The following is a 56025-nucleotide window of genomic DNA, read 5'->3' on the forward strand; positions in this document are numbered from 1 at the left end:
GTCTGATATCGGATAACAAAACGGCGTTATTGCTTGTCTGAAGGGGACGCCCCCAATGTCAGGTCATCGAATTTACGGACTGTCATCACGTCCACCGAGTACCCGAAAGGACAGCACCATGCATAAGAAATTCATCGCTCTGATCATCGCCTCTGCAGTCGCAATCACCGGCGTTTCTGCATCCCAGGCCCGTGCCGCTGATGCAGAAGATATTCTTGGCGGGCTGGCGGCGATTGCCTTGATTGGCGCTGCCATCCATCATTTTGACAAGCAAGGCGACAGCAAAAAGGTTACCCGCAACTACAACCACGTGTATCAGGCCCCCAAACAGCACATCCAGAGGACCCCCAGGCATCGGCCGAACCATATCCGTCCCTTGCCCGAGCGTGTTGCGCGCTATAGTCTGCCGCAACGGTGCCTGGAAACCTTCAAGGGCTATGGCAAAAAGCGCCCGCTTCTGGGGACGCGCTGCCTAGATAAGCACTACAGATACGCCAATAGCCTGCCCAAAAAGTGCAAGGTCGGTTTCTGGAATGGCAATAAGGTCAAGCGGGCCTATGAACCCGCCTGCCTGCGCCAACAGGGATACCGCGTCGTTTACAAGTAATACGGTTCGAGCAGGAGTGGTGCCTTAGAAGCATCACGTCGGAGAGGGCAGCGATTGCTGTCCTCTCTTTTTTCTTGCGCAATGGGGGAAAACAGGATTTTCCCAAAACATGACCACACCAGATTATGAGATTGAAAAAGCCGCGCTTGCGCAGGGATATCTGCGGATTGCCGGCGTCGATGAGGTTGGGCGGGGGCCGCTGGCCGGTCCTGTTGTGGCTGCTGCAGTGATCCTGAATCCTGCGGAAATTCCCCAAGGTCTGAACGATTCAAAGAAACTCTCGGCCAAGCGCCGGGCCGCATTGGATACTGCCCTGCGTGGCTGCGCCGAATTCGCGGTGGCCGAGGCTTCGGTGGCCGAGATTGATGAGCACAACATCTTGCGTGCCTCGCATCTGGCGATGGAGCGCGCGGTGGCGGCGCTGGATCCCCCCCCGGATTATCTGTTGATCGACGGAAATATGATTCCGCGCGGACTGGCCATTCCGGCGCAGGCAGTGGTCAAAGGCGATGCCCATTCCGTGTCGATCGCCGCAGCTTCGATCCTTGCCAAAAACTGGCGCGATCAACTGATGGTGGATTTGGCGCAACAGCATCCGGGATACGGCTGGGAGACAAATGCCGGTTATCCGTCAAAACAACACAAGGATGCGCTGCGAAATCTTGGTGTGACCCCTCACCATAGAGTTTCGTTCAAGCCCGTCCACAATATGTTGTATCAAGAGTAAATCGTAAGCCGCTGATTCAAAAAAGAAATTGACGGCGAATCGTCTTTGACTCATCCTTGTCTCAACCAAATGAGCGCATAAGCGCCGTGGAACTTGAGGCAGCGATATGACAACGACCACCAAAAAGGGCGCGACAGCGCTCCCTGTAAACACGATTCTATCCGGGGACTGCATCGAAGTGATGAACAGTCTGCCCGAGGCATCGGTTGACCTGATTTTTGCCGATCCCCCATATAACCTGCAGTTGAAAGGGCAACTGCACCGCCCCGATAACAGCCAAGTGGATGCAGTCGATGATCACTGGGACCAGTTTTCCAGCTTTGGCGTCTACGACCAGTTCACGCGGGAATGGCTGAAGGCGGCCCATCGCCTGCTGAAGCCCAATGGCGCGATCTGGGTGATTGGATCGTATCACAACATTTTCCGCGTTGGGTCTGCGTTGCAGGATGCTGGGTATTGGATCCTCAACGATGTAGTTTGGCGCAAATCGAACCCGATGCCGAATTTCCGTGGCAAGCGGTTCACCAATGCGCATGAGACAATGATCTGGGCCTCCAAGCGTGAAGGGGCGAAATACACCTTCAACTATGAGGCACTGAAAGCGTTGAACGAAGGCGTCCAGATGCGCAGCGACTGGGTGCTGCCGATCTGCACTGGCCATGAACGGCTCAAGGATGAAAACGGCGACAAGGCGCATCCGACGCAGAAACCGGAATCATTGCTGCACCGCGTGCTGGTTGGATCAACCAATCCGGGTGACGTTATTCTGGACCCGTTCTTTGGCACCGGGACTACGGGGGCCGTGGCCAAGATGCTGGGTCGCGAATTCATCGGGATCGAGCGCGAAGAAAGTTATCGCAAAGTGGCTGAAAAGCGCATCGCGAAAGTGCGTAAATTCGACCGCGAGGCGCTGGAGGTCAGCGCCAGCAAACGCGCCGAGCCACGCGTGCCCTTTGGCCAGTTGGTCGAGCGAGGCATGCTACGCCCGGGCGAGGAACTCTATTCCATGAACCAGCGTCACAAGGCCAAGGTCCGCGCCGATGGGACACTGGTGGGGCAAAATATCAAGGGTTCGATCCATCAGGTTGGCGCCCATCTCGAGAATGCGCCCTCCTGCAACGGCTGGACCTACTGGTGCTTCAAGCGCGACGGCAAAACCGTGCCGATCGACGTCTTGCGTCAGCAGATCCGGTCCGAGATGCACAACTGATAGACCAATACCGCCGGTGCCTGTGGCCTGACACAAGGCACTAAGCCTTGCCCCGCCGATCAACGGCGGGGTCTTTTGTTTCTTTCCCTGATGAGTTCCGATATGAGCCTAATGAAGCAATCGGCGCAGTGTAGGAGCTTTCGCAATGTCGGACACAGCAGCCAGCGAACCTCGGGCTAGGCGGTTCTTTTTCACCCGTCCGAACGAAGTAGAAATCGAGAATAAATACACCGAAGCTGCGCTGGAACGGCACAAGCGCGAGGGGCTGGAGCTTGCTGTCCGGGCCCGCTGGATCGCAATGGGTCTGACTGGCCTTTTGCTGATATACCTGAACCCGCATTGGGAGGTCCTTTGGTATCATTTCATCCTTTTGCTGATTTGCGCAAATGGTTGGATGATCCGACGGGCAGGCCGTGTGGGGCAATCTCGGACAGAGCTGCTACTAATCTTTGTTGACCTTTTGATTATGACTTTGGGAATGATCATTCCCAACCCGTTCAGCGATGATGTGCGCCCATTGGCAATGCAATTCCGGTTTGACAACTTTCAGTATTTCTTCGTCATTCTTGCAGCAGGAACCATGGCCTATTCCTGGCGCACGGTGATTGCCATAGGCACATGGACTGCAATAATCTGGACTACCGGATGGGTGATCGCCTGGTGGGTTGCGTTTCCGATTCCCGGCATAAGTGAGAAAGTGGCCGAGGCCTTGCAGGGGTATCCGGATGTAGCCGAGATGTTGGATCCAAATAGTTTCAGATCTTCGATCCGAATCCAGCAAGTGATTGTGTTCTTGATGGTGGCGGTGACGCTGGGCGTGTCGATGCGGCGGCTCAATCATTTGCTGATGACCAATGCTGGGTTGGAACGGGAACGAGCGAACCTGTCGCGATATTTCTCACCAAATGTGGTGGAGGAACTGAGCCAAAATGATGATCCGCTCAAACAGGTGCGAAAAGAGAATGTTGCAGTGCTCTTCATCGATATTGTGGGGTTCACCAAATATGCGGCGGGTCGTGATCCTTATGACGTGATCGAGGTGCTGCGTGGATTTCACGCCAGGATGGAGGCCGAAGTGTTCCGCCATCATGGGACATTGGACAAGTACTTGGGCGATGGTCTTATGGCAACTTTCGGGACCCCGGTGACGACACCGTTGGATGCGACCAACGCGGTATCCTGCGCGCGCGGCATGGTGACTGTGATTGACCGGTGGAACATAGAACGTAGACGTGCCGGAGAGCCCGAGATTCATGTTGGCATCGGTGTCCATTATGGCTCGGTTGTTCTGGGGGATATTGGCGCCAACCGTCTGGAATTTGCTGTGATCGGTGATGCGGTAAATGTCGCTGCGAAACTTGAGGCAATGACCCGCGAGCTGCAGGCCCGGATCGTGCTGAGTGATGCGGTGCGCCTGCAGCTTGAGCAGGAAGGGAGCAGTGCCTCCGAACTGACAGCCGAATTTACCGAAAACAAGGGCCACCCTGTGCGCGGTGTTGAATACCCGATGGATATTTGGGTGATGTAGCTCAAGGCTCTCTCGTCGATGGATCACGCATCAAAGACGCAGGGCCAGTCGTTGGGCCGGGCAGCGCGCCGAGGCGCGCTGCGGTCAGGGCCCTGGCATCGGGTTTTGTGACTTGTTGTAGGGTTGCCAGTCTGTGACTTCGGGGTAGTACCTGCGCCGCCAATCCTGCACACGGGGGTTCATGACACGCCGCCAGAGCGGTGGGATCATCGCGGCGATCGTCATCACTGGGTATCCGTAGGGCAGTTGCGGTGCGGTGTTCTGATCGTGATGTTGAAGCAGTGGAAATCGACGGTTGGGTTTGTAGTGATGGTCCGAGTGGCGCTGTAGATTGATCAGCAGCCAGTTCGACGCTTTTTGCGACGCGTTCCACGAATGACAGGGCAGGACGTGTTCGTATTTCCCCTGGCCCAGATATTTTCGGGTCAGCCCGTAATGCTCGACATAGTTCACCAGTTCAAGCTGCCAGATGGCGACGCCGGCCTGGATTAGGAACAGGACAAGGCCGGACCATCCTCCAATCAAACCTGCCAGGGTCAGCATACCACACTGTAACATCCAATACCGCCAGAACGGGTTTGTGCGGTCGGTCCAGGGGCGGTCTTTGCGGGCCAGCTTCTCGCGCTCGGCGTGGAACGCGGAGGCCAGGCATTGCCACAGGACGCGCGGGTAGAACCGGTGAAAGCCCTCGTTATACCGCGCGGTGACCGGGTCGCGGGGGGTTCCGACATAGCGGTGGTGAACCAGTAAATGTTCGGATCGGAAGTGCGAGTACAGGACCATGGCCAGCAGTATGTCTCCCAGCCCGCGCTCCAGCCGGCCCTGCTGGTGCATCAGTTCGTGGCTGTAGTTGATTCCAATCGTCCCCGAGATCACACCCATGCCAAAGAACAGGCCGATCTTTTCTGGTGAAGACAGGTGAGAGCTGTGCGTCACATACCAAAGCAGCCCGTAAAGGGTCAGGAACTGTACCGGAACCCAGGCTTTGGTCAGCAGGATATACCAGCGCAACATGCTGTCCGGCGTCTCTGGGTCCGCATTTTCGAGGTCGAGCCCGGTGAGCTGATCCAGCGCGGCAAATATCCACCATGTTGAAAGCGGCACCAGCAGGACCCACCAGCCACCCACAAAGGCCGTGGCCCAAATCAATGGAATCAGCAAAAACGAGACCCAGAATGGAAGGGTGGATTGCCAGCGAGTCAATGTTTCAGATGCGATCATCAAAAGCTCCGGTCGACGCGGGACAGACTATCCGCAGGTCGTGTTTCAGCATAATGTGTTACTGGTTGCGCCAGAGGTCAAATGCCTTGCGCATGACCGTCGGCAGATCGCTAGGCCGAAAGGCATGTTTATCAAGCAAGATCACGTCCTCCGGTGCCGCAACGGGCGGTAAAGAGGTTGCCCAAACCTGCAGGATCAGGTGGAAATGCGTGAACGTGTGGCGCACTTCGCCCGGTAGAACGCGCCAGTCCGCCGCAAATGGCGCGGTGTCAGACGGCGCATCGGACCATTCGGATCCCGGCCATCCCAGCATACCGCCCAAAAGCCCTTTGTCTGGGCGGCGTTCAAGCAACATCGCCCCGTCCGCTGTCTGGGTGATGTAGACATGGCCATAACGTGTGGGTTTTGGCTTTTTCGGTGTTTTGCGGGGCAGATCGGCCTGGGTACCCGCAGCGCGGGAGCGGCAACGCGTGCGCATTGGACATTTCCCGCATGCCGGGGATCTTGGGGTGCAGACAGTCGCACCCAGATCCATCACGGCCTGCGCATAGTCGCCCGGACGCACCGCTGGGGTCAATGCAGCTGCCCGTTGCTTGAGTTGTGGTTTTGACCCCGGCAGCGGATCGTGAATGTCGTATAGGCGGGCCATGACACGTTCGACATTGCCGTCCAACACGGTTTCCGGACGATCAAAGGCAATGGCTGCAATCGCGGCGGCTGTATACGGGCCTATGCCCGGCAGGTTCAGCAGCTCATCGTGTGAGTCGGGAAAACAGCCATCATGACTTTCAGCCACAACGCGCGCGCATTTCAGCAGATTGCGGGCGCGGGCATAATATCCCAGACCGGCCCATTCCCCCATGACCTGCTCGTCAGGCGCTGCGGCCAGTGATTCAACTGTCGGCCACCGGGATGTGAACCGCAGGAAATAGTCGCGCACCGCTGCCACAGTTGTCTGCTGTAGCATGACTTCGGACAGCCAAACCCGATAGGGGTCAGGACGCATTCCGGAAGACCTATCGGCAGGACCAATGCGCCATGGCATTTCACGAGCATTGCGGTCGTACCAGGCCAGCAACTCATCGCTGAAGTCAATTTCGTGGGTGTCACGCAAGTTTTACATATCTCCTTGTCGGGTTTCGCTGGCGCCCGGTGTTCTGCCCTTTACAATAGAGAGACAGGAGTTGGAAACCAGATGCAGCCCAGACGTTCTTCGACACGCGGATTTAAACGTACTGCGACATTGCTGAACGGCCAGATCAGGCGCGCCGGGGAAAGCCGGGGATTCGCCGTTTCACGCCTGTTGACCCATTGGGCCGAGATCGTGGGGCAGGATGTGGCCTCGATCGCGCGGCCGGTTAACGTGGGCTATGGCAAGGGCGGTATGGGGGCCACACTGACGGTGCTGACCACCGGCCCGCAGGCGCCGATGCTGGAAATGCAGAAGGAACAGCTGCGCGGTAAGGTGAATGCGGTCTATGGCTATAATGCCATCAGCCGGGTGCGCATCACCCAGACGGCTCCGACAGGATTTGCCGAGGGGCAGGCCAGCTTCGACCACAAGCCGAAACAGGTGAAACCCACAATCGAACCAGAAATTGCAGCCGAGGCAGATCGGGCTGCGCAGGGCGTCCATGATGGCGATCTGCGTACAGCCCTTGAACGTCTGGGCCGTAACGTTTTATCCAAGCAAAAACGCTGAGAAAGGGCTGATTCATGAGCCGTATTGCAATCGGAATCTGCGCGGCTGTCGCCATAGCCGCAGGTGGCTATTGGCTGTCGCTGTCAAATTCCTCTCCGTCCAACCCGCTGGTCAGCAGCGCCGAGGCACAACAGGCCGATCTGGACACTTCGACCATCATCGAAATGGTGCAAGGGTCCGCGGACGCGCCCGTCGAGATCATCGAATATGCGTCCTATACCTGTCCGCATTGCGCGAGTTTTCATCAGGGGCCGCTGAAGAAAATCAAAAAGGACTACATCGACACCGGCAAGGTCAAGTTTACCTACCGCGAAGTGTATTTTGACAAATACGGACTTTGGGCCTCGATGGTCGCGCGCTGCGGCGGCCCCGAGAAGTTCTTCGGCATCTCCGACTTGATCTACAAGGATCAGGCTGAATGGACCCGTGCCGGTGGACCTGCGGAGATCGTGGATGAACTGCGCAAGATCGGACGTTTAGCTGGGATCACCAATGACCAGCTTGATGCTTGCCTGCAGGACGGAAATCGTGCGCAGACCTTGGTGGCTTGGTATCAGGAGAACGCAGAACGCGACGACATCAGAGCAACCCCATCCTTTATTGTGAACGGTAAGAAGGTCGACAATCAGTCTTATGAAGAATTCAAAAAGCTGATCGACGCCGAACTGGGCAGCTAAATCCAAACACGACCGGCCTGTCAGGGCCGGTCGCCTTCAGGGCGAAGGCGCGACCTGCAGTAGCAACTGTTTGACCCGGTCGCCCTCGTCCATATTTAGCCGGACGGGCAGGGTGATGACCTTGCTGCGAAACGCGGCTGGCAGACGAACCGCATCTTTTTCCGTTGTGACCATCTGAGCGCCCAGCAGGCGCGCTTCATTCTCTAGCCGTGTCATCAGGGCCGGTGTCAGGGGCTGGTGATCGTCCAGCGCCTCGGCCCGCAGCAGGGTGGCGCCCTGTTGGCGCAGGGTGGCAAAGAACTTCTCCGGATGGCCGATACCGGCAAAGGCCAGAACTGGCGTGTCGGTCCATTCCATTCCGGTCTGCAGCGGCTCGACCGCGCCGGTGGCATGCGGAACCGTCAGCATGTCGCCCCAGCGGGCGGCGAACCTTGTCTGCGCGTCTGTGCCGCCCAGCGACAGCACCAGATCGGCCCGTTGCTGCCCCACATCGACCGGTTCCCGCAGTGGACCCGCAGGCAGGCACAATCCGTTGCCGAACCCCCGCTCGGCATCCACTACGATGACCGAGAAATCCTTGGCGACCGAGGGGTTCTGAAACCCGTCATCCAACAGGATTACCGTTGCCCCGGCCTGGGCAGCGGCTTTTGCGCCAGCGGCGCGGTCCTTGGCCACCCAGACATCCGCAAATGCGGCCAGCAGCAGCGGTTCATCCCCGACTTCTGCCGCCGTATGTTTGCCAGGATCGACGCGCACAGGTCCTGTCAGTGCGCCGCCGTGGCCTCGGGTGACAACATGGGTCTGATGCCACACGTCCCGCAGCTGTTCGATCATCCAGATCACGGTTGGTGTTTTGCCGGTCCCGCCTGCATTCAGGTTTCCAATGCAGATAACGGGGAGGCCTGGGTTGAAACCTGTTTCCGAGGCCAGCCTGCGGGCTGTCGCCGCCGCATAAACCCGTCCCAACGGGGACAGCAGCCGGGCCCTGAGGTCCAACTGATCCGGAGCGGTGTTCCAAAAGTCAGGTGCCCGCATCGTCGGTGCTCCGTTCGTCCAGATAGTCCTGTACCAGTTCGATCAGCTGATCTGATTGCGGCGCGCCGTCGGTCACGATCTGCCAGCCTGCCAAAGCCATATCCGCCGCGCGGTCAGGCGCAAGTAACTCTACCACGGCATCCCCAAGTTCGGTTGCGGTTCTGACCGTCAAAGCGGCGCCTGCCTGGTCCAGCTGATCGTAGGCTGTCTGATGCTGGTCAACATGTGGGCCATGTATGACAGCCGATCCCAGGGCGGTCGCACCAAACGGATCCTGTCCCCCGTCGCCCCGTTCGAGCGAGTTGCCGATAAAGGACACTGCCGAAACACGGTACCACAAGCCCAAATCCTCTGGGTCCGAGGACAAGATGACCTGTGTGGTATCTTCAATCATGCCGCCATCGTCCCAGTTGATGCAGCGCAAGTCCATGGCTTCGAGCCGCCGGTGCAGTGGGGCGGCTTCCTGTATGTCGGCGACATGCAGGATTAAGGTCAACCGGGGCAGCATCCGCATGGCCTGACGGTGGGCGCTGAGGACCGAGATGAACTCTTTATCCTTCACCCAGGCCGCAAGCCAGATGGGTCTGCTTGAAAAGGCGTGATTGGTTTCGATCAGTTCGTCTTCGGGCCACGGAGAAGGGTTCGGACTTATCAGCAGAGGAGGCGCCTCGCTGACCTTGGTGAAGGCGATTCCCAGTTTGCGGATCTGCCGGGCCGTTTCGTTGCTGGTAGCCAGAATTCGGTGAAAGCAATCGAGAGTGTACCGGCTGATATCGGGCAGCCACCGGGTCCCACGCGCGGTGTTCAGGTCGATTTCAGCTTCGATCAGGATCAACGGCACTTCGCGCTCGTGGGCACGGGTAATCACATTGGGCATCAGCCCGCCGCCAACCCAAATGCCAATATTCGGGCGCCAATGGTCCAGAAACACCCGCGCGGCGCCGGTTTGTTCCGAAGGTAGGTTCACAAGTATGTATTTCGAGCAGTCCCACTGACTCAAGTCCGCTTCGGGTGGGGCCGACAGGACAACCGACAGGCCCGGGCGCGACTGCAGCAGCCTGTGGCAGAAATCCATCATCGCGCGAAGGCGACCCGGATTGGCGATGTGAATCCAGATCAGATCTCCTGATGGTCGGGGCACATAGGGTTGGTCCCCGTTGCCGGGTACGCCCCACGAAAGCACGCGATAGGCCGCCAGACTAAGGGATCGCGGTTTGCTCATGGCGCAATGCCCGCACTGTCTGGGTCAATCTGATCCGCCAGTTGCCGGTGCAATGGCGGATTTGCCGCGATGACACCATTCAGGCGCGGATGTGGGTTGTTAAAGCGCAGTGGGGCGCCAAGCCGGTCCGTACATATGCCACCTGCCTCTTGGACGATCAAATCCCCTGCCGCGATGTCCCATTCCCAGCTGGGGCGCAGTGTCAACATTCCGTCAAAGCGACCTTGCCCGACCAATGCCAACCGATAGGCAAGCGACGGGCGATAGTTTCGACGGAATTGAGGAACCCGGCCCTGACACCAGTGCCGGCTGTCCAGATTGGGTTTTGCGGCCAGAATCTCGGCCGTCGTGATGTCTTGGGTGTCCGATACGACAATCGGCGCGCCGTTTAGTGTGGCCCCTTGGCCCTTGGCCGCTGCATACAACAGGTCACGTAAGGGCAGGTAAATGACCGCCGCCGTCACCTGACCATGTTCCGCCACAGCCAGGGAATGCGCCCAGGTTGAGGAACCTTCGGTGAAGCTACGGGTGCCGTCGATCGGGTCAATGATAAAAACCCGGTCCCGGGACAGGCGATGCTGGGTGTCCTCGGTCTCTTCGCTGAGCCAGCCGTAACCCGGTCGCGCAGAGGGCAATCGCTGTTCGAGCATCGCGTTCACGGCCAGATCAGCCTCGGTTACCGGGCCTGCACCATCGGGCTTATCCCAGCGTTGTGCTTTTGCCCCGGAATACCGGGTTGCGACCTTTCCAGCCTCGCGCGCGGCGTCAATCAGCAGGGGCAGGTCAGTTGCCGGCAAGTGTCATTCCCTCGATCAGCAACGATGGGACCACACGCGACAAATAGGGGCGGGCGTCATTCGCCGGAATAATCCGCAGAAGCATATCGCGCAGATTTCCGGCGATGGTGCATTCGTTGACCGGATGGGTGATCTCTCCGTTTTCGACCCAAAAGCCCGAAGCCCCACGAGAGTAATCCCCTGTATTGGGGTTGATGGTCGATCCGATCATTGACGTTACCAGCAGTCCAGTGCCCATATCGCGCAGCAGCTCTGCATGGCTGCGCTCGCCCTGTGTCAGGCTGAGGTTCCAGTTGCTTGGTGACGGAGGCCCAGACACGCCCCGCGTAGCATTTCCTGTCGAGGCCATCTTGAGCTTGCGTGCGCTGGACAGGTCCAATGTCCAGCCCGTCAATACACCGTTTTCGATGATCGCCCGGCGTTGTGTGGGCAGGCCTTCGGCATCAAAGGGGCGCGACCCGGACATGCGCGGGCGATGTGGGTCTTCGATCAGCGAAAGATATTCCGGCAGAACCTGCTGTCCAAGACAATCCGACAACCAGGACGAGCCGCGCGCGATGGAGATACCGTTGCTGGCGCCCAGAAGATGCCCGATCAACGAAGATGAAATCCGTTCATCGAACAGAACCGGATAGACGCCTGTTGCAGGCTTGCGCGCGCCAACCTGCGCCACAGCACGTTCGCCTGCGGTCCGACCAATCTGGTCCGGGTTGCGCAAATCGCTTTGGAATGTGCGGCTGTCGCCGTCATAATCGCGCTCCATCCCGGTACCCTGGCCCGAGATCGCTACGCAGGAGGTTGACCGGCTGCTGCGCTCATACCCGCCGGAAAAGCCGTTTGTGGCTGCCAGATGCACCCGATGGGTACCATAGGCGGCCGCCGCGTCCGAAACCTGTGAGACGCCTTCAACCGCCAGCGCCGCAGATTCCGCCGCCAGCGCATCATTCAGAAGATCTTCAGCTGTGGGCTCCGGCGCGGGATCGCACAGTTCCAATGCCTGAATGTCCCAATCCCGGATCAACTGAGCCTCATTCGCCAGGCCGGTAAACGGGTCTTCAGGGGCTTCGCGGGCCATGGCGACGGCGCGTTCGGCCATGGCTGTCAGAGTTTCGGACCGGCTGTCGGAACTAGAGACGATGGCCTGTCTTTGGCCTAGAAACACCCGCAGCCCCAGATCGGTACCCTCGGACCGTTCGGCGGCCTCAAGCGCACCGGAGCGTACCTCGACCGAGACCGAAGACTCGTCCAGCACTATGGCATCCGCGGCCTCGGCCCCGGCCTTACGTGCCGCATCCAGCAGGTGTTGGCTGATCTCTTCGGGTGTGCGCATCATGTGGCCTCCGGTCTTGTTTCTTTGGACCTATCGTCCGCCCGTCCGTCCCGCAAGACCTGCGGTCATTTTCGGGGGTTTGCAGAAAGGCCAGAAAGGCGAATTTCGCATGTGGCTGCAATAATTCCGCTGTTTTGTCCGTAGCCGTAGGTTAGTAGTTGATCCAAGTGGATGAGAATGAGACGACTGGGCAGGAAGAACGGGCAGGCGACAACATGCAGAACAATCTATCGCTGCGCGGGGTTACAATCCCCGATGATCCGCAGATAATTACGCCTAAGGTCAAGCGTTCAATCCTGGCCGAGCGTTACGAAAAAGACGAAGTGACTGGTCTGCCGAAATTTATCGACCCGAAGGATCGCGTGGTAGAGCTGGGCGCTGGGATCGGCTTCATCTCATCCTATCTGGTGACGCAACTTGGTGTACGCCACGCAATGTGCATCGAGGCGAACCCGACGCTGTGTGAATTCATCGGCCGTGTCCACAAGGCAAATGACATTGCGAATGTCGAGGTGGTGAACGCGGTTGCCTTCGGCGATACACGGGTTCCCGGAACGGCCCGATTTTACATACGCGAACCGTTCTGGTCCTCATCTCTGGACCCTGATCCGGACTATGTCAGAGAGGTCAGCGTGCCGGAACGCCCTCTGTCAGAAATTCTGCGGGACTTTGAAGCCAACGTGCTGATCGTCGATATCGAAGGGGGCGAGAAGTTTCTGTTCGACGGGGTCGATCTTGTGAATGTCCAGAAAGTCTATCTTGAGGTCCACACCCGTAAGATCGGATTGCATGGGATCAAGGCTTGTTTCGATCATCTTTCGGCACTTGGGTTTGCCTACGATCAACGTGTCAGCAGCGGTGGGTCGGTGCTGTTCCGGCGTGTTCGCCGGCGCTCGTCGTAAAAGGGAAGGCAGCCGGGCCGCCTTCCCTGTTTCTTTTATTTGATGCGCTGTCCATTGGCCAGAATTTGACCATCTTCCTTGAACTCGATTGTCGAATTCAGCGTGTCGGGCTCTTCCCCTGGCACTGCCATGAGACCCATCATCATTCGCGCGCCCATTGCGTCTTGCTCGGCAATCAGACCCATACCGATCAGAGTGTCGATCAGGGCATTCGCACCAACCAGTTGCAGGTTCGCAACGCCAGCGGGGGTCGGCAGACCGCCCAGTTCCTCAGTGTTGGAATTGTCGAAGGTGAAGTCGCCATCGCCGGACAGTTCCGCACCGACCATAGAGACCAGCAACTCGTTGATCGTCAGAGAGTGCAATTCACCCGGCGCTTCGTCCGCAAACTCAAGCGCCTCTACGGCCTCGGGGTCAAAGAAGTTGGTCAGCACTTTGGCCGTACCGGAAAGGTCCAGCGCAATCGTGGCCGGATCGCGTGGCAGGGCGGCTGCGGGGTCAAAAATGCTCCACAGCACGTCTGACATGGTGAAGTCCGTCAAGTTTATCGCCAGCCCAAAGGGTTGAATCTCTTCGGATTCCTGTACCGGGAATTCGAACTTGAAACCGCCACTTTCCATGGCAATTTCGATTGGAAAGGGCAGTTCCGCCGTTGTTACAGCAATTTTGGCGCTGTTTTGTTCGACGTCATAAGCAATTCGGTTGGCGTCGATGCTGCCGGAAAGCCGTCCGCCTTCGGATTCGCTGGCCATCGAAAAGTCTTCGCCTTCGCTGCTGCCCGCCATCGAAGACTGGCCCGATCCGTAAGTAAAGAGACCCGAGAAGGCAAAGCCAGCGTCATAGAATGCCTGCGGGTCAGAGAAATTGAAATCTGAAGGGATAATGCTGGTGCCGTCGAAGGCCAGATCGCCAAGCGTGCCGTCGAATTTTCCAGCGTCGTCGCTTTCGGGATCCTGAAATGCCAAGCTGTAGGTCATCTCTGATGCCGTAAAGCTTTGGTCGACATCGCGGTTTTCGCCGATCTTCATTTGCGAGGTGCCGCTCACATCCGCCATTTCAAGGTAGCCACCGACCACTTCGGGCGCCAACGTTTCACCGTCGACTTCGATGTTACCCAGCTTGATTCCAAGGCTGTCTGCAGAGTAATCGTAAGTCACATCATCAGGATCGCCAGAGACGGTCATAACAAGCCCGCTGTGGACGTATTCGATATCGACTGTAAATGACTCGTCCTGACCATCGACATTGCCGGTGACGGTCATGGGGAAACTTTCCGGGACACCAATATTGACGCTCCCGTCGCCATTGTCGGTGAGGGTCATTTCAGGCATGGCCATGCTGAACGATCCCTCTTCTTCCGGGAGGTCCATCGACATTGTCAGGTTTTCGATGGTGATACCATTGCCGGTATCTGTCTGGTCACCTGATACAGTATAGCCCATCTGCGCCAGATAGGACTGCCAGTCATCCCAGACTTCCTGTGGAGTAACGTCGGCAAGCGCCCCCTGCGAAATGACAGTGTAGGCCAGAACTGCGCCGCAGGTGCGGCGGAGAAAAACGGACATCATAGAACCCTTCTTGATCAAATTTGCGCGCATGGTGATGCCGGTGGCGGCGGGCGTCAAGGGGGAAGGGCTGGACCCATTCCCCGTTCGCAGGATAGAGGTTCATAAATTCTCAGGACAATGGAGGTACTGGAACCTTATGCAGGGGAAAACCGTACTGATCACTGGGGCCAGTCGCGGCATCGGGGCCGAGGCAGGGCGCGTATTTGCCGCAGCAGGGGCTAATGTCGTGCTAGTGGCGCGTAATCGGGATCAAATTCAGATATTGGCGTCGTTGCTTGGTGAAAACGCTATTGCACTGGCCTGCGACGTCAGTGACTTCGCCCAGGTCGAGCTGGCCGTGGCGGAGTGTGTGAACAAGTTTGGCGGGCTGGATGTTCTGATAGGCAATGCTGGTGTCATTGACCCGATTTTCCATTTATCCAGCGCCGATGTCGCGTCCTGGGGTCAAGCGATCGACATCAACCTCAAGGGCGTATTTCATGGAATGCGCGCCGCGCTGCCGGTCATGCGTGCCGCGGGTGGCGGCACTGTCCTGACGGTCTCTTCCGGTGCGGCGTCGAACCCAGTCGAGGCCTGGAGCCATTATTGCGCCTCGAAGGCAGGGGCCAAGATGCTGACGGAATGTCTGCATCTTGAGGAATCCTCCCATGGGATCCGCGCCATGGGCCTGTCGCCCGGCACGGTTGCAACCGATATGCAGCGGGTCATCAAGGCCAGCGGGATCAACGCCGTCAGCCAGTTGGATTGGACCGATCATATCCCCGCCGATTGGCCGGCGCGGGCGCTGTTGTGGATGTGTTCGTCAGACGCGGATGAGTTTCTAGGCACCGAAATTTCGCTGCGGCGTGAGGATATTCGGCAAAGGGTTGGATTGACGTGATTGAATTGAACAAAGCGGACGGGCTGTGGACAGTCACACTCAACAACCCCGACAAGGCAAATGCGCTGACCTGTGCGATGCTGACCGAGCTGTGCGAGATTGCCGAGGCCGCTACCGACGCAAGTGCGCTGATCCTGACCGGGGCTGGCAAAGTGTTCAGCGCCGGCGCCGATCTGGAAGAGGCGCGCGCCGGCCTGGCGACCTCGGATCTGTGGGAGCGGTTGTCGGCTGCTATCGCCGCGTTACCCTGCCTGACGGTTGCCGCACTGAATGGAACGCTGGCTGGTGGGGCCAATGGCATGGTTCTGGCCTGCGATATCCGCATCGCCGTACCGGAAGCCAAGTTCTTTTATCCGGTTATGAAGCTGGGTTTTCTGCCACAACCCTCTGATCCCGCACGCATGGCGGCCCTGATCGGTCCGGCTCGGACAAAGATGATCTTGATGGCCGGGCAAAAGATCACTGCGGATGAGGCTTATGCCTTTGGGCTGGTCGATCGCGTGGTTGCACCTGAAGACCTGATGCAGACCTCCCTTGATCTGGTGGCTGACAGTGTCGCCGCCAATCCTGAAATTGCGACCGGTATCGCGCGGTTATGTTCATGAGGTTGTCTGCCCTGCGTCTGCGCGTGGCTGACACGGATCGTCTTGCCGAGTTTTACAGGGATGCAATGGGTATGACTGCACGCCGGCAGGGCGCAAGCCTGCGATTGGGATATGCCGGGCAGGATGCCGATCTGCTTTTGATGCCGGGCGGCGGCGGGTACACACATGATCGGGGCCAGAGATATTGGAAGATCGGCATCACCCTGCCGGATGTTGATCTGGCTGCCGCTTATTTGCGCGAAAAAGGCATCGAGGTTTCAGAGCCGGACCAGTTTCTGGATATTGGCTATATGTGCCACCTGACTGATCCCGAGGGTTTCGTGATCGAACTGCTACAACAGGATTTCCGTGGCAATCGCCCGGACGGTATCGCCGATCCCAAGATCCCTTTCGCGGATGCGCGTATTGGACAGATCACCTTGCGCACCGGGAATATCGCGGTCGAGGATGCCTTTTGTCGTGCACAGGGGATGCAGCTGCTATCTGTGCAGGATGTGGCACAATATGGGTTCGATCTGCACTTTTATGCTTTCACCGACGAGGTTCCCCCTAATGCCGACCTGTGGTCTGTTGAGAACCGCGAATGGCTTTGGAAACGCCCCTATACCACGCTCGAGTTTCAGCACAGCGCAGGTGCTACGTTTGCTCGGGCCCCCGATTTTCGGGGGCTTGAGATGCAGGGCTTGGCCCAGCCCGGCCATGATGCTTTTGGCGACCCTGTCCTGCCGGGCTGATTACCGACGACGCCGTTTTCCCGGCACTTTGGATCGAAAATCAGGGGGCCGTTTGCGAATCCAGTTCAGAAATCTTTCTAGGCGAGGGTGGGCGCGCAAAGCTTCGATCGTATTGAAATCCCGTGCCAGCTCCGCTTCGGTCAGGGTGGCGTGGATCTCTTTGTGGCAGATCAAATGCAGAAAAACCGTGGGGCCGCCCTTGCCCCCTTTCAGTTTTGGGATCAGATGGTGCAGGCTGCCGTTCCCATCGGGGATCGGCCGGTCGCAGAGGGGGCAGATCGGGTCGCGGTCGGTCATATCAGCGTAACGTCGCGCCGCAGGGCGCGAAAGGCAAGAGGACAGCAATGGCACAAGCCGTCGTGATCGGAGGCGGGCCAGCGGGCCTGATGGCGGCGGGTGAACTTGCCGCCGCAGGTCATGATGTGCTGGTGGCCGAGGCCAAACCCTCGGTTGCCCGAAAACTCTTGATGGCAGGGAAGTCTGGCCTGAACCTAACCAAGAATGAACCGCTCGAAACGCTCTTGTTGTCTTATGGCCCCGGTGCTGAGTGGCTGCGCCCTATGGTGGCGGAATTTGATGCCGCCGCCGTTCAGGACTGGGCGCGTGATCTGGGACAAGAGGTATTTACAGGCTCAACGGGGCGGGTGTTTCCAAAGGCTATGAAGGCCTCACCTCTGTTGCGGGCTTGGCTGGGGCGTCTTGATGCGGCTGGTGTGCAAATCAAAACCCGATGGCGGTGGACCGGATGGAACGGCGATGCTCTGGAATTCGATACTCCGGAAGGTCACCGGCAGATTGAGGCTGACACGACGATTCTGGCCATGGGCGGCGCAAGCTGGGCGCGATTGGGATCGGATGGAGCTTGGGCCCCACTGTTGCAAGGGGCGGGTGTCGACCTGTCGCCATTTGCCCCGGCGAACTCGGCCCTGTCAGTGGATTGGAGCGCACATATGCAGCCGCATTTCGGCGCTGCGATCAAATCCGTTGGGTGGACTGCCGGGGATGTGGTCAGTCGCGGCGAGGCGACGATTTCATCCAAAGGCCTTGAAGGCGGAGGGCTCTATTCCCTGACGCCCGCTTTGCGAGAAGGTGCGCCGTTGAGTGTTGATCTGGTTCCCGATCTGGATGCAGCTACCTTGCAGCAGAAAATTGCAGCCAAGAAATCCAAGACGACGCAGTCGCAATGGATGAAGAAATCTCTGCATCTGTCTCCGCAAAAGATCGCTCTGTATCACGAGATGAACAGGGGAAGCGGTCTGAGTGTCGAAACGTTGAAATCTCTGCCCCTCAGCCACGCGGGGTTGCGGCCAATGGATGAGGCAATCTCAACCGCCGGAGGTGTTCGGCAAGGCGCTTTGGACGAAGGGTTGATGCTAAAATCCAGGCCCGGAATGTTCTGCGCCGGCGAGATGCTGGATTGGGAGGCTCCGACCGGTGGCTATCTGCTAACTGCCTGTCTGGCGACAGGGCGATGGGCCGGGCGATCAGCTGCAAACTGGCTGGCGCGGACCGCTTAACGCGACTTTGCCAGCATCGCCAGACGGATCATGGCACGTTCGACCAAAGCCATGGCTGGGGCCGTTTGCCCAGCTGACCGCAATGACAGATCCGTATCAGTCAGAACGGTCAAAGCGGTCTGCAGTTTGGGTGCCCCCCATCCCTGTGCTTGTCGCAGAATACGATCACGCCGCTTTCCATAGACGGGTGGGCGCAGCTTGCCGACGCCCTGTGCCGCACCACCGGGATCGGCGGCACAGGCGTAAAGCGTTCGAAAGTGCCGGGTTGCTCCGATACACAGGCTGACCGCATTTGTACCTTGCGATTGCAGCCGTCGTATCAGCGGGCTAATCTCTCCGGCTCTGCCTTCGGCGACCACGTTCAGGACATCGTCCAGGGCGGCCTCGGTCGAGCTGGGTGCACAGGCCTCGATATCTTCGAGAGCCAATTCAGTATCGTCTCCGCGCTTGTAAAGAGACAATTTTTCAATGGTTTGCGTAAAGTCCCCGGGGCTGATGGCCGTGGCAAGTTCGGTGATGGCCGACATTGCATCCGGTGGAATGTTTTTGACTCCGGCCTGTGCCAGAACCCGTTCAACCTCGGCCCTAGAGGGCGGATCGTCATAGACCCCAACGGCATAGGCTGCGGGATGCGACTCGAATGCCTTACGGATCTTTGAGCTGGGTTTGAGCTGCCCAGCAGTCACGATGATCTGAGCGTCGCCCGTTGCCCAATCCTCGAATGCGGTAATGATGGCAGGGGCGGCGACATCAGTTGCATCTTCGACGAAAACTGCACGTGGGCCGGGGAAGAACCCGACAGCCTTGACCGCGTCCAGCAACAGTGCCGGTTCCCCGCGTAGATCACCACCTGGCATTCGGGTCAGGCGCATTTCCTCTTCGGCGCCTTCTCCCAGCAGGGCTGACAAGACCTGTTGCCGTTTCAAGGCCACACGCATCGCATCGGATCCGTAAATCAACAACCCTGCCTTGCCCGCGTCTGGTTTGGCGAAATACCCCTCAGCCTCGCGCGGGCTGAGCTTCATTGGGTCAGGCCCGGTGCTGCATAGAGGCGGTTCACGATCTGATCGGACAGGATGACCATCAGCCGTTCGGTCGCGTCACGCTCATCCGCAAGCGTCGAAACGGTTGAGCCCGCAGCGGAATAACCCACGAAATCATGGACATTTCCCGAAGCCACAATCCGCCCGGTTTCGGTGGATCTGAGGGCAAAATCCGCGCGCCCTTCGATGGTGTAGCGGTTGGTCTCGTTCGTTGTGGTGATCGCGGCAGATCGTGTGGCCGTCGAAACCGAGACATCCAGATCATAAAGCTTTTGTGCGCTCGCATCCCGGCCCAGCCGCTGCTCCAGATTCTGGACAAGCAGATAGCTTTCCACGGAATTCGGCTCGGATACGGCAACTTTGCCATACAGGGCCGACCCGGTTCCGCCCGGCGCATAGACGGGTTGGAACCCGCAGGCGGTCGCCAGCAAGCAAGCTGCCAGCGGCATCATCAAAAGGCTTCTGCGATTAAACAACGACATTCACGATCCGACCCGGGACAACGATCACTTTCTTCGGTACGGCACCGTCCAGCGCCTTTTGCACAGCTTCGGTGCTGAGCGCGATTTTTTCAACCTCTGCCTTGTCCATATCTTTTGGGACGCTGATTTCCGCGCGGCGTTTGCCGTTGATCTGGATCGGCAGGGTGACAGTGTCATCGACCAGCATCGCCGCGTCCGCGACGGGCCAGGGGGCCGTTGCAATCAGACCTTCACCGCCCTGATGCGCCCAGATATCTTCGGCCAGATGTGGTGTCATCGGCGACATCAACTGCGCCAGCGTCATGATCGCTTGCTTTTGCGCAGCACCACCCGCTTTGGATTTCGCCAGCGTGTTGGTGAACGCATAGAGCTTTGCGATGGCGGCATTAAAGCCGAAGCTATCAACACCAAGCGTCACGTCATGGATGGCTTTGTGCATCTCGCGCAGCAGGTCTTGATCCCCGTCGCCTTTTGCCTCGGGGTCCATCGCGCCGATCTTGTCGCAGAGGTTCCAGACACGGTTCAGGTGCTTGAATGCAGCCTCTGCGCCTGATGCTGTCCACTCCACATCCCGCTCGGGCGGTGAATCGGATAACACGAACCAGCGCGCGGTATCCGCGCCGAAGGCCGAGATGATGCTGACCGGGTCGACCACGTTTTTCTTGGATTTCGACATCTTGGCGGAGGGGATGATTTCGACCTCAGTGCCATCGGCGAGTTTGCCGTCGGTCACATCCTCGGGCAGGTGATAGACCGGACGGCCATTGGCGTCGCGGGTTTGATAAATCTCGTGCGTGACCATGCCTTGGGTGAACAAGGCATCAAAGGGCTCGATGGCCTTTTTCGGCAAATGGCCAGTGATCTGCATTGCCCGCGCAAAGAAGCGGGAATAGAGCAAGTGCAGGATAGCGTGTTCGATGCCGCCGATATACTGATCGACATTCATCCAGTATTCAGCCTCGGCCAGATCGGTCGGCGTTTCCGCGTGCGGAGCCGTAAAGCGGGCGAAATACCACGACGAATCGACGAACGTATCCATCGTGTCGGTTTCTCGCTTGGATGGCGCACCGCAAGACGGGCAGGCGCAGTCGCGCCAGGTCGGGTGGCGGTCCAGAGGATTGCCCGGTTTGTCAAAAGTGACATCGTCGGGCAGGCGGATCGGCAAGTTTTCTTTCTTTTCGGGCACCACGCCGCAAGAGTCGCAATGCACCACGGGAATCGGGCAGCCCCAATAGCGCTGACGGGACAGACCCCAATCGCGCAGGCGATATTTGGTGACACCTTCACCCCAGCCCGCCTTTTCCGCGAAATCGACGGTGGTGTTGATTGCGTCATCACCCGTGGCCTCGGTCAGGCCGGCGAAGTGGTTTACCCAGCGGACTTTCTCGGTTTTCGGCGGCACGAATGCGGTTTTGTCGACCGGCGTGTCATTATCAAGCGCAAAGAACGTGTCGACGACGGGCAAACCGTACTTACGGCAGAAATCCAGGTCGCGCTGGTCGTGGGCCGGGCAGGCAAAGATGGCACCGGTGCCGTAATCCATCAGGATGAAATTGGCGATCCAGACCGGCAGCTCCCAATTCGGATCCAGCGGGTGTTTGACCTTGATACCAGTGTCATAGCCCAGCTTTTCGGCGGTCTCTATGGCCTCTTCCGTGGTGCCGCCCTTGCGGCATTCGGCAACGAACTCAGCCACTTCGGGGTTTTCGGCCTCAAGTTGCTTGGCAATCGGATGGTCCGGCGAGATGCCGACGAAAGACGCACCCATCAGTGTATCGGGGCGCGTTGTATAGACGGCGATTGGCTCACCACCATCGATGCGTTCAAAGCCAAACTGCAGCCCGCGCGACTTGCCGATCCAGTTTTCCTGCATCAGGCGCACTTTTGCAGGCCAGTTCTCCAGCGTGTCCAACGCATCCAGCAATTCCTCGGAGTAATCGCTGATCTTGAAGAACCATTGCGTCAGCTCGCGCCGTTCAACCAATGCGCCCGAGCGCCAGCCGCGCCCGCCTTCGACTTGTTCATTGGCCAGTACGGTCATATCGACCGGGTCCCAGTTCACCACTGCGTTCTTGCGGTAAACCAGACCGGCCTGCAGCATATCCAGGAACAGCGCCTGTTGCTGGCCGTAATATTCTGGGTCACAGGTGGCGAATTCGCGGGACCAGTCGATGGACAGGCCCAGAGGCTTCATCTGGCTGCGCATGTCGGCGATGTTGCCATAGGTCCAGTCTTTCGGGTGACCGCCAATAGCCATCGCAGCGTTTTCTGCAGGCATTCCGAACGCGTCCCATCCCATCGGGTGCAGCACGTTATGGCCGGTCGCAAGCTTGTGGCGCGCGATCACGTCGCCCATCGTATAGTTGCGCACATGTCCCATATGGATGCGGCCAGACGGGTAGGGGAACATTTCAAGCACGTAGTATTTCGGCTTGTCCGCCTTGTGGTTGGCGGTGAAGATTCCGGCCTTGTCCCAGGCCTCTTGCCATTTTGCTTCGATTTCGGTGGCCGAATAGCGCGACATCGTGCGGTCCTTCGTAATGAAAACGCCGGGCATGAACCCGGCGTGGTAATATTGTGATTTGAAGCGGGTTGCTAGAGCTTGTTGTCCGCAATGCGCAGCTGACGGGCGCGGGACAGGATTGCATCTTCGATTGCGCGTGTGGTTGCCGCGCTGACCGGGGCACCCCCGCTGGTCTGCAGTGCAACCGACAAGGATCGTGCCGCCAGGGCGGGATCGCTGATGTGAACCGTGGCCCTGTATTGCCGTCCACCACCCGGAGGCGTGCCGTAACCTGTTACGATTACACCGGTAAAGGGATCGACTTCCTGCACAGGCAGAAAGTTAAGGACATCCAGCGAGGCAGCCCACAGATAGCGGTTCACATTGGTAACCTGCTCGGCGTCTGCGGTGTTGAATACATCCCAGATCGTTGAGCGATTCGGATCGTTCAGCTCACGCTCGTCCGAGCGACCGCCATCCACATTGAGTGGCGTTGCACTGGGTTCTGCGTTGCGATTCTGTCCGCAAGCCGACACCGCGGCTGTCACTATGATCAAACCGAAAATTGTCTGCAGGCGCATGTTGGACAGGTTCCGTTTCGTTGGTTTTAGGTTATTCACGTTACTCCTAGACAAGGTCTGGTTCGTCAACAAGCTTAATCTTGTCACATCCAGAGCAGGCTTCGGGGTTGATTCAGTGGGCAAATCAGACTGTGGCATCCTTGCACCAATTCTAGGCCAATGCGCGTCAGTTTTTATGCCAAGCTTGCGTGACAGGGGCAAAAAGGGCGAAACGGTTCCCGTGCTGAGACATGTGCCTAAGCACGTGTCGAGTTAAAAAACTTTTGAAACCGAGGGAAACAAGATGAAAAAAGTTCTCTTCGCATCGACCGCACTGATTGCAACCGCAAGTGTTGCAGCGGCCGAAGTTAAGTTCAGCGGCTACGGCCGTTTTGGTATTGGTTATCAGGAGGACCGCACAGCGGCCACCACCACCACCACTACCACCACCACTACTGCAAGTAGTGCAACTGTTCAGAACGTTAACGTGTTCGCGAACGACACTGACGACGCAATCCTGGTCTCGCGCTTCCGCTTGAACATCGACGGCACAGCCGAAACCGATGGCGGCGTTGAGTTCTCGGCTCGTGTACGTCTGCAGGCTGACGAAGACTCGTCCACCGGCGAAGCCAACTCGGCTGGCCTGAACGGCGCGCGCTTCTCGGTCATCTACGGTGGTCTGCGTGTTGACGCCGGCAACGTTGCTGGTTCTTTCGACAACTTGGCAAACTACTACGGTAACGAGCCTGGCCTGGAAAACTTCATCGGTCAGTATTCTGCCGTTGACTATAGCTTCCTGGGTTACTCGTCGACCGGTTCGGGTTCGAACGCTGTGTTCTTCCAGTACGCAGTTGGTGATTTCGCCTTTGGTGCGTCGTACGACCAAGCAACTATCTTTAACGGTGGTGGCAGCACAACCGACGCGGATCGTTGGGACGTAAGCGCGACTTACACCTTCAACAACATCACTGCAGCGCTGGCCTATGGTCAAACTGACGCGGGCACTGGTGGCGACGATCCAAGCCTGCTGGTCTTCACCCTGGGTGCAGAATTCGGCGACTTCTCGGGTACGCTGTTTGTTGCTGACGATAAAACCGAAGTTGACGCCACCGACGGCACTGCTTGGGGTGTATCGGGTGCCTACAATGTTGGCGCCGCGACCACTCTGACCTTCGCCTACGGTGACGGTAACGCTGATGCGGACTCGCAGCAGTACGGCATCGGCGCCATCTACGACCTGGGTGGCGGTGTATCGCTGCGCGGTGGTGTAGGTGTCAGCGACTGTGACGTCTGCGACGACTCGACCACACGTGCCGACTTTGGTGCACAGTTCAACTTCTAAGTTGATCTGAGCCGCAAGGTTTAAGGGCAGGTCTTCGGACCTGCCCTTTTCTTTTTGTCCGACATAGTGTTTTTCTTCGCCCATAACTGATCGAGGACCCAAATGTCGCTGCAAGAAATATCTGCCCGGATAACCAAAGCCGAAACTGCCTCGGGGCGGGACGTCGGGGCCGTGAAGCTGATCGCCGTGTCAAAGGTTCAGCCGAATGAGCGTGTAGCGGAAGTGCTTGCTTTAGGGCATCGCTGTTTTGGTGAAAACAGGGTTCAAGAAGCCGTCGGAAAATGGCCGGAATTCAAGCTGCAATATCCAGATGTCGATTTGCATTTGATTGGCCCGTTGCAAACGAACAAAGCCCGCCAGGCGTTGGATCTGTTCAGCACGATCCATTCTGTTGACCGCCCCAAACTGGCCAATACTCTGGCCCGGCTCGCGCAAGAGGTCGGCACTTGCCCGGACCTGTTCATTCAGGTCAATACCGGTGAAGAGGATCAAAAGGCAGGAATTCTGCCCGCCGAGGCGGATGCATTTATTGCCGATTGCCGCGGGCTCGACCTTCCGATTCAGGGCCTGATGTGCATTCCGCCTGTCGAGGAAGAGCCATCTCTGCATTTCGCCTTGCTTGCCAAGATAGCTGAACGCAATGGTCTGAAAGGGCTATCCATGGGGATGAGCAGCGATTTCGAGCAGGCCATTGCACTTGGCGCGACCCATGTGCGCATCGGCTCGGCCATTTTCGGCGAACGAGTTAAGCCTGAGGGATAATCAGCCGCGTGCCTGGCTCGATTCGACGTGCGATCCACCGCAGATGGTCGCGCCGAAAGGCAACGCAGCCTTCTGTAGGAAAACCGGGCCGTCGCCATTGATGCAGGAAAATTGCTGAACCGCGCCCGGCCACCGCATTGGGCCAGTTCCAGTCAGTGATCAGAACCAGATCGTAAAGCGGGTCCGCGCGGCGCAGTTTTTCGTGGCTGAAAGGATAAGGTGTGCTGACCATATGATTGTACTGCGTGTCTTGCACATCATCTGACCAGAGGTCCTGAGGACCGATTGGGATGGCCCAAGGCGACGGTCTTGCGAGCCGGTCGGGCCGGTACAGCATACCAACGATGTAGAGGCAGCCGGTCGGCGTGGCGCCGTCCCCCTCACGCTTGCTGTTGCTTAACCCACCTTTCCCGATCGAACAGGGAAAATACCCGCCGCGAAAACGAACGCCGCGGCGGGTTAGAACCAGATCTGCGGGTGTCACAGCAAATGTCCCGACTTGGCTGCTTTGGTGGCCAGATAGTCGCGGTTATGGGCAGTTTCGCCGACTTTCAGCGGGACGCGCTCGGTGACGGCGATGCCGGTCTTCTCCATCATCGCGATCTTGGCGGGGTTGTTGGTCAACAGCCTTACGGAACTGAAGCCGAGCAATTTCAGGATGTCCGAGCCCAGACGGAAATCGCGCTCGTCATCCTCGAACCCGAGACGGTGATTGGCCTCGACTGTATCGAACCCTTGATCCTGCAGGAAATAGGCGCGCATCTTGTTGGCCAAGCCAATCCCGCGGCCTTCCTGATTCAGATACAGAAGTACTCCTGCCCCTTCAGACCCCATCTGGGCCAGGGCCCCACGCAGTTGTGGGCCGCAATCACATTTCAGGCTGCCCATCAGATCACCGGTGAAGCAGGCCGAATGCAGCCGAGCCAATACCGGTTTGCTGCGGTCGGGGCGGCCGATCTCGATTGCGTAATGTTCCTCGCCGCCATCTTCAGGGCGAAAAACGTGCAGGCGCCCGGCTTCGGATACCTCCATCGGCAGTCGGGCGGCCACGACCTCATTCAAAATGCTTCGATCCGACAGATGTGGCGCGGCGCGGGTATGGTCAATACATGTCAGGCCATGTGCAGTAGCGAAGGTTCGGCCGTCGTGGACAGGAACAACGATTGCCGCCGGCAGAAGGTGGGCTGACTTGGTCAAAGCAATGGCAATGCGATGCAGATTGGCGTTGCCCTGACGCTCTGTCATCAGTGGGCCTTTCATAGGCGCGTTCAGATCGTCCGAGGGATCGGCCACCGCCTGCACCCAGGCAACATCGGCATCTGCCGGAACGATCACACGCGCCAGGTCACCGTCATAGGCCCGTGCCTTTAATGTCTCGGCCCGTCGGACAGTCACTGCGACAACAGGATCGCCACCCAGACCTTGCAAGTCGGCAAGCCGCTGTGCGCTCAGCGTTTCCGACGCAATGGCCAGTACGCTAAAGCCGGTGTCATCCGTCAGGGCGACCGGCAAGCCCATGCGCAGGTCAGCCCGTGCCCGAGCAAGCAGTTCCGAGATATCCGGGATAAGACTCATCTGTTGTTACCCTGTAACGATCAGCCCTTCATGTAGCCTGATCAAAAGGAAATGTGAAACAATTCCTCATCCTGAGACACGAGGGCGTGAAACGGTTGCAGCAAACCTTGTTGATTGCATCTTTCGCGCGCAAGTGGTGGAAAAGGGCTTAGGAGGACCGGATATGGCACAGCTAAAGAAAATCCTGCTAGTGGATGATGATGAGGATCTGCGCGAAGCGTTGAGCGAACAACTCGTGATGACCGAGGATTTTGATGTATTCGAAGCATCGGACGGGGCATCAGCCATGGAGCGGGCTCGCGAGGCGATTTACGATCTGGTCATTCTGGATGTTGGCTTGCCCGACACGGATGGGCGCGAGCTGTGCCGCCTGATGCGCAAGCAAGGTGTGAAAAGCCCGATCCTGATGTTGACCGGTCATGACAGTGACGCGGACACCATCCTGGGTCTGGATGCCGGTGCCAATGACTATGTTCCCAAGCCGTTCAAGTTTCCGGTTCTTCTGGCACGTATCCGTGCACAGCTTCGCCAGCATGAACAATCAGAAGACGCGGTATTTGTACTCGGGCCTTATACGTTCAAGCCGGCGATGAAGATGCTGATCACCGACGAAGACCGCAAGATTCGCCTTACCGAGAAGGAAACCAATATCCTCAAGTTCCTGTACCGGTCCGCCGACGGTGTCGTCGCCCGTGACATTCTGCTGCATGAGGTCTGGGGCTATAATGCCGGTGTCACCACACATACGCTGGAAACTCATATCTATCGCCTGCGTCAGAAGATCGAGCCCGATCCATCCAACGCGCGCCTTTTGGTCACAGAATCGGGTGGATATCGCTTGGTATCGTAACTTGATGTGGATTGACTTGGATCAAAGTGATACCCTGTAGACATCTTTAAGTTACTCCCAACCCGTACATGTCCGGGTAATGACATGTACCTCCCTGTTGGACTGCCGGGCCTGATGGCCCGGCCTTTTTTGTTTGTGCTGCAAAATGTTTTGCGGCTCCTAGCGGATTGCGACAAAGTATATGTTCATGTAATGTTCTATATCTGGAGTGCAAAATTGGAGGCGAAAGTGATTCATGGAAGTTGCCTGTGTGGCGCCGTAAAATTCCAACTTACCAGTGAACCTTCGGTTATGGGAACATGCCATTGTTCGCGTTGTCGGAAGGCAGGTGCAAGCACTGTTGTCTTCGTCAAGAAAGATGATGTTGTTTGGCTGGACGGTAAGGACCGAGTTGTCACTTACCAGCCTGAACCGCCCTATAAATATGGCAGGTGTTTCTGCGATACCTGTGGGACGTCGCTTGGTGAAATTCTGGCTGATGCGGACAGTTTTCCGATTGCGGCCAATGCGCTGGATACCCCGTTTGATCTGAAAGTCCAGTTTCACGAATCCGTATCTGAGAAACCGCATTGGTACGAGATTTGCGATGATGCGCCCCAATCCTCAGGGCATCCGTCCTGATAATTTCTTTTACGATGGTACCTGTGAAAGCACCGCGTTAGGGTGCGCCAACCGCGACAGAGGAATTCCCTATGCCTTTTACTCTTGCCACATGGAACATCAACTCGGTCCGCCTGCGCGAGCCTATCGTGCTGAAATTGCTGCGCGAAGAGGCTCCGGATGTTTTGTGCCTGCAGGAATGCAAGTCGCCGGTGGACAAGATCCCCACCGAAGGATTTGCCGAACTGGGGTACACCCACATGGTAGCGCGGGGGCAAAAGGGCTATAACGGCGTTGCGATCCTGTCTCGTTTGCCGATGGTCGAGGCGGGCGACAAGGATTTCGCAGATCTCGGTCATGCGCGCCATATCGCGGGACGGCTGGAAAACGGCGTCACGATCCACAATTTCTATGTCCCTGCGGGCGGGGATGTGCCGGATCGTGAGGTGAATGAGAAATTTGGCCAGAAGCTGGATTACCTGACCGATATGCGTGACTGGTTCCACGCGGAAAAGCCGGAAAAATCCATTCTGGTTGGTGATCTGAACATCGCTCCGCGTGAGGATGATGTCTGGTCGCACAAACAGTTGCTCAAGGTCGTTTCGCATACACCGGTCGAGGTCGAGGCTTTGGCCGAAACACAGGACTCAGGCGGTTGGGTCGATGTCACCCGGCAGGACATCCCCGAAGGGCAGCTTTATAGCTGGTGGTCCTATCGCGCGCGGGATTGGGACGTGGCCGACAAGGGGCGGCGGCTGGATCACGTCTGGGCGACCCCGGATATCTCGAATGCAGGCCATTCCAGCCGCGTTCTGCGCAACGCGCGCGGATGGGAAAAGCCCAGTGATCACGCCCCGGTCTTTGCGACCTTTGACGTCTGACGTGAAACTCTGCCCTTGGTTTCCGGGTCAAGCGACTGCATATAGAGCGCAAGTTTAATCGAAAGAGTGACAGCCATGGACCTTCTGAACGGCGCAGACACCCCCGCCACCGATCTGATCAAGGACGGGACCGAAGCCACTTTTATGGCGGATGTGGTCGAAGCCTCGCAGGACGTGCCGGTCATCGTTGATTTCTGGGCGCCGTGGTGCGGCCCATGCAAAACGTTGGGCCCGCTGTTGGAAGAGGCTGTGACCGCCGCCAAGGGTGCGGTCAAGATGGTCAAGATCAACGTGGACGAAGCACAGATGATCGCCTCACAGATGCGCGTTCAGTCTATCCCGACGGTGTATGCCTTTCACAAAGGCCAACCGATCGACGGATTTCAGGGCGCAGTGCCCGGATCCGAGATCAAAGCATTTGTAGATCGCGTGATCGAGGCGACAGGTGGCGAAAGCCCGGGTGGTCAACTGGACGATGCTGTCGAGGCTGCCGAGGAAATGCTGACCGAAGGTGCCGCAGCGGATGCCGCTCAGACCTTTGCTGCCATTTTGGGTGAGGATCCGAACCACGCCACCGCTTATGGTGGGCTGGTACGCGCGCATATCGCCACTGGCGATTTGGAGCAGGCCGAGGCAATTCTGAACGGGGCCCCGGCGGAGATTTCCACATCGCCAGAGCTTGAAGCGGCAAACGCACAGTTGGAACTGGCCAAGCAAGCGGCAGATGCCGGCCCGGTGGCCGAATTGACCGCAGCGGTTGAGGCCGATCCTGACAATCATCAGGCACGGTTCGATCTGGCGCAGGCCCTGCATGCCAATGGCGAGGTTGAAGAGGCGGTGGCGCAGCTGCTGGAAATGTTCCGCCGTGACCGTGAATGGAACGAAGGCGCGGCCAAGTCTCAGCTGTTCACGATATTTGATGCGCTCAAACCCAATGATCCGATTGTTCTGAACGGGCGGCGCAAGCTCAGCTCGATGATATTTGCCTAATTCTGGATCAGGGCTACACTCGGGTACATGATGCATCCCGCTGATCTGCCGGAAACGGTATCCGTTTTCCCTTTGCCCGGGGCGCTGTTGCTGCCCCGATCGCGCTTGCCGTTGCATATATTTGAGCCGCGCTATCTGCAGATGTTGGACGACGCTTTGAAAACCCAGGAACGATTGATCGGGTTGGTCCAACCGAACCCCTGTCAAAGCAACGAAAACAAGCTGCACCAAATTGGCTGCGCGGGGCGGGTGACGCAGTTTTCCGAAACTGAAGACGGCCGCTATCTGATCACTCTGACCGGCATCTCCCGGTTCCGTATTCAGGCCGAGTTGGATGCATTTACCCCATACCGCCGTTGTAACGTGGCCTGGCGCGGGTTTGACCGTGATCTTGGCAAGGTCGAGCACGACGAGGGTTTTGATCGGGTGGGGCTTTTGAAGCTGTTGGAAAAGTTCTTTTCGTCGCGAAAGTTGTCGGCTGATTGGGATATGTTGAAAGACGCGAATGATGAACTGCTTGTGAATTCGCTGTCGATGTTGTTGGATTTTGATCCGGAAGAAAAACAAGCCTTGCTAGAGGCTCCCTGTTTGCGCACCCGACGCGAGACTTTGGTGACACTGATTGAATTCGCCATGCGCGGCGGAGCGAATGAGGAAACACTACAATGACCACCGTTGAACACGCTTTTGACCGCCACATGCTTGAGGCGCTAATTTGTCCAAAGACGCATACAACGCTGCATTATGATGCTGAAAAACAGGAACTGGTGTCAAAAGCGGCGGGTTTGGCCTTTCCGATCCGCAATGGCATTCCCGTCATGTTGGTGGATGAGGCGCGAGAGCTGGACTAGATCGCCCGACCCTGCAGTAGTTTTGGCAGGTCCCCAGTCAGGCCAGCGGCCTCGCGCACGAAACCGCGACGCAGGCCGGGTAGTGACCCGACGACGCCCATCCCGATATCCCGTCCGATCCGTAGTAGAGGATTGTCGTTGGAAAACAGCTTGTTGAACACATCCGTCGCCATCGCCAAAGACGCGGTATCAAACCGTCGCCATTCCTGAAAACGCTCCAAAACCAGTGGCGAACTAATATCTTCCCCGCGCCGTCCGGCCAGGGTCAGCACCTCGGCCAGGGCGCCCACGTCGCGCAGGCCCGCATTCAGGCCTTGGCCTGCAATCGGGTGCATTCCATGGGCTGCGTCTCCGACCAGTGCCATCCGTTCTCCGATGAAAGAGTTGGCGATGGTCAGGTTCAGCGGATAGGTAAACCGATCTCCGGCCAGACGGATTTCGCCCAGGAAATCGCCGAATCTGGGGCGCAGGACCTGCAGATAGTCCTCCTCGGGCAGGGCGTTGATGCGCTTGGCCATTTCTGCTCGCTCGCTCCAGACGATAGAGCTGCGATTGCCGGTCAGAGGCAGAATAGCCAAAGGGCCGGGTGGCATGAAGAACTGATGCGCGATGCCGTGATGCGGCAAGTCATGTTCGATGGCGCAGACCAGCGCGGTCTGCCCGTAATCCCATCCTGTGCGTTTGATCCCGGCACGTTCCGCTGTGCCGCTGCGACGCCCATCGCATCCGATCAGCAGCGCACCCTTGACGACCGCGCCATCATCCAATGTCAGGCTGACGCCTGTTCCCGAGGTCTGCTGTGACACTACCGTCTTGCCGCTGATCTGGGTAATGGCCTTTTCCGCGGCCATCGCGTCCAGAAAGGCACGGCGCAGGTGGCGGTCTTCGACCATAAAGCCCATCGGACCTTCTTCGATCTCGGCATGGTCGAAATGCATGAAAAACGGCGACGGGCCAGCGCCTGCATGGCCATCGGTGACCTTGATTTCGAGCATTGGCTGCGCGTGTTTGGCAACCCGTGTCCAAACCCCAATCGCCTCTAGCAGGCGCTGCGAGGCCAGGGCCAACGCATAGGCTCTGCCGTCAAAAGCCGCATTTTTGCGAACCTTTTCGGCCAGCGCGTCAATGACGGTAACTCTGTGCCCTGTTTGTGCCAGTGCCAAAGCCAAAGCGGGGCCATTCAAGCCGCCGCCGACGATCAGGATATCCGAGCTCTGTTCCATGCTGCGCACTATGCGCGCCCATTCGGGATTGTCCATGTGCGGTCCTGTCGCTACCGTCGCTGGGAATGCAGAAATTGAAGGGGGCAGTGATGCAGGATTGGTTGTCGATGACGGCTTGTGATCTGGGTCGGGGCATTGGCATGGGCCAGATTGACCCGGTTGAACTGACAGAGACCTTTCTGACTGCGATAGCAGCCCACCCGCATCGCGACCGTATCTATGCTCGCGTGACCGAAACGCGCGCCCGAGCCGAGGCTGAGGCGGCGCAGGAGCGGGCCAAGCTGGGATTGCGCCGATCATTGTTGGATGGGGTGCCGATCAGTTGGAAAGACCTGTTCGATACTGCCGGGACTGCCACCGAGGCAGGAACGGTACTGCTGAAAGACCGGGTTCCCAAAACTGATGCAATCGTGCTGCGAAATGCCAGTGCCATGGGCGCTGTATGCCTTGGCAAAACCCATATGAGCGAGCTGGCCTTTTCCGGCCTGGGTTTGAATCCAATCACCGGAACGCCGCCCTGCATAGATGATGAGGATGCGGTTCCCGGAGGATCATCTTCGGGGGCTGCGGCATCCGTGGCTTGGGGATTGGCGGCTTGCGCGATCGGCTCGGATACTGGTGGGTCAGTGCGGATACCGTCAGCCTGGAACAATTTGGTTGGGCTGAAAACCACCGCCGGGCGGGTCAGCCTGGAGGGTACAGTCCCGTTGTGCCTGCGGTTTGATACCGTTGGACCGCTGGCCCGCTCGGTCGAAGATGCGGCCCATATGCTGGCCATGCTGGAGGGCGGTACGCCAGCTGATTTGCGCGGAGCCAATCTAAAGGGGCGTCGTTTCGCGGATTTACAGACTGTCGCCAAGGATGATTTGCGCGCAGAGCCGCGTGTCGCTTACGAGGATGCCCTGGATCGGTTGCGTGAGGCCGGTGCAGATATCCTGCCTCTTGAGGTCCCTGAACTGACCGACGCGATGGGGCTGTCGGGGGTTCTTTACACCACCGAAGCCTATGGCCTGTGGCGCGATGTGATCGAGGCCAACCCAGATGTGATGTATCCCGAAATACTCGAACGGTTCCGTGCCGGACGAAATGCTTCGGGCCCCGATTATGTTGCAGCCTGGTCAAGGCTGAAGGCGTGTCGCGGTGCATGGGACGTAGCCACTGCCGGGTTTGACGCCGTTTTGGCCCCAACTGCACCGATCCTGCCGCCCAATCTTGAACGGCTGATGAGCGATCATGACTATTACGTTACCGAAAACCTGCTGGCTTTGCGGAACACCCGGATCGGCAACCTCATGGGGCTGGCAGCGCTGACCTTGCCGACCGGAAAACCGGGCTGCGGGCTGATGATGATGGGTTATCCGGGGTCCGAAGAGGCGCTTTTGCGGCTTGGTTCCGCGGCCGAGGCCGCATTGGCCTGAATGCCACAATCCCCTGATTCGGCACCGCTTTGTCTGGACGAAGCCCCGCCCGGCCTGTAACCTGCTTGAAAACGGGGCGAAATGATCCCGATATTGAGGCAGTAGTTATGAATTTCCCCGAGCGGTTTTCGAACCTTCCGGAATACGCATTCCCGCGCCTGCGCACCCTGTTGGATCATCACCAACCGGGCGGTGAAGTGATTCACATGACCATTGGCGCGCCGATGCACGCTTTTCCGGCCTGGGTCAGCGACGTGATTGCGGAAAATGCTGCCGGTTTTCAGGGATATCCGCCGAATGAGGGTTCGGCCGAGCTGCGCGGTGCGATCACTGACTGGATTGCACGCCGTTATGGCGTCACGATGGATCCGGACACGCAGGTTATGGCCCTGAACGGGACGCGCGAAGGGCTGTATAACGCCGCCATGGCGCTGTGCCCCGAACAGAAATACGGACAAAAACCGGTCGTTCTGTGCCCGAACCCGTTCTATCAGGTCTATATGGTTGCCTCGATCTCGGTCGGGGCTGATCCGGTTTTTGTCCCGGCCACGGCGGCCACAGATCATCTGCCGGACTATGCGGGATTGCCCGCGGATGTGCTGAACCGCACTGTCGCCGCTTATATCTGCTCACCGGCCAACCCGCAGGGCGCAGTTGCCACGCGTGAATACTGGGTCGAGCTGATCCGGTTGGCTGAAACATATGATTTCCGCATCTTCGCCGATGAATGCTATTCCGAGATTTACCGCGACACAGCGCCTACAGGTGTTCTGACGGTCGCAAAGGAACTGGGCGCTGATCCTGAACGGATCACCCTGTTCAACTCGCTGTCAAAGCGGTCGAACGTGGCCGGGCTGCGGTCTGGCCTGATTGCAGGCGGGCCGGAAACGATCAAGCGGGTCAAGCAGTTACGCAATTATGCAGGCGCGCCATTGCCGCTGCCGTTGCAGGCCGCCGCCGCAAGGCTCTGGGCCGATGAGGCGCATGTGGACGAGAATCGCGCGCTCTATCAGGAAAAATACGCCATCGCAGACCAGGTGTTTGCAGGCATCCAGGGCTATATGCCGCCCGAGGCAGGGTTCTTTCTGTGGCTGCCGGTCGAGAATGGCGAGGAAACCGCATTGAAACTGTGGCAGCAGACCGGAGTTCGGGTGCTGCCGGGCGCATATCTTTCTCAAGGTGATCCGGGGAAAAACCCGGGCGAGCAATTTATCCGGGTCGCGATGGTGGCCCCAAAAACAGAGATGCGGCAGGGGCTGATCACGCTCCGCGACTGCATCTATTCGTGAGGTACGAGGGCAAAATGGCATCATATAACGCGCGCAACCGCGATCCATTGCTGGACAGCACGACTCAGGCCGCCATCGAAAGGCGCAGCAAAGAGTTGATCGGCATCGCCCTGATCCTACTTGGGTTGGCTTCGGCGGCAATGATCTGGTCCTACACACCGGATGACCCGAACTGGATGGTGTCGACGGATGCACCAGTGCAGAACTGGATGGGGCGTGTTGGTGCCTCGATCGCGGCGCCATTGTTCATGATTGTCGGTTGGGGCAGTTGGAGCATCGCGTTGGTGTTGATCGGCTGGGGTGTGCGTTTTGCCGGGCATTTCGGTGAAGATCGTGCCGTCGCCCGCCTGATATTTGCACCGATCTGGATCGCCATTGTCTCGGTCTATGCGGCGACATTAGTGCCGGGTGAGGCTTGGCGCGTAACGCATAGTTTTGGTCTGGGTGGATTGTTTGGGGATACGGTCATGGGTGCCTTCCTGACCTTGTTGCCCATATCCTCGCATTTTATTGTCAAGCTGATGTCTCTGGCGATGGCTATTGGGATGCTGACGCTGGGCGTGTTTGTTCTTGGTTTCACCAAGGGCGACGTGCGCAAGGGGTTCCGCGCCTTCCTGCTGGGGCTGGTCATGTCCTATGACATACTGATGAACCTGCTTGGCCGTGGGGCTGCCGCAACAGCGGAGGCTGCGCGCGAACGTCGTGCCCAATGGGACGAACGCAAGACGGCCCGCGCCGAAGGGGCCGTGTTCGACGACGAGATTGCCTTTACGGACCCTGTTTTCGACGAGCCACTTCTGGAAGCGCCCGAACCGATAAAGAACGGCCTTCTGTCGCGCATTCCTGATCTGATCCGTCGCCCGGACCCCATGCCCGAACCCGAGCTGATCGACCGTGAACCTGTCGCGGGTTACGAGGAAATGCCGGGCGAGGATCGTATCCGTTCAAAGATTTCTGCCGCCGTGCGCAACCGTAAAGTTGCAGTCGGAGAGATGGCTCCTGAGCCCGATCCCGACCTGCCGCTGACCAAAGGGCGGGGCCGTGGACCTGATCCGTTGATCCTGAATGCAGGTCATGCGGACGAACTGCCGCCCGAGCCGCCAGTGACATCAACCGGGCTGCCGCCCGAACCGAGGCTGTCAGCGCAGCCTGAAACAGAATGGCAGGAACCGCTGCATCAGGATTTTGCGCCCGAGCCGGATTTCGATGACGAGGCCGTTTTCGAGGATGACGCCGATGCGATGCCGCAAGCCCGCCCGGCGATGAAAATCCCCGTGGCCGAGCCGCGCAAGCCGGTGGTTGCTCAACCCGTGCGCCGCACCCCGCCACCCTCGCGCCGGGCCCAGGCCGAGGCCCAGCCCGCGTTGTCGTTCGAGGAAAAGCACTCCGATTTCGAACTGCCTCCGCTGGGCCTGCTGTCCAACCCCTCCAGCATTCAGCGCCATCACCTGAGCGATGAGGCCCTGGAAGAGAATGCGCGGATGTTGGAAAATGTGCTGGATGACTATGGCGTCAAAGGTGAGATCGTCAGCGTCCGCCCCGGTCCGGTTGTCACGATGTACGAACTTGAGCCGGCTCCGGGTTTGAAAGCCAGCCGCGTTATTGGTCTGTCGGATGACATTGCCCGCTCGATGTCGGCCCTCTCGGCGCGGGTTTCGACCCTGCCGGGCCGCTCGGTCATCGGGATCGAACTGCCCAATGAAAACCGTGAAATGGTGGTGCTGCGCGAAATCCTTTCGAGCCGTGACTTCGGAGACGGCAATCAGGCGCTGCCTTTGGCGCTGGGCAAGGATATCGGCGGTGAATCCGTTGTGGCCAATCTGGCCAAGATGCCCCACCTGCTGATCGCGGGGACCACCGGTTCCGGTAAATCGGTGGCGATCAACACGATGATCCTGTCGTTGCTGTATAAGCTGACGCCGGATGAATGCCGCCTGATCATGATCGACCCCAAGATGCTGGAATTGTCGGTCTATGACGGCATCCCGCATCTGCTTTCTCCGGTCGTGACAGACCCGAAGAAGGCGGTTGTCGCCTTGAAATGGGTCGTGGGCGAGATGGAGGATCGCTATCGCAAAATGTCCAAGATGGGTGTGCGTAACATCGCGGGCTATAACGGCCGGGTGAAAGACGCGCTGTCAAAGGGCGAGATGTTCAGCCGCACGGTCCAGACCGGTTTTGACGACGAAACGGGTGAACCGATGTTCGAGACCGAGGAATTCGCACCCGAGTCGATGCCCTATATCGTTGTTATTGTCGACGAGATGGCCGACCTGATGATGGTCGCGGGCAAAGAGATCGAGGCCTGCATCCAACGTCTGGCGCAGATGGCTCGGGCCTCGGGTATCCACCTGATCATGGCCACGCAGCGCCCCTCGGTCGATGTGATTACCGGCACGATCAAGGCGAACTTTCCGACCCGGATTTCCTTCCAGGTGACGTCAAAGATCGATAGCCGCACCATTCTTGGTGAAATGGGCGCCGAACAACTGCTGGGTCAGGGTGACATGCTGTATATGGCGGGTGGCGCGAAGATCACCCGTTGCCACGGTCCGTTTGTCTCGGATGAAGAGGTCGAGGAAATCGTCAACCATCTGAAGCAATTCGGCCCGCCGGATTATATGAGCGGTGTGGTCGATGGACCGACCGAGGAAAAGGCTGATAATATCGACGCTGTTCTGGGTTTGAACACCGGGGGCAACACCAATGGTGAAGACGCCCTGTACGATCAGGCCGTGGCGATTGTGATCAAGGATCGCAAATGCTCGACCTCGTATATCCAGCGGAAACTTGCCATTGGCTATAACAAAGCTGCGCGTCTGGTTGAGCAGATGGAGGACGAAGGCATTGTTTCATCGGCAAATCACGTCGGAAAACGCGAAATCCTGGTGCCAGAGCAATAGGATATTTAATAACAAGGGCAGAGCGCTTATCTGGGTCTTATGAAACAGATTGCTTTTGCCCTTGCACTGACACTGGCCACACCCGCCGCCTGGGCTGCGGACAAGTTGCCGCTGTCGCAGATATCGAATTACCTGAATGGTCTGAAAACTGTCGAGACGACATTTACACAGGTCAATGATGATGGCTCACTGAGCACAGGAAAGCTGTGGATCGCACGGCCTGGAAAGATGCGGTTCGAATATGACCCGCCAGACAGCGCCGTTGTGTTGGCGCGCGCTGGCACCGTTCAGATATTCGATCCGAAATCCAATCAACCGCCCGAGCAGTATCCGTTAAAGCGAACACCTCTGTCTCTGGTTCTGGCACGGAATGTCGATCTGGGTCAGGCTAATATGGTGGTTGGGCATGACTTTGACGGAACGGCCACTGTCGTGACAGCACAGGACCCGAAAAACCCTGACTCCGGTCGAATTGAGCTGATGTTCACCGGCGATCCGGTTGAGCTGCGAAAATGGGTGATCCACGATAATGCAGGCGGGCAGACAACGGTTCTGCTGGGTCAGCTTGATACCGGCAAAAACCTAAGCAGCAGCTTGTTTTCGAACAAGAACAGAAGCGGGTCAGGCAATCGCTGACCCGCTGTTTGTTCAGTAACGACAGCCTGACAGTTGCGCCTGGTACATCCGGGCGCGCGCATCCACATCATTGGCCACGTTCAGCAACCACGCCTTGCTGTAATGGCTGCCGCGGGCATAACCGGTATGGCCTTCGTGATAGGCCAGATACTGATTGCGCGTGTCGCTTGGCTGGATGCCATTCCGCTCATAGCTTTTGTTCATGTACCAGCCGATGAAATCCGAAGCGTCCCGAATACGATCCCGCTTGGCCCGGCGCTTGCCGGTTTCGCGCTGATACTCATCCCATGTCCCGTCCAGCGCCTGGCTGAAGCCATAGGCGCTGCTCTGACGGCCCATCGGAATCACACCCAGAACATATTGATGGGGCGTTCGCGCATCGTGGCGATACCGGCTTTCCTGATAGATCGTAGCCATCTGAACGTGAACGGGGATTCCCCATTTCCGCTCGGTGCTTTTGAACGCCTTGATATATTCGGGCCGTTCACGCGCAATGCTGCATGCATCATTCAGCTTGCTGGGTGGCTGGTTGGAACCACCCCCGCAGGATGCCAAAAGCAGCACCCCGAAGAGTACGATAAGAATTCTGCTCATGTGCCTCGTGCCTTTTTTCTTCATTCTAGCGCAGATTGAGCGATTAGGAAATCACAATCGCTACAGAACAATAGCTAGAATTATAGGCAAAGCGCCGACGGACATCAGGGTTGAGACCATAACCAGCCCCGCAACCGCGTCAGAATCCGCCTCGAACCGTTCGGCCAGCAGGTATGAGGTTACGGCAACCGGCGTACACATCTGCACCACCAGAACGCCGAACGCGACGTTATCCAGATCAAACCCTTTTGCGATTGCCCATGCCAGGGCAAAACACACGACCAGTTTCAACGCCGATAGCCAGACCGCTTGCCCTAGCTTTCTGGTGGTCAGCCGCGCAATCGCAACACCAAGCGTGATCAGCATCATCGGAATCGCCATCTGTCCCAGCAGGTCCAGCGTATTGGTCACGAAGACAGGTGTTTGCCAGCCCTGCCACAGAAACAGCGCCCCCAGCAGAGTAGCCCAAACCATGGGTTCACGTGCTACCTTGCCGAAAGCGCCTTTTCCCGCCACCAGGTAGATCCCGTAAGTAAAGGAAAACAGGGCGGTAACGGCCAGAAATATCACCGCGAAACCCAAGCCTGCCTGCCCAAATGCGAAAATGGCCAGAGGCAGGCCCAGATTCCCCGTGTTGCCGAATATCAGCGGCGCCAGATAGGTGCGCCTTTCCAGCTTGCTGGCCCGGACAAATACGCCAAATGCGACCGCCAGCCCGACATGGCCTGTGATGGCGGCCAAAGTGAACCGGGTCAGCTCTCCGGGCGGGATCTGGGTTTGCATCAGGGCTACGAAAATCAGGCTGGGCACGGCGAGCGTCACCGCAAGGCGGGTCACAAATTGCAGCCTGAATTCAAAGCCAAGTTTGACCCAGGCAAACCCGATCCCCGCCAAGAGGAAGACCGGGGCCACGATTTCAAGCACTGTCAGTAAGAGGTTCACAGACTGTTTCCCATTATTTTAGATCAATGATTGGCATTCCTATGAGGAAACGGGTAGTAAGACCTTTGGGGGCAAACGTGATGCTAAAGACACAAGCAAAGTACCGGCTGGGCCAAGTCGTCCGCCACAAAAAACATCCCTTCCGAGGGGTGATTTTTGACGTGGACCCAGAGTTTTCAAATACCGAAGAATGGTATCAGGCCATTCCCGAAGACAGCAGGCCGATCAAAGATCAGCCGTTTTATCATCTGTTGGCGGAAAATGACCAATCCTTCTATGTTGCTTATGTTTCTGAACAAAATCTGATTGCTGACCAGTCCGGAGAACCGGTCGAGCATCCGGATATCCCCGATATGTTTGGTCCGTTTGAAAACGGCGCATATCCGTTGCATTTCCATTTGAACTAAAAATGGAAGCGCGGGTGAAACCGGGCCCATACTGTCAATAACCAAGCGCGCACCCATCTTTTCGCGGATCGCTTGCGCCTTGCAAAACGCCGCTCTTCTGGATTCGGATCGCTTGAGCCCCGCCAAGAGGTGTTTCTGAAATCAGAACTTTGTGGCCGATTTCAGATAATTGTTGCGCGACATTGCGCGGAATTCCGCGTTCCAGTTTCAAGACAGGTCCGTCTGCAAAGGCGCGCGGTGCGTCTATGGCCTGCTGCAGCGCAAACTCATCGTCAGTTAGCAGCGAGACCAGCTTTGCATGTCCTGTGGGCTGAAAGGCACCACCCATCACGCCGAAGGGCATCAGGATTTTGCCTTTCTGTTTCAACATGCCGGGAATGATCGTGTGCATCGGACGTTTGCCGCCGCCAAACTCGTTCGGATGGCCTGATTGCAACGTAAATCCAGACCCACGGTTTTGCAGCAGAATGCCGAATTTCTCAGAAGCGATACCGGATCCAAAGCTATGAAAGATCGAATAGATCAGCGATACCGCCATCCTGTCCCTGTCGACCACCGTGATATAAACAGTGTCCTTGTGGATGGCTTCGGTCAGTGGGGCAGCAGCGGGCATCGCTTGGTTTGGGTTGATAAGCTCTGCCAACCGATCGGCTGTTGTCTGGTCCCAAAACCTGTCTGCGTGTGTCGTATGATCCGGATCGGCGATGAATCTGTTGCGGGCATCGTAGGCGAGTTTTGAGGCTTCGGCCTCGATATGCAGACGCTCTGCGGATAGCGGATCCATGGATCCGAGGTCAAAGTTCTTGAGGATATTCAGCAGCAAAAGGGCGGTTGCACCTTGGCCATTGGGCGGATGTTCCAGCAGGTCCAAGCCACGATAGTGCCCTGCGACCGGAACTGTAGGTGTGGCAGCGGTCGCGTCCAGATCTTCGGCTGTGTGTACCCCGCCCATGGCCGTGAGGGTCGAGATAATATCTTCAGCGACCTCGCCCGCGTAAAACGCCTCTCGTCCGTATTTGGCGATTCTGCGCAGCACTTCTGCCTGCCCGGCGGACCGGAACATGTCTCCGGTCTTTGGAACGTCTCCTTTCAGCAGATAGTGGTTCCTGGCTGCCCCCTGCAACGTGTTAGCACCCGGGGCCCAATCAAAAGCCACACGTGGGGCAACCGGCACGCCCTGGTCTGCATAGCGGATGGCGGGTTGCAGGATGGCGTCCAGCCCTAGTTTGCCCTCGGTTTCGGCCAGCTGGCAGAACGCCTCGACCGCGCCGGGAATGGTGACCGCATCCGGTGTATTGAGCGGAACTGCAGTCAGTCCCTTATCGCGCAAGCTGCCAGCGTTGGCTGCTGCCGGTGCCCGGCCAGAGCCGTTGAGGGCCCGAACCTCATCTTCTCCGGCGCGGTTGTACAGAACAAAGCAATCTCCGCCCAGGCCGGTCATTTGTGGTTCGCAAAATCCCAAAAGCACTGCCCCGGCGATGGCTGCGTCCATCGCGTTGCCACCTTGCTGTAGGATGCCAAGGGCCGCTTGGGCTGCCAGCGGGTGAGATGTGGCGCACATCCCTTCGGTCGAAAAAACTTCGGATCTGCCTGGTGCCTGAAAATCCCGCATTGCGCTGCCTTCCCGTGTGATCGCGCAGAAGGTATCGCGCGTCCGGGTATTGTCCAGTCAAATCAAAGGGGAAGTTCCTCGGCATCGTTCACTGGGTGGGGGCTGTGACATACGATGCCGAGGGAAGCTATCTGAGCTACAGTTAAGACTTTGATCTTTGTTTGCGGCGCTACAATGGTTCGAAAAGGGCCTTATTGTGACGTTTTATAGCCCTAATCCGCGTCGAGAAAACTGAATCGCAGTGACAACCGGTTGCAGCCTTCGCTACGGTCATAGCGGATTTCACTGGTCAATTGGTGGATCAGAAACCATCCAAATCCCCCCTCGGGTAGGTCTTCACGTCTTTCCCCCAGAGGTGCAGGTGCACCTTCTGGTACGCGAAAGCCGGGAAGGGGATTGCCGGTATCCGAGATGAGGATTTCCAACCAGTTCTGATGCAGGCGGCAGTGTACCTTGACGCTGGCGGGCGTGGTTCCGGCATAGGCGTGTTCAACGACATTGTTAATGGCTTCGGCCAGGGCAATTCTGACATCAGCCGCTTTGTGTGAAGGCAGTCCTTTAGACGACAGTGCCTGGCTCAACTTGGCAATGCCAGAACTTGCTTCGACCTCGGTCGCAGCGAAGCTCAAATCGAAACTGATGCCGTTACACATTAGCCTTACGCCTGTTCAGTTTCTCCTTGTGTTCAATCCGGCGCACCGGACAGTGCGTCATCCATCGTTGGGTAAAGCTTGAACACTGTGTCCATGCGCGTAAGACGAAACACCTTTTCCACAAAAGGCTGAAGACCTGCCAGATCCAGGCGCCGTTCAGCCCCGAGTTGTTTCATGGCGGCGACAATGGCGCCCAAACCACTGGAGTCGATGAATTCGACACCGCTGAGATCCAGAACCACACGCACAGCCCCACCTTCGGTTTCCATGCGCATGTTTTCTTTGAACTGAATGGCCATTGCGGCATCAATCCGGTTGGATTGTACAGTAATTATTTGAATATTGTTGGTCGTAGTACTGGTCAGGCCCATACGTGACGGTCCTTTAACTGAAATCGCTCGTAGAAATACGCTAGACGGGAATTCTTACCATTCGGTATCCATTGAATGACAAGAATTTAGGAGCGCCCAGATGAAGCAAGTTGTAATCGCCGGAGCAGCACGTACCCCGATGGGTGGATTTCAAGGAATGTTCGATGGTGTTTCTGCCGCCGATCTGGGTGGAGCCGCGATCCGGGCCGCGCTGCAGGGTGCCGGTGCTGAAACGGTTGACGAAGTGCTGATGGGCTGCGTTCTGCCAGCCGGTCAGGGTCAGGCCCCTGCACGTCAGGCTGGGTTTGCAGCCGGTTTGGGCCAAGAGGTCCCGGCCACGACGCTCAACAAGATGTGCGGATCAGGGATGAAGGCTGCGATGATGGCCTTCGATCAGATCGCATTGGGCCATGCCAACACAATGATCGCAGGCGGGATGGAGAGTATGACGAACGCGCCCTACCTGTTGCCCAAAATGCGTGAGGGTGCGCGCTTGGGGCACGCTCAGGTCGTCGACCACATGTTTCTGGACGGGCTGGAGGACGCCTACGACAAAGGTCGTCTGATGGGCACTTTCGCCGAAGACTGTGCCGAGGCGTTCCAGTTCACCCGCGAAGCGCAGGACGAATACGCCCTGCAGTCCCTATCCAACGCGCTGGCCGCGCAGGACAGCGGCGCGTTCGACGGTGAAATCGCTCCGGTAACCGTCCGTACAAGGAAAGGCGAGGTCACGCAGTCCGCGGACGAGCAGCCGAAAACCGCCCGCCCGGAAAAGATACCTTCGCTGAAACCGGCTTTTCGCAAGGGTGGAACGGTGACGGCGGCCAACGCGTCGTCGATCTCTGATGGGGCGGCAGCTCTGGTTCTGGCGTCAGCTGAAGCCGCCGAAGCGCAATGCCTCTCGGTTCGGGCGCGCATTCTGGGTCATTCCAGCCATGCGCAGGCTCCGGGATTGTTCACGACTGCGCCAGTTCCCGCTGCGCAAAAGCTTTTGGCCAAAATCGGCTGGTCCAATGATGATGTGGATCTGTGGGAAGTAAACGAAGCCTTTGCCGTGGTGCCGATGGCATTCATGCATGAGATGGGTCTGACGCGTGACAAGGTAAATGTGAATGGTGGTGCATGCGCTCTGGGTCATCCTATCGGCGCTTCGGGAGCGCGTATCATGGTCACCCTGCTGAACGCGTTGGAAAAGCGGGATCTGAAACGCGGCGTGGCGGCGATCTGCATCGGTGGTGGAGAGGGGACTGCAATCGCGATTGAGCGCGTTTGACGCGGGGCCGATTCCACCATAGGTCCGGTGCTGTAGAACCTGTTTACAAGATCACTGACCGGACCCGCCCCCCCCATGACCGTTGATTACGATACGCTGACCAAGACAATCGTCGCCCTAACCGCAGGCGAGACAGATCAAGTTGCTCTGATGGCGACAATCGCCTGTGAAGTTCATCACGCCGATGATCGGTTTGACTGGACGGGGTTCTATCGCGTAACAGATCCGGGCATTTTGAAAATAGGCCCCTATCAGGGTGGTCACGGGTGTCTGGTTATTCCCTTCGGGCGCGGTGTCTGTGGTGCGGCGGCGCGGACCGGAAAGGTACAGTTGGTGGCGGATGTGCATGCGTTTCCAGGTCACATCGCCTGCGCCTCGTCTACGCAGTCCGAACTGGTGCTTCCGGTGCGCAATGCCTCGGGCGAGGTCATCGCGGTTTTTGACATCGACAGTGACCAGCCGGATGCGTTCACGGATGAGGACGCAGAAAAGCTGTCTGAAATATTGTCAAAGGCGTTCTCGGGCGAGTTAAGAGGGGCCTGATGCAAAATCGGTCCGTCTGTTAGACTGGAATGGACACTAATTGCGACTGGCCAAGGCATGATCCCGGACCAATTCACCACAGAGCGGCTTGCCGTGTTCCACTGGCAAGTGGAAGTCTCTGAAGCTGATCGCATTTCAGCGTTGACTGCCGAGTTGGCAACCGTCCTGACGCCAGCGGTTCTTGAGCCCCTGCCGCCTTCGATGCAGGTCGAAGAAGCGCCCAGCGGGATGACCGACTGGATCGCGGCTCGCAAGACCGAAAGCGATGTTCTTCTTGTTCGGTTAAGGCAAAATAATCAGCTGATCGGACTGCTGATACTGGCCTCAGAACCCGAAGATCAGGCCGCACCAACCATCCACCTTGGATATCTGTTTGCCGAACGAGCCTGGGGCTGTGGCTATGCAACCGAACTTGTGTCCGGCTTTATCGCGGCCTGCGGCACGAGCCGCGCCATTCGGTTTTTGGCCGGGGTCGAGCACAGCAATCCCGCCTCTGCCCGTGTGCTACAGAAATCGGGGTTCACGCGATCCTCAGCTCACTCCACCGACGATACCGATATGTATGTCTGCGACATTTCCTAGATCCCATCGGGATCTTACGTGGCTTGCGGATCAAGCCAACTACAGAATGTCTGTGATTAGGAAATATGCCAGCCCGACCTGAGTCGCAAAGATCGCAAATAGCGACAGGGAAAACCGGCCTTTTCGGGACTTGTGATTGAAAATCCAACGCCCGACCAGCGCACCGGGACTGCCGCCCAGTGCCGCCAGCCACAATAGCCTGCGTTCCGGAACCCGGCTTTTTCTGCGTCTGGCGCGCAGCTTGTCCCAGCCAAAGGCCAGCAAAGTCAGGCCGTTGATGACCCACAGGTATATAACCGCAATCCACATAGCTGACGGATAGCTAAATGCGTCGATTTTCCCAAGTGAAAAAATGCTTGGAATTTTCACCGATTCGCGTCATCGTGAAAAACATAACGAAATTTTCACCAGATATCGGAGAGTTCGGTGAACAGCCAAGCCCCCCACAGTGCAACGCTCGGAGCCGACATTCGTGCATTGCGTAAGGCGCGTGGGTTGACGCTGACCGAGATCGCAGAGCGGTTGAACCGGTCGGTCGGATGGCTCAGCCAGGTTGAACGCGACAAGTCCGAACCGTCAATTTCAGACCTGCGTCAGATCGCGGAATGTCTGGGTGTGCCGATGTCCATGCTGTTCGCCCATTCTGCCGCCCCCGCCAATGAACAAGGCTATGTCGTGCGCGCCGGGTCGCGCCGCCCTATGGGGTCGGGCGAAGAAGGTCTGATCGAGGAACTGCTGTCACCCGATCTGACTGACGATTTTGAGATGGTGCATTCCACCTTTGAGCCGCATTCTAAGATGCAGAATCCGGCGGACCGCCCCACGCAAGAGGTTGGCTATGTGATTTCCGGTCAGTTGAATCTGACCATCGGCGCGCAAAGCTTTTCGGTTGGGCCCGGTGACAGTTTTCGGATCAAGAACGAACCCTATATTTGGGCGAACCCTCATGATGAGCCCGCTGTGGTCATCTGGGTCATCGCACCTCCGGTGTACTGATGAGTTTCGAGGCCTGGACCATATTCGCGCTGTTCTGGGTGGTGTTTGTAACCACACCGGGGCCTAACGCGGTGAACTGTATCTCGAACGGGATGAGCCTGCCCTTCGCAAAAGCGATGCTGGGTGTCTTGGCGATCCTGACCCAAGCCAGCGCCTTTTTGGTTTTGTCGGCGCTTGGGGTGACGGCCTTGATCGCGGCCTCACCCACCGGATTCTTCATCGCCAAGCTGGTGGGCGCAGGGTTTCTGATCTGGCTGGGTGTCCGAGGCTGGAAGGCTGCAGAAAATCCCGCCCCTATTTCCGAACGCCCTGCACGGCATGTCTATCTGCACGCGCTGGCCGTCGCGACAATCAACCCCAAAAGCGTCGCGGGTTATCTTGCTGCATTCTCGCAATTCGTGCAGCCGGATGTGCCGATCTGGGAGCAAATGTTGGTCATCATGCCAACGGCGCTGATCATCACAACGCTCAGCTACATCGGGTTCACTCTTCTAGGTGCGCTTATGGGGCGGGCCGCGCTGGGGGCCGTGTTCAACATCTGGGTGCGCCGGGTCATGGCCACCTGTTTCATCATTTATGGCGTGTTGCTGGGCACCACCAGCGCGCCAGCAGCAAGGGGATAAGCGAAATGCATACAGGTTCCTGTCTGTGCGGCTCGGTTGCGTTCAAGATCGAAGGCGATCTTCCTGCCGCCTCGGCCTGCCATTGCGGTCAATGCCGCAAACAGTCGGGTCATGTCTGGGCCTCGACCTCGGCCCATCAAGACGACATCACCTTCACCGCCAGCGATACGCTGAGCTGGTTTCGTGCTTCCGACATCGCCCGACGGGGATTTTGCAACGCCTGCGGCTCTTACCTGTTCTGGCAGCATAAGGACGAAGACCGGATTGCCATTGCTATGGGGGCGCTGGATGCACCCACCGGACTGACCCTCGCCCGCCATATATTTGTGGCCGACAAGGGCGACTATTACTACATCACGGACGATCTGCCTCAAGAGGCACAGTAACAGGGACTGAAAGACATGAGTGATTTTCCGACAAAAGCCCGCGTGGTTATTATCGGTGGCGGAGTGGTGGGGACATCGTCCCTGTTTCATCTGGCCAAAAAGGGCTGGACCGATTGTGTTCTGCTGGAGAAAAACGAGCTGACCGCCGGGTCGACCTGGCATGCAGCTGGCAACGTGCCGACCTTTTCGACCTCTTGGGCGATCATGAACATGCAGCGCTATTCGACCGAGCTTTATGCGCGGCTGGGTGAAGAGGTCGACTATCCGATGAACTATCACCAGTCCGGCTCAATCCGGTTGGCCCATTCGAAAGAGCGGGTGCAGGAGTTCGAGCGGGCAATGGCGATGGGCCGTTATCAGGGCATCGAGATGGAGATGTGGACAGCCGAACAGGCCAAGGAGCAATACCCGTTCCTGGAAACCCATGACCTTGAGGGTGTTCTGTACGACCCGACCGATGGCGACATCGACCCGGCGCAGCTGACCCAGGCGCTGGCCAAGGGTGCGCGCGATATGGGGGCAAAGATCCTGCGTTTCTGCCCGGCCACGGGTGTGACCCAGAAGGAAGACAAGACCTGGGTCGTGCATACCGACAAGGGCGATATCGAGGCGGACCATGTGGTCAATGCCGCCGGGTATTACGCCCAGCGTGTGGGTGAATGGTTCAAGCCCTTTGGCGGGCGCACCGTTCCGGCCATGGTGATGAGCCACCAGTATCTGCTGACCGACGAAGTGCCCGAGATCGAGGAATGGTCCAAGGCAAATGGCGGTAAAAAGCTGCCGTTGCTGCGCGATGTGGATATCTCGTATTACCTGCGGCAGGAGAAGAACGGATTCAACCTCGGCCCTTATGAGCCCAACTGCAAGGGCCATTGGATGACCGAGGATGATCCGATGCCCGAGGATTTCAGTTTCCAGCTGTGGAATGACGATCTGGACCGGATCGAAGACATCGTCACCGACGCGATGGAGCGGGTGCCGCTGATGGGGACCTCGGGCGTGGGCAGGGTGATCAACGGGCCTATCCCCTACGCGCCGGATGGGCTGCCGCTGGTTGGCCCGATGCCGGGCGTGACCAACGCGTTTGAGGCGCATACCTTTACCTTCGGCATCGCGCAGGGCGGTGGCGCCGGCAAGGTGCTGGCCGAATGGATCGTCGATGGCGCAACCGAATGGGATATGTGGGCTGTCGATCCGCGCCGTTACACTGATTACACCGATCAGGATTACTGCAACCAGAAGGGGCTTGAGGTCTATGGCAACGAATACGCCATGCATTTCCCGCACCATGAATGGCCCGCCGCGCGCGACAAAAAGCTGTCGCCTGTCCACACCAAGGTCAAGGAATTGGGCGGCGTGATGGGGCCCTATAACGGCTGGGAACGCGCCAACTGGTTTGCGCAACCGGGCGACGATACCTCTGAAGAAGCGACCCATACCTGGGGCCGTTCGGGGCCATGGGAGAAGCGGATCAAGGAAGAGTGTGAGGCTGTCCGTGATCATTGCGGCGTATTGGACTTGCCCGGATTTTCGCGTTTCATCGTAAAAGGTGAGGGTGCCGCCGAGGCGCTGCGGTCGCTGGTTACCGGCGGTTTGCCCAAGGTGGGTCGCATCAACCTGGTCTATATCTCAGATGGTCGCGGCCGGATCCTGACCGAAATGTCCTGTATCCGTCTCGGCGATGACGAGTTCGTCATGATCACGGCCGCTACAGCGCAATGGCATGACCGCGATATCCTGTCCGAGGCAATGCCCACTGGCGTCACCGTCGAGGATGTCACCACCACTCGTGACACGCTGATCGTGACAGGTCCAAAATCGCGCGACATTCTGGCGGGGCTGAGCGATGCGGACCTGTCCAGTGGCTGGCTGACCCATCAATCGGCCACGGTTGCAGGTCAGCCCGCATTCCTGATCCGCGTCTCGTTTGCAGGAGAACTTGGCTGGGAGGTTCACGCGCTGAACGACCATATGCCCGCGATCTATGGCGCGATCCTTGACGCTGGTGCCAAGCCGTTCGGGATGTACGCCCTGAACTCTCTGCGCATCGAAAAGGGTTATCGGGCTTGGAAAGGCGATCTGTCCACTGATTACTCTCTGTTGGAAGGCGGGTTGGAACGGTTCGTCAAACTTGACAAACCGCAGGACTTCCCCGGCAAGGCCGCGATCCTGAACGAAAAGCAGCAGGGCGTGAAAAAGGTGTTTGCCACTATGTTGGTTGAGGCAGGTGACGCGGATGCACCCTACATGTCCTGTATCTGGCACAACGGCGAGATCGTTGGCGAAACCACCTCGGGCGCTTGGGGGTATCGCGTTGGCCAATCCATTGCGCTGGGCATGATCCGTCCCGAATTGGCGGTGGCAGGTACCGAGCTTGAAATCGAAATCTTCGGTGAAAAGCGGCGCGCCGTGGTACAGGACGATAAACCGCTCTGGGATCCAGAAAACGAGCGGCTGCGCGCCTGATCGCCCGAAGGAGACCTGCATGAGCACGCGTTATTCAAAACTGGGGCCCGGAGAGGGCCTCAATTATAACTGGGAAAATGACCACACATTTGTGAAGGTTTCGACCCGGGATACTGATGGCGCCTATACGCTCATGGAAGACAATCTGAAGGCCAGCTTTGCGCTTGGCCTTCATCGCCATGAAACCCATGCCGAAAGCTTCTATTTTCTGGAAGGCGAAGTGGATTTCTATGTTGATGGCGACTGGCATCGCTGTGGGCCGGGCAGCACGATGCATGTGCCGCCCGGCGTGCCGCATGCCTGCCGCGTTGCTGGAAATGCACCTGCTAAGATGCCGATGATTTTCCAGCCTGCCGGTTTTGACGGATTCCTTGCTGAGCTGGCCAAGATGACCGAGGCGGACTTCGCCGATGAGGCGAAAATGGCCAAATTGAACGCGCGGTATGACATTGTCCCGATGGGCTCTGTGCCGCCTCATCCCGATGACGAGGTTTGATCATGACACTGCCTAAAACGATGTCCGGTGTATTCCTGACCTGTCACGGCGGGCCCGAGGCGCTGGAATGGCGTGACGATATACCCGTCCCAACCCCTGCGCCGGGGCAGGTTCTGGTCCGTGTGGCCGCAGCCGGGGTGAACAACACCGATATCAACACCCGTATCGGCTGGTATTCCTCGGACGTGACCGGCGCCACAGATGCCGTGGATCAAGAGGTCGAAGCCGGAGGCTGGGGCGGCGCGTTGAACTTCCCGCGCATTCAGGGCGGTGACCTTTGCGGCATCGTCGGGGTCGCGGGGCCCGAGACCGGGTTCACCCCGGGCCAGCGCGTGACCTGTCCGATCAACCTGCCACGTCCGCGACCGGGCAACCCAACAGGCTTCATCGTGCTTGGGTCCGAGATTGACGGCGCCTTTGCGCAATATTGTCTGGTGCAGGCCGATGACCTTTACGATGTCAGCGCCTCACCCCTGTCCGATATTGAAATTGCCGCCATCCCCTGCGCCTTCGGAACTGCCGAGGCTTTGCTGACCCGATCCGGTGTGACTGCCGGGCAAAAAGTGCTGATCACCGGCGCATCAGGTGGCGTCGGCCTTGCCGCTGTGCAACTGGCGGCGCTGCGCGGTGCCTCGGTTTGGGGCGTGACCGGTGCGGCCAAGGCCGAAGCGGTGAAAAGCCAGGGCGCGACTGCCACGTTCAACCGGGATGCGTCGCTGCCCACCGACATGTTCGACGTGGTCATTGACGTAGTGGGCGGGCCTGCATGGGCTGACCTGATCCTGGCGCTGAAACCGGGCGGTCACTATGCCGTTGCGGGTGCGATTGCTGGCCCGATTGTTCAAGCCGATCTGCGGGATATCTATCTGCGCGACATTACCATTCACGGCAGCACCCATCAGCCGTTCGAAGTCTTCGGTCGCCTGGTCGAACTGATGAATGCGGGGCGGATCAAGCCCCTGATTTCAAAAACCTATCCGCTGAAAGACATTGCGACGGCGCAAGAGGACTTTCAGTCAAAAACGTTTCCGGGAAAACTGGTTCTGGTTCCCTGAGGAGGTTCATCAATGGCAGACATAACCCTTCTGGATGGGTCTATCGGGCAGGAACTGGTCAAACGCAGCGGCGATGCGCCGACGCCTTTGTGGTCGACCCGGGTGATGATGGACCATCCCGAGTTGGTCGGGGATGTGCATGCGGATTATTTCTCACGTGGTGCGACTGTGGCCACGACAAATACCTATGCTGTTCACCGGTCGCGTCTGGACCGTGTCGGCTTGGGTGATCAGCTGCCAGATCTGATCGAGTCGGCCCTGTCGCAGGCCGAGCGTGCGCGCCCCGCGGGTAGGCGCATCGCTGGGGCTTTGGGTCCGCTTCTCGCCTCTTACCGGCCGGACCTGAATCCAGAGGTCGAAGAGGCGGCAGAGAAATTCGCCGAACTGGTGACGATGATGACAGATCGCGTTGACCTGTTCCTGATCGAAACCGTGTCGTCGCTGCAAGAGGCCGAAGGCGCATTGCGCGGGATGGAGCAGACAGACAAACCGGTCTGGCTGGCGCTGTCCGTGATGGATGATGATGGGACGCGGCTTCGGTCGGGTGAGCCATTGTCGGGAATAGCATCTTTGGTTGATCGCTTTACGCCTGAGGCCGTGCTGATCAACTGCTCGCGCCCGGAGGCGGTGCCTGCTGCGCTGAATATTATCGCCACCTTCGGGCGTCCGTTTGGGGCATATGCCAATGGCTTCACTGGGATTGCCCAGGAATTTCTACAAGACGCCCCAACCGTCGATGCGCTGCAACAGCGCCACGACCTTGGGCCGGATGAATATGCTGATCAGGCGATGGGGTGGGTGGCGCAGGGTGCAACTATCATCGGCGGATGCTGCGAAGTCGGTCCCGATCACATTCAGCGACTCGCAGATCGGCTGTGCGCTGCTGGCCACAGCATCGTCTGAAGGGGGTAAAGATGCGGCAACGACCAGATAGCTTGACCGACAAGGCGCAGACACATTTCGATGTTCTGGTCGCGCCGGGCTATGTGCTGTTGGAGCTTGCCGCATTGATTGAGGTTCTGAGGCTGGCAAACCGCGTCTGCCCCAACCCGCCCTTCAGCTTTGCCTATCGGTCTCTGAAAGGTGGGCCCGTTGCCAGCAGCAGCGATGCGACGGTCCAAACTGAACCCGTATCTACCCATCCCAAGGCGGATTATCTGTTTGTGATCGGAAATTCCGACCCTGACCACCCCGATCTGTCCATCGGACGGGTTGTATCGGACTATACGTTCCGAGGCGCTCAGGTCTTTTTGCTGGCCGAAGCTGCCAGCCGCTATATTGACGAATTCGGCTCCGCAGACATGGCGACCCATTGGGAAAACGCCTCTTTCCTGAGTGAACGCGGGGCCCGGTTCGAGGCGAAGCTGTCGATAGCCACAGAACAGGGCCAGGTCGTGACCTGCGCAGGGATGGAGGCGACAACCGATGTTGCTTTGTCCGTGATCGGACGCCACATCTCGGGGCCTGCCAAGATGACGGTGGCCAATATCATGCTGCACGAAAATATCCGCGATTTTTCATCGATGCAGCCTTTCTCGGGGGCGCAACTGACAGCAACTGGGGACGCCAAGCTGGATCAATGTATCAAGCTGATGCAGGCCAATATCGAAGACCCCTTACCCATCCAGCAAATTGTCGAGGCGTTAAATCTTTCGAACCGATCGCTTGAGCGAAAATTCAAAGCTTTCTTTGGCACCAGTCCAAACGGTTTCTATCGCGAGATGCGGCTGGCGAAGGCTAACAACCTGCTGCTGAACACCACGATGAGCGTTCGGGAAATAGGTCTGGCCTGCGGCTTTCCGAACGGTTTCTCATCGGTCTACAAAAGCTTTTTCGGGGTCACGCCCTTTGTTCTGAGGCGCGAAAGACGGGCTGCGTCACATAGGTGAAAATCGCCTATAACATGACGCTTTTGGTGCATTTATTGTCGATCTTCCATGGCAACGTGCCCAAAACCTGATTCAGCGGAGACCTCAGGATGGTTGATCTTCCAAACAAAGCCCGAGTTGTCATCATCGGCGGCGGCGTCATCGGATGCTCGGTCGCCTATCATCTGACCAAGAAAGGTTGGAGTGATGTTGTGCTGCTTGAACGCAAGCAGTTGACCAGCGGCACCACATGGCATGCGGCGGGTCTGATCGCTCAGCTGCGGGCCTCGTCCAACATGACCAAACTGGCAAAATACACGCAGGAGCTTTACGGCGCGCTGGAAGAGGAAACCGGCGTGTCCACCGGGCTTAGACGCTGTGGATCGATTACCGTGGCACTGACTGAGGAACGCCGTGAAGAGATCTATCGCCTGGCTGCCATGGCACGTGCCTTTGGCGTTGAGGTCGAAGAGATTTCCAATGAGCGCGTCAAGGAAATGTATCCGCATCTGAATGTCGAAGACGTCAAGGGCGCGGTCTATCTTCCGCTGGACGGGCAGGGTGACCCGGCCAATATCGCGCTGGCCCTGGCCAAGGGCGCACGGCAACGCGGTGCCATTACCAAGGAACGGGTGAAGGTCACCGACATCACCAAACAGGGCCGTACCGTGACGGGCGTGGACTGGGTTGCCGATGACGGCAGCGCCTCGGGCCATATCGAATGTGATATGGTGGTGAACTGCGCCGGCATGTGGGGGCACGAGGTCGGCCGGATGGCCGGTGTGAACGTCCCGCTGCACGCCTGCGAACATTTCTACATCGTCACCGAAGGCATTGACGGGCTTTCGCAACTGCCGGTTCTGCGAGTGCCGGATGAATGCGCCTATTACAAGGAAGATGCCGGTAAAATCCTGCTGGGCGCGTTTGAGCCCAATGCCAAACCTTGGGCGATGAAGGGCATCCCGGACAGTTTCGAATTCGATCAGTTGCCCGAAGATTTTGATCATTTTGAGCCCATTCTAGAAGCGGCGTGTAACCGGATGCCGATGTTGGCCGAGGCGGGCATTCATACCTTTTTCAACGGCCCTGAATCCTTTACTCCGGATGACGCTTATCATCTGGGTCTCGCGCCCGAGATGGACAATGTCTGGGTCGCGGCGGGCTTCAACTCGATCGGCATTCAATCTGCGGGCGGTGCGGGCATGGCGCTGGCGGAATGGATGGATAGCGGCGAGAAACCGTTTGATCTGGGCGATGTGGATATCAGCCGGATGCAGCCGTTTCAGGGCAATAAACAATATCTGTTTGAGCGTTCGAAAGAGACGCTGGGCCTGCTTTATGCCGACCACTACCCCTATCGCCAGAAAGCCACTGCGCGCGGTGTTCGGCGCACCCCGTTCCATCACCATCTGAAAGAGCAGGGCGCGGTCTTTGGTGAACTGGCGGGCTGGGAGCGTGCAAACTGGTACGCAAATCCGGGGCAGGAGCGCGAATACCAGTACAGTTGGAAACGTCAGAACTGGTTCGAGAACTCAGCTGCTGAACACCGCGCGGTGCGCGAGAATGTGGGCATGTACGACATGTCTTCTTTTGGCAAGATTCGCGTTGAAGGACCGGATGCCGAGGCGTTCATGAACTATATCGGGGGCGGCGATTATTCAGTGCCGAACGGCAAGATCGTCTATACCCAGTTCCTGAACCGCACCGGCGGGATCGAGGCGGATGTGACGGTGACCCGTCTGACCGAGACCGCCTATCTGGTCGTGACCCCGGCGGCGACGCGGCTGGCGGATCAGACCTGGATGATGCGCCATGTGGGTAGCTTCAACGTGGTCATAACCGATGTCACCGCTGGCGAAGGCGTTTTGGCCGTGATGGGCCCCAATGCGCGCGCTTTGCTGGAAAAGGTCTCGCCGGCGGATTTCTCGAACGCGACCAACCCCTTTGGCACCGCACAAGAGATTGAGATTGGCATGGGCCTGGCCCGCGCTCATCGGGTGACCTATGTGGGCGAGCTGGGATGGGAGATCTACATGTCCGCCGATATGGCGGGCCATGTGTTCGAGACGCTGCATGAGGCCGGTCAGGACATGGACCTGAAACTCTGTGGCATGCACATGATGGACAGTTGCCGGATCGAAAAGGGCTTTCGCCATTTTGGTCATGACATCACGTGCGAGGACAACGTCGTGGATGCCGGGCTTGGTTTTGCGGTCAAGGTGGACAAAGGCTGTGACTTTATCGGGCGCGAGGCAGTGATTGCCCGCAAGGAAAGCGGGCCGAAAAGCCGCCTGGTTCAGTTCCGCCTGACCGACCCGGAACCGCTGTTGTTCCATAATGAACCGATCGTGCGGGACGGGGAATATGTCGGTTATCTCAGCTCGGGCAATTATGGTCATACTTTGGGTGGCGCTATCGGTATGGGCTATGTGCCCTGCGAGGGTGAGAAGGCGGCGGATGTTCTGGGGTCAACCTATGAGATCGACGTGTGCGGCGTGAAGGTAATGGCCGAGGCATCGTTGAAACCGATGTACGATCCGAAATCCGAACGCGTCAAAGTGTAATCAAATTGTCGGAGCGCTGCGGCGCTCCGGCTTTGTTCTGGTCTCACATATCAAATATCCTGATGGGTTGCTTCACAGTTTTCGCGGTTCCCAAGTATGTCCGGGTTGCCGTAAAGACGACCGGTATTCCCGGAGATCCGCAATGGCTGACGCAACACCCACACAATATGCCGATACGCCAAAAGGACTTGTTCTGGCGGTAACGGCCTATGTTTTGTGGGGCTTCTTGCCCATATACATGAAGGCGATGGCCCATATCGCGCCGGTAGAGGTTGTGGCGCATCGTATCATCTGGTCGGTGCCTTTGGCCGGGCTGTTGCTGATTGCACTGGGGCGGACGCGGGATCTGAAGTCAGCTTTGCGCGATCCCAAGATGCTGGGCATGGCCTGTCTGACGGCTGCGTTGATATCGGTGAACTGGGCG

58 protein-coding genes (1 of these 58 running past the window's edge) are annotated in these 56025 nt (G+C 58.0%); 37 read left to right on the plus strand and 21 right to left on the minus strand.

Features of this window, described 5'->3' with window-relative positions; translation table 11 throughout:
- Positions 1-118: 118 nt before the first annotated feature.
- The 4 genes from AC2FJW_RS13855 (at position 119) to AC2FJW_RS13870 (ending at position 4072) form a co-directional block, all read left to right on the plus strand.
- Positions 119-607, plus strand: a complete 489-nt coding sequence (locus AC2FJW_RS13855; RefSeq protein ID WP_496750345.1) for a hypothetical protein — start codon at positions 119-121, stop codon at positions 605-607.
- Positions 608-716: 109 nt separating this feature from the next.
- A complete protein-coding gene (rnhB, locus tag AC2FJW_RS13860) occupies positions 717-1334 on the plus strand; it encodes a ribonuclease HII (protein ID WP_496677845.1) in 618 nt (205 codons plus the stop codon).
- Between the two features lie 106 nt (positions 1335-1440).
- Positions 1441-2544, plus strand: a complete 1104-nt coding sequence (locus AC2FJW_RS13865) for a site-specific DNA-methyltransferase (protein WP_142637139.1) — start codon at positions 1441-1443, stop codon at positions 2542-2544.
- Between the two features lie 145 nt (positions 2545-2689).
- Positions 2690-4072, plus strand: a complete 1383-nt coding sequence (locus AC2FJW_RS13870) for an adenylate/guanylate cyclase domain-containing protein (RefSeq protein WP_496703285.1) — start codon at positions 2690-2692, stop codon at positions 4070-4072.
- Positions 4073-4156: 84 nt separating this feature from the next.
- Here the strand turns inward: AC2FJW_RS13870 and AC2FJW_RS13875 are convergent, their stop codons facing one another.
- A complete protein-coding gene (locus tag AC2FJW_RS13875) occupies positions 4157-5293 on the minus strand; it encodes an alkane 1-monooxygenase (protein ID WP_496750346.1) in 1137 nt (378 codons plus the stop codon).
- Between the two features lie 58 nt (positions 5294-5351).
- Positions 5352-6407, minus strand: a complete 1056-nt coding sequence (mutY, locus tag AC2FJW_RS13880) for an A/G-specific adenine glycosylase (RefSeq protein WP_496750347.1) — start codon at positions 6405-6407, stop codon at positions 5352-5354.
- 81 nt (positions 6408-6488) lie between these two features.
- Here mutY and AC2FJW_RS13885 point away from each other — a divergent pair, with 81 nt between their 5' ends.
- The gene (locus AC2FJW_RS13885; RefSeq protein ID WP_496677841.1) at positions 6489-6995 is read left to right on the plus strand and encodes a DUF721 domain-containing protein; all 507 of its coding nucleotides are present in this window, start codon (positions 6489-6491) and stop codon (positions 6993-6995) included.
- A 14-nt stretch (positions 6996-7009) separates the two neighbouring features.
- A complete protein-coding gene (locus AC2FJW_RS13890) occupies positions 7010-7672 on the plus strand; it encodes a DsbA family protein (RefSeq protein WP_496677840.1) in 663 nt (220 codons plus the stop codon).
- Between the two features lie 36 nt (positions 7673-7708).
- Here the strand turns inward: AC2FJW_RS13890 and lpxK are convergent, their stop codons facing one another.
- The 4 genes from lpxK to AC2FJW_RS13910 are packed head-to-tail and all read right to left on the minus strand — an operon-like array spanning position 7709 to position 12059.
- A complete protein-coding gene (gene lpxK / locus AC2FJW_RS13895; protein ID WP_496750348.1) occupies positions 7709-8707 on the minus strand; it encodes a tetraacyldisaccharide 4'-kinase in 999 nt (332 codons plus the stop codon).
- On the minus strand, positions 8694-9929 hold the full coding sequence (locus tag AC2FJW_RS13900) for a 3-deoxy-D-manno-octulosonic acid transferase (protein ID WP_496750349.1): 1236 nt from the start codon (positions 9927-9929) through the stop codon (positions 8694-8696). The genes lpxK and AC2FJW_RS13900 overlap by 14 nt, the downstream gene beginning before the upstream one ends.
- Positions 9926-10726 carry an inositol monophosphatase family protein gene (locus AC2FJW_RS13905; protein ID WP_496750350.1) on the minus strand — a complete coding sequence of 267 codons (801 nt, stop codon included), beginning with the start codon at positions 10724-10726 and terminating at the stop codon, positions 9926-9928. The genes AC2FJW_RS13900 and AC2FJW_RS13905 overlap by 4 nt, the downstream gene beginning before the upstream one ends.
- Positions 10713-12059: a TldD/PmbA family protein gene (locus AC2FJW_RS13910; RefSeq protein WP_496750351.1), complete on the minus strand. Its 1347-nt coding sequence runs from the start codon at positions 12057-12059 to the stop codon at positions 10713-10715. The genes AC2FJW_RS13905 and AC2FJW_RS13910 overlap by 14 nt, the downstream gene beginning before the upstream one ends.
- Positions 12060-12223: 164 nt before the next feature.
- On the opposite strand from AC2FJW_RS13910, the gene AC2FJW_RS13915 reads away from it, so the two are divergent.
- The gene (locus AC2FJW_RS13915) at positions 12224-12958 is read left to right on the plus strand and encodes an FkbM family methyltransferase (RefSeq protein ID WP_496750352.1); all 735 of its coding nucleotides are present in this window, start codon (positions 12224-12226) and stop codon (positions 12956-12958) included.
- 35 nt (positions 12959-12993) lie between these two features.
- Here the strand turns inward: AC2FJW_RS13915 and AC2FJW_RS13920 are convergent, their stop codons facing one another.
- Positions 12994-14523: a DUF2125 domain-containing protein gene (locus AC2FJW_RS13920; RefSeq protein WP_496697578.1), complete on the minus strand. Its 1530-nt coding sequence runs from the start codon at positions 14521-14523 to the stop codon at positions 12994-12996.
- Between the two features lie 139 nt (positions 14524-14662).
- Here AC2FJW_RS13920 and AC2FJW_RS13925 point away from each other — a divergent pair, with 139 nt between their 5' ends.
- The 3 genes from AC2FJW_RS13925 to AC2FJW_RS13935 are packed head-to-tail and all read left to right on the plus strand — an operon-like array spanning position 14663 to position 16745.
- Entirely contained in the window at positions 14663-15406 is a 744-nt protein-coding gene (locus AC2FJW_RS13925) for an SDR family oxidoreductase (protein WP_496750434.1), read from the plus strand.
- Entirely contained in the window at positions 15403-16011 is a 609-nt protein-coding gene (locus tag AC2FJW_RS13930; protein WP_496750353.1) for an enoyl-CoA hydratase/isomerase family protein, read from the plus strand. Before AC2FJW_RS13925 ends, AC2FJW_RS13930 begins: the two co-directional genes overlap by 4 nt.
- Entirely contained in the window at positions 16008-16745 is a 738-nt protein-coding gene (locus tag AC2FJW_RS13935; protein ID WP_496750354.1) for a VOC family protein, read from the plus strand. Before AC2FJW_RS13930 ends, AC2FJW_RS13935 begins: the two co-directional genes overlap by 4 nt.
- Here the strand turns inward: AC2FJW_RS13935 and AC2FJW_RS13940 are convergent, their stop codons facing one another.
- On the minus strand, positions 16746-17042 hold the full coding sequence (locus AC2FJW_RS13940) for an HNH endonuclease (RefSeq protein WP_496750355.1): 297 nt from the start codon (positions 17040-17042) through the stop codon (positions 16746-16748). It lies immediately after the preceding gene.
- Between the two features lie 47 nt (positions 17043-17089).
- Between AC2FJW_RS13940 and AC2FJW_RS13945 the strand changes: the two genes are divergently transcribed.
- Positions 17090-18262, plus strand: coding sequence for a TIGR03862 family flavoprotein (locus AC2FJW_RS13945; RefSeq protein ID WP_496750356.1), 1173 nt, complete (start codon positions 17090-17092; stop codon positions 18260-18262).
- Here the strand turns inward: AC2FJW_RS13945 and holA are convergent.
- The 4 genes from holA to AC2FJW_RS13965 form a co-directional block, all read right to left on the minus strand.
- A complete protein-coding gene (gene holA / locus AC2FJW_RS13950) occupies positions 18259-19287 on the minus strand; it encodes a DNA polymerase III subunit delta (protein WP_496750357.1) in 1029 nt (342 codons plus the stop codon). The genes AC2FJW_RS13945 and holA overlap by 4 nt on opposite strands.
- Positions 19284-19787, minus strand: coding sequence for an LPS assembly lipoprotein LptE (lptE, locus tag AC2FJW_RS13955; protein ID WP_496750358.1), 504 nt, complete (start codon positions 19785-19787; stop codon positions 19284-19286). Before lptE ends, holA begins: the two co-directional genes overlap by 4 nt.
- A complete protein-coding gene (gene leuS / locus AC2FJW_RS13960; protein WP_496750359.1) occupies positions 19774-22311 on the minus strand; it encodes a leucine--tRNA ligase in 2538 nt (845 codons plus the stop codon). Before leuS ends, lptE begins: the two co-directional genes overlap by 14 nt.
- Before the next feature lie 71 nt (positions 22312-22382).
- Entirely contained in the window at positions 22383-22871 is a 489-nt protein-coding gene (locus AC2FJW_RS13965; RefSeq protein ID WP_142637277.1) for a DUF3576 domain-containing protein, read from the minus strand.
- 283 nt (positions 22872-23154) lie between these two features.
- Here AC2FJW_RS13965 and AC2FJW_RS13970 point away from each other — a divergent pair, with 283 nt between their 5' ends.
- Both AC2FJW_RS13970 and AC2FJW_RS13975 read left to right on the plus strand, forming a co-directional pair.
- Positions 23155-24192, plus strand: a complete 1038-nt coding sequence (locus tag AC2FJW_RS13970; RefSeq protein WP_496750360.1) for a porin — start codon at positions 23155-23157, stop codon at positions 24190-24192.
- Between the two features lie 102 nt (positions 24193-24294).
- Positions 24295-24954, plus strand: a complete 660-nt coding sequence (locus AC2FJW_RS13975) for a YggS family pyridoxal phosphate-dependent enzyme (protein ID WP_496750361.1) — start codon at positions 24295-24297, stop codon at positions 24952-24954.
- Here AC2FJW_RS13975 and AC2FJW_RS13980 read toward each other — a convergent pair.
- Complete coding sequence (locus tag AC2FJW_RS13980; RefSeq protein ID WP_496709387.1) at positions 24938-25438, minus strand: L,D-transpeptidase family protein; 501 nt, start codon at positions 25436-25438, stop codon at positions 24938-24940. The two genes, AC2FJW_RS13975 and AC2FJW_RS13980, sit on opposite strands and share 17 nt — an antisense overlap.
- Positions 25435-26529 carry a GTP cyclohydrolase II gene (ribA, locus tag AC2FJW_RS13985; RefSeq protein ID WP_496689928.1) on the minus strand — a complete coding sequence of 365 codons (1095 nt, stop codon included), beginning with the start codon at positions 26527-26529 and terminating at the stop codon, positions 25435-25437. Before ribA ends, AC2FJW_RS13980 begins: the two co-directional genes overlap by 4 nt.
- 163 nt (positions 26530-26692) lie before the next feature.
- Between ribA and AC2FJW_RS13990 the strand changes: the two genes are divergently transcribed.
- The 6 genes from AC2FJW_RS13990 (at position 26693) to AC2FJW_RS14015 (ending at position 30701) form a co-directional block, all read left to right on the plus strand.
- Positions 26693-27379: a response regulator transcription factor gene (locus AC2FJW_RS13990; RefSeq protein ID WP_142637092.1), complete on the plus strand. Its 687-nt coding sequence runs from the start codon at positions 26693-26695 to the stop codon at positions 27377-27379.
- 228 nt (positions 27380-27607) lie between these two features.
- The gene (locus AC2FJW_RS13995; protein ID WP_271949675.1) at positions 27608-28000 is read left to right on the plus strand and encodes a GFA family protein; all 393 of its coding nucleotides are present in this window, start codon (positions 27608-27610) and stop codon (positions 27998-28000) included.
- Between the two features lie 71 nt (positions 28001-28071).
- Complete coding sequence (locus tag AC2FJW_RS14000) at positions 28072-28860, plus strand: exodeoxyribonuclease III (RefSeq protein WP_496750362.1); 789 nt, start codon at positions 28072-28074, stop codon at positions 28858-28860.
- A 75-nt stretch (positions 28861-28935) separates the two neighbouring features.
- Positions 28936-29850 carry a thioredoxin gene (trxA, locus tag AC2FJW_RS14005; RefSeq protein WP_496750364.1) on the plus strand — a complete coding sequence of 305 codons (915 nt, stop codon included), beginning with the start codon at positions 28936-28938 and terminating at the stop codon, positions 29848-29850.
- 27 nt (positions 29851-29877) lie between these two features.
- Positions 29878-30519: an LON peptidase substrate-binding domain-containing protein gene (locus AC2FJW_RS14010; RefSeq protein ID WP_496689925.1), complete on the plus strand. Its 642-nt coding sequence runs from the start codon at positions 29878-29880 to the stop codon at positions 30517-30519.
- Positions 30516-30701: a Trm112 family protein gene (locus AC2FJW_RS14015; protein WP_142637084.1), complete on the plus strand. Its 186-nt coding sequence runs from the start codon at positions 30516-30518 to the stop codon at positions 30699-30701. Before AC2FJW_RS14010 ends, AC2FJW_RS14015 begins: the two co-directional genes overlap by 4 nt.
- Here AC2FJW_RS14015 and AC2FJW_RS14020 read toward each other — a convergent pair.
- Entirely contained in the window at positions 30698-31924 is a 1227-nt protein-coding gene (locus tag AC2FJW_RS14020; protein ID WP_496750436.1) for an FAD-dependent monooxygenase, read from the minus strand. The two genes, AC2FJW_RS14015 and AC2FJW_RS14020, sit on opposite strands and share 4 nt — an antisense overlap.
- Positions 31925-32013: 89 nt before the next feature.
- Between AC2FJW_RS14020 and AC2FJW_RS14025 the strand changes: the two genes are divergently transcribed.
- The 4 genes from AC2FJW_RS14025 to AC2FJW_RS14040 all read left to right on the plus strand — a co-directional run bounded on the left by AC2FJW_RS14025 (position 32014) and on the right by AC2FJW_RS14040 (position 38170).
- The gene (locus AC2FJW_RS14025) at positions 32014-33342 is read left to right on the plus strand and encodes an amidase (RefSeq protein WP_496697603.1); all 1329 of its coding nucleotides are present in this window, start codon (positions 32014-32016) and stop codon (positions 33340-33342) included.
- Positions 33343-33449: 107 nt separating this feature from the next.
- Positions 33450-34631, plus strand: coding sequence for an aminotransferase class I/II-fold pyridoxal phosphate-dependent enzyme (locus AC2FJW_RS14030; RefSeq protein ID WP_496750366.1), 1182 nt, complete (start codon positions 33450-33452; stop codon positions 34629-34631).
- A gap of 14 nt (positions 34632-34645) precedes the next feature.
- Positions 34646-37534 carry a DNA translocase FtsK gene (locus AC2FJW_RS14035; RefSeq protein ID WP_496750367.1) on the plus strand — a complete coding sequence of 963 codons (2889 nt, stop codon included), beginning with the start codon at positions 34646-34648 and terminating at the stop codon, positions 37532-37534.
- 39 nt (positions 37535-37573) lie between these two features.
- Entirely contained in the window at positions 37574-38170 is a 597-nt protein-coding gene (locus AC2FJW_RS14040; RefSeq protein WP_496750369.1) for a LolA family protein, read from the plus strand.
- A 12-nt stretch (positions 38171-38182) separates the two neighbouring features.
- Here AC2FJW_RS14040 and AC2FJW_RS14045 read toward each other — a convergent pair whose 3' ends face one another.
- On the minus strand, positions 38183-38764 hold the full coding sequence (locus AC2FJW_RS14045) for a transglycosylase SLT domain-containing protein (protein WP_496750371.1): 582 nt from the start codon (positions 38762-38764) through the stop codon (positions 38183-38185).
- Positions 38765-38824: 60 nt separating this feature from the next.
- A complete protein-coding gene (locus tag AC2FJW_RS14050; RefSeq protein WP_496750372.1) occupies positions 38825-39706 on the minus strand; it encodes an AEC family transporter in 882 nt (293 codons plus the stop codon).
- 80 nt (positions 39707-39786) lie between these two features.
- Here AC2FJW_RS14050 and hspQ point away from each other — a divergent pair, with 80 nt between their 5' ends.
- Positions 39787-40113 (plus strand): heat shock protein HspQ, encoded by a 327-nt coding sequence (gene hspQ, locus AC2FJW_RS14055; RefSeq protein ID WP_142637073.1) that lies wholly within the window; start codon positions 39787-39789, stop codon positions 40111-40113.
- A gap of 34 nt (positions 40114-40147) precedes the next feature.
- Here the strand turns inward: hspQ and AC2FJW_RS14060 are convergent, their stop codons facing one another.
- From AC2FJW_RS14060 to AC2FJW_RS14070, 3 genes are all read right to left on the minus strand, one after another.
- On the minus strand, positions 40148-41725 hold the full coding sequence (locus AC2FJW_RS14060) for a gamma-glutamyltransferase family protein (RefSeq protein WP_496750374.1): 1578 nt from the start codon (positions 41723-41725) through the stop codon (positions 40148-40150).
- Between the two features lie 212 nt (positions 41726-41937).
- Positions 41938-42378: an ATP-binding protein gene (locus AC2FJW_RS14065; protein WP_496692511.1), complete on the minus strand. Its 441-nt coding sequence runs from the start codon at positions 42376-42378 to the stop codon at positions 41938-41940.
- 32 nt (positions 42379-42410) lie between these two features.
- Positions 42411-42749: an STAS domain-containing protein gene (locus tag AC2FJW_RS14070; RefSeq protein ID WP_496750376.1), complete on the minus strand. Its 339-nt coding sequence runs from the start codon at positions 42747-42749 to the stop codon at positions 42411-42413.
- 100 nt (positions 42750-42849) lie between these two features.
- Here AC2FJW_RS14070 and AC2FJW_RS14075 point away from each other — a divergent pair, with 100 nt between their 5' ends.
- The 3 genes from AC2FJW_RS14075 to AC2FJW_RS14085 all read left to right on the plus strand — a co-directional run bounded on the left by AC2FJW_RS14075 (position 42850) and on the right by AC2FJW_RS14085 (position 45147).
- Positions 42850-44022, plus strand: a complete 1173-nt coding sequence (locus AC2FJW_RS14075) for a thiolase family protein (RefSeq protein WP_496750378.1) — start codon at positions 42850-42852, stop codon at positions 44020-44022.
- Between the two features lie 75 nt (positions 44023-44097).
- Positions 44098-44565: a GAF domain-containing protein gene (locus tag AC2FJW_RS14080; protein ID WP_496750380.1), complete on the plus strand. Its 468-nt coding sequence runs from the start codon at positions 44098-44100 to the stop codon at positions 44563-44565.
- A 57-nt stretch (positions 44566-44622) separates the two neighbouring features.
- The gene (locus AC2FJW_RS14085) at positions 44623-45147 is read left to right on the plus strand and encodes a GNAT family N-acetyltransferase (RefSeq protein ID WP_496750381.1); all 525 of its coding nucleotides are present in this window, start codon (positions 44623-44625) and stop codon (positions 45145-45147) included.
- A gap of 39 nt (positions 45148-45186) precedes the next feature.
- Here the strand turns inward: AC2FJW_RS14085 and AC2FJW_RS14090 are convergent, their stop codons facing one another.
- Positions 45187-45456, minus strand: coding sequence for a DUF1294 domain-containing protein (locus AC2FJW_RS14090; protein WP_142637060.1), 270 nt, complete (start codon positions 45454-45456; stop codon positions 45187-45189).
- A 117-nt stretch (positions 45457-45573) separates the two neighbouring features.
- On the opposite strand from AC2FJW_RS14090, the gene AC2FJW_RS14095 reads away from it, so the two are divergent.
- The 10 genes from AC2FJW_RS14095 to rarD all read left to right on the plus strand — a co-directional run.
- Positions 45574-46143 (plus strand): helix-turn-helix domain-containing protein, encoded by a 570-nt coding sequence (locus AC2FJW_RS14095; protein WP_142637059.1) that lies wholly within the window; start codon positions 45574-45576, stop codon positions 46141-46143.
- Complete coding sequence (locus AC2FJW_RS14100; RefSeq protein WP_496750383.1) at positions 46143-46766, plus strand: LysE family translocator; 624 nt, start codon at positions 46143-46145, stop codon at positions 46764-46766. The genes AC2FJW_RS14095 and AC2FJW_RS14100 overlap by 1 nt, the downstream gene beginning before the upstream one ends.
- Positions 46767-46771: 5 nt before the next feature.
- Positions 46772-47152, plus strand: coding sequence for a GFA family protein (locus tag AC2FJW_RS14105; RefSeq protein ID WP_496750385.1), 381 nt, complete (start codon positions 46772-46774; stop codon positions 47150-47152).
- 15 nt (positions 47153-47167) lie between these two features.
- Positions 47168-49618, plus strand: a complete 2451-nt coding sequence (locus AC2FJW_RS14110) for a GcvT family protein (RefSeq protein WP_496750387.1) — start codon at positions 47168-47170, stop codon at positions 49616-49618.
- Between the two features lie 19 nt (positions 49619-49637).
- Positions 49638-50114, plus strand: coding sequence for a cupin domain-containing protein (locus AC2FJW_RS14115; RefSeq protein WP_496750388.1), 477 nt, complete (start codon positions 49638-49640; stop codon positions 50112-50114).
- A 2-nt stretch (positions 50115-50116) separates the two neighbouring features.
- Complete coding sequence (locus tag AC2FJW_RS14120; RefSeq protein WP_496750390.1) at positions 50117-51169, plus strand: alcohol dehydrogenase family protein; 1053 nt, start codon at positions 50117-50119, stop codon at positions 51167-51169.
- A gap of 12 nt (positions 51170-51181) precedes the next feature.
- Positions 51182-52072: a homocysteine S-methyltransferase family protein gene (locus tag AC2FJW_RS14125; protein ID WP_496750392.1), complete on the plus strand. Its 891-nt coding sequence runs from the start codon at positions 51182-51184 to the stop codon at positions 52070-52072.
- 11 nt (positions 52073-52083) lie between these two features.
- A complete protein-coding gene (locus AC2FJW_RS14130; RefSeq protein WP_496750394.1) occupies positions 52084-53058 on the plus strand; it encodes a GlxA family transcriptional regulator in 975 nt (324 codons plus the stop codon).
- Between the two features lie 89 nt (positions 53059-53147).
- The gene (locus AC2FJW_RS14135; protein WP_496750395.1) at positions 53148-55601 is read left to right on the plus strand and encodes a GcvT family protein; all 2454 of its coding nucleotides are present in this window, start codon (positions 53148-53150) and stop codon (positions 55599-55601) included.
- A gap of 142 nt (positions 55602-55743) precedes the next feature.
- Positions 55744-56025, plus strand: the 5' portion of a protein-coding gene (gene rarD / locus AC2FJW_RS14140) for an EamA family transporter RarD (RefSeq protein WP_496750397.1). It continues 621 nt past the right edge of the window; only the first 282 of its 903 coding nucleotides appear in the window; it begins with the start codon at positions 55744-55746; the stop codon falls past the right edge of the window.

Source organism: Ruegeria sp. CDSA020 (assembly GCF_059612345.1).

What these genes read in the sequence shown, in the direction of transcription:
- AC2FJW_RS13855 (WP_496750345.1), top strand. Translation starts at nt 119, where the DNA reads ATGCATAAGAAATTCATCGCTCTGATCATCGCCTCTGCAGTCGCAATC.
- rnhB (WP_496677845.1), top strand. Translation starts at nt 717, where the DNA reads ATGACCACACCAGATTATGAGATTGAAAAAGCCGCGCTTGCGCAGGGA.
- AC2FJW_RS13865 (WP_142637139.1), top strand. Translation starts at nt 1,441, where the DNA reads ATGACAACGACCACCAAAAAGGGCGCGACAGCGCTCCCTGTAAACACG.
- AC2FJW_RS13870 (WP_496703285.1), top strand. Translation starts at nt 2,690, where the DNA reads ATGTCGGACACAGCAGCCAGCGAACCTCGGGCTAGGCGGTTCTTTTTC.
- AC2FJW_RS13875 (WP_496750346.1), bottom strand. Translation starts at nt 5,293, where the DNA reads ATGATCGCATCTGAAACATTGACTCGCTGGCAATCCACCCTTCCATTC.
- AC2FJW_RS13885 (WP_496677841.1), top strand. Translation starts at nt 6,489, where the DNA reads ATGCAGCCCAGACGTTCTTCGACACGCGGATTTAAACGTACTGCGACA.
- AC2FJW_RS13890 (WP_496677840.1), top strand. Translation starts at nt 7,010, where the DNA reads ATGAGCCGTATTGCAATCGGAATCTGCGCGGCTGTCGCCATAGCCGCA.
- lpxK (WP_496750348.1), bottom strand. Translation starts at nt 8,707, where the DNA reads ATGCGGGCACCTGACTTTTGGAACACCGCTCCGGATCAGTTGGACCTC.
- AC2FJW_RS13900 (WP_496750349.1), bottom strand. Translation starts at nt 9,929, where the DNA reads ATGAGCAAACCGCGATCCCTTAGTCTGGCGGCCTATCGCGTGCTTTCG.
- AC2FJW_RS13910 (WP_496750351.1), bottom strand. Translation starts at nt 12,059, where the DNA reads ATGATGCGCACACCCGAAGAGATCAGCCAACACCTGCTGGATGCGGCA.
- AC2FJW_RS13920 (WP_496697578.1), bottom strand. Translation starts at nt 14,523, where the DNA reads ATGTCCGTTTTTCTCCGCCGCACCTGCGGCGCAGTTCTGGCCTACACT.
- AC2FJW_RS13925 (WP_496750434.1), top strand. Translation starts at nt 14,663, where the DNA reads ATGCAGGGGAAAACCGTACTGATCACTGGGGCCAGTCGCGGCATCGGG.
- AC2FJW_RS13935 (WP_496750354.1), top strand. Translation starts at nt 16,008, where the DNA reads ATGAGGTTGTCTGCCCTGCGTCTGCGCGTGGCTGACACGGATCGTCTT.
- AC2FJW_RS13940 (WP_496750355.1), bottom strand. Translation starts at nt 17,042, where the DNA reads ATGACCGACCGCGACCCGATCTGCCCCCTCTGCGACCGGCCGATCCCC.
- AC2FJW_RS13945 (WP_496750356.1), top strand. Translation starts at nt 17,090, where the DNA reads ATGGCACAAGCCGTCGTGATCGGAGGCGGGCCAGCGGGCCTGATGGCG.
- holA (WP_496750357.1), bottom strand. Translation starts at nt 19,287, where the DNA reads ATGAAGCTCAGCCCGCGCGAGGCTGAGGGGTATTTCGCCAAACCAGAC.
- lptE (WP_496750358.1), bottom strand. Translation starts at nt 19,787, where the DNA reads ATGTCGTTGTTTAATCGCAGAAGCCTTTTGATGATGCCGCTGGCAGCT.
- leuS (WP_496750359.1), bottom strand. Translation starts at nt 22,311, where the DNA reads ATGTCGCGCTATTCGGCCACCGAAATCGAAGCAAAATGGCAAGAGGCC.
- AC2FJW_RS13965 (WP_142637277.1), bottom strand. Translation starts at nt 22,871, where the DNA reads ATGCGCCTGCAGACAATTTTCGGTTTGATCATAGTGACAGCCGCGGTG.
- AC2FJW_RS13970 (WP_496750360.1), top strand. Translation starts at nt 23,155, where the DNA reads ATGAAAAAAGTTCTCTTCGCATCGACCGCACTGATTGCAACCGCAAGT.
- AC2FJW_RS13975 (WP_496750361.1), top strand. Translation starts at nt 24,295, where the DNA reads ATGTCGCTGCAAGAAATATCTGCCCGGATAACCAAAGCCGAAACTGCC.
- ribA (WP_496689928.1), bottom strand. Translation starts at nt 26,529, where the DNA reads ATGAGTCTTATCCCGGATATCTCGGAACTGCTTGCTCGGGCACGGGCT.
- AC2FJW_RS13990 (WP_142637092.1), top strand. Translation starts at nt 26,693, where the DNA reads ATGGCACAGCTAAAGAAAATCCTGCTAGTGGATGATGATGAGGATCTG.
- AC2FJW_RS14000 (WP_496750362.1), top strand. Translation starts at nt 28,072, where the DNA reads ATGCCTTTTACTCTTGCCACATGGAACATCAACTCGGTCCGCCTGCGC.
- trxA (WP_496750364.1), top strand. Translation starts at nt 28,936, where the DNA reads ATGGACCTTCTGAACGGCGCAGACACCCCCGCCACCGATCTGATCAAG.
- AC2FJW_RS14010 (WP_496689925.1), top strand. Translation starts at nt 29,878, where the DNA reads ATGATGCATCCCGCTGATCTGCCGGAAACGGTATCCGTTTTCCCTTTG.
- AC2FJW_RS14015 (WP_142637084.1), top strand. Translation starts at nt 30,516, where the DNA reads ATGACCACCGTTGAACACGCTTTTGACCGCCACATGCTTGAGGCGCTA.
- AC2FJW_RS14020 (WP_496750436.1), bottom strand. Translation starts at nt 31,924, where the DNA reads ATGGAACAGAGCTCGGATATCCTGATCGTCGGCGGCGGCTTGAATGGC.
- AC2FJW_RS14025 (WP_496697603.1), top strand. Translation starts at nt 32,014, where the DNA reads ATGCAGGATTGGTTGTCGATGACGGCTTGTGATCTGGGTCGGGGCATT.
- AC2FJW_RS14030 (WP_496750366.1), top strand. Translation starts at nt 33,450, where the DNA reads ATGAATTTCCCCGAGCGGTTTTCGAACCTTCCGGAATACGCATTCCCG.
- AC2FJW_RS14035 (WP_496750367.1), top strand. Translation starts at nt 34,646, where the DNA reads ATGGCATCATATAACGCGCGCAACCGCGATCCATTGCTGGACAGCACG.
- AC2FJW_RS14040 (WP_496750369.1), top strand. Translation starts at nt 37,574, where the DNA reads ATGAAACAGATTGCTTTTGCCCTTGCACTGACACTGGCCACACCCGCC.
- AC2FJW_RS14045 (WP_496750371.1), bottom strand. Translation starts at nt 38,764, where the DNA reads ATGAGCAGAATTCTTATCGTACTCTTCGGGGTGCTGCTTTTGGCATCC.
- hspQ (WP_142637073.1), top strand. Translation starts at nt 39,787, where the DNA reads ATGCTAAAGACACAAGCAAAGTACCGGCTGGGCCAAGTCGTCCGCCAC.
- AC2FJW_RS14060 (WP_496750374.1), bottom strand. Translation starts at nt 41,725, where the DNA reads ATGCGGGATTTTCAGGCACCAGGCAGATCCGAAGTTTTTTCGACCGAA.
- AC2FJW_RS14065 (WP_496692511.1), bottom strand. Translation starts at nt 42,378, where the DNA reads ATGTGTAACGGCATCAGTTTCGATTTGAGCTTCGCTGCGACCGAGGTC.
- AC2FJW_RS14070 (WP_496750376.1), bottom strand. Translation starts at nt 42,749, where the DNA reads ATGGGCCTGACCAGTACTACGACCAACAATATTCAAATAATTACTGTA.
- AC2FJW_RS14075 (WP_496750378.1), top strand. Translation starts at nt 42,850, where the DNA reads ATGAAGCAAGTTGTAATCGCCGGAGCAGCACGTACCCCGATGGGTGGA.
- AC2FJW_RS14080 (WP_496750380.1), top strand. Translation starts at nt 44,098, where the DNA reads ATGACCGTTGATTACGATACGCTGACCAAGACAATCGTCGCCCTAACC.
- AC2FJW_RS14085 (WP_496750381.1), top strand. Translation starts at nt 44,623, where the DNA reads ATGATCCCGGACCAATTCACCACAGAGCGGCTTGCCGTGTTCCACTGG.
- AC2FJW_RS14090 (WP_142637060.1), bottom strand. Translation starts at nt 45,456, where the DNA reads ATGTGGATTGCGGTTATATACCTGTGGGTCATCAACGGCCTGACTTTG.
- AC2FJW_RS14100 (WP_496750383.1), top strand. Translation starts at nt 46,143, where the DNA reads ATGAGTTTCGAGGCCTGGACCATATTCGCGCTGTTCTGGGTGGTGTTT.
- AC2FJW_RS14105 (WP_496750385.1), top strand. Translation starts at nt 46,772, where the DNA reads ATGCATACAGGTTCCTGTCTGTGCGGCTCGGTTGCGTTCAAGATCGAA.
- AC2FJW_RS14110 (WP_496750387.1), top strand. Translation starts at nt 47,168, where the DNA reads ATGAGTGATTTTCCGACAAAAGCCCGCGTGGTTATTATCGGTGGCGGA.
- AC2FJW_RS14115 (WP_496750388.1), top strand. Translation starts at nt 49,638, where the DNA reads ATGAGCACGCGTTATTCAAAACTGGGGCCCGGAGAGGGCCTCAATTAT.
- AC2FJW_RS14120 (WP_496750390.1), top strand. Translation starts at nt 50,117, where the DNA reads ATGACACTGCCTAAAACGATGTCCGGTGTATTCCTGACCTGTCACGGC.
- AC2FJW_RS14125 (WP_496750392.1), top strand. Translation starts at nt 51,182, where the DNA reads ATGGCAGACATAACCCTTCTGGATGGGTCTATCGGGCAGGAACTGGTC.
- AC2FJW_RS14130 (WP_496750394.1), top strand. Translation starts at nt 52,084, where the DNA reads ATGCGGCAACGACCAGATAGCTTGACCGACAAGGCGCAGACACATTTC.
- AC2FJW_RS14135 (WP_496750395.1), top strand. Translation starts at nt 53,148, where the DNA reads ATGGTTGATCTTCCAAACAAAGCCCGAGTTGTCATCATCGGCGGCGGC.